The 55,751-nt window shown below is 67.2% G+C and carries 54 protein-coding genes and 1 tRNA gene (1 of these 55 running past the window's edge); 19 read left to right on the top strand and 36 right to left on the bottom strand.

From position 1 onward, the window contains the following. Positions 1-1,431: a chromosomal replication initiator protein DnaA gene (gene dnaA / locus H8F25_RS00005; protein ID WP_197211500.1), complete on the top strand. Its 1,431-nt coding sequence runs from the start codon at positions 1-3 to the stop codon at positions 1,429-1,431. A gap of 11 nt (positions 1,432-1,442) precedes the next feature. Here dnaA and cbbX read toward each other — a convergent pair whose 3' ends face one another. The 16 genes from cbbX to H8F25_RS00085 form a co-directional block, all read right to left on the bottom strand. Further along, complete coding sequence (cbbX, locus tag H8F25_RS00010; RefSeq protein ID WP_197211501.1) at positions 1,443-2,399, bottom strand: CbbX protein; 957 nt, start codon at positions 2,397-2,399, stop codon at positions 1,443-1,445. Continuing rightward, positions 2,386-2,640, bottom strand: a complete 255-nt coding sequence (locus H8F25_RS00015; RefSeq protein ID WP_197211502.1) for a 4a-hydroxytetrahydrobiopterin dehydratase — start codon at positions 2,638-2,640, stop codon at positions 2,386-2,388. The genes cbbX and H8F25_RS00015 overlap by 14 nt, the downstream gene beginning before the upstream one ends. 36 nt (positions 2,641-2,676) lie before the next feature. Then, positions 2,677-3,819 carry a CO2 hydration protein gene (locus H8F25_RS00020; RefSeq protein WP_197211503.1) on the bottom strand — a complete coding sequence of 381 codons (1,143 nt, stop codon included), beginning with the start codon at positions 3,817-3,819 and terminating at the stop codon, positions 2,677-2,679. Between the two features lies 1 nt (position 3,820). Then, positions 3,821-5,329, bottom strand: a complete 1,509-nt coding sequence (locus tag H8F25_RS00025) for an NADH-quinone oxidoreductase subunit M (protein ID WP_197211504.1) — start codon at positions 5,327-5,329, stop codon at positions 3,821-3,823. A gap of 3 nt (positions 5,330-5,332) precedes the next feature. Further along, a complete protein-coding gene (locus tag H8F25_RS00030) occupies positions 5,333-7,195 on the bottom strand; it encodes an NAD(P)H-quinone oxidoreductase subunit F (RefSeq protein ID WP_197211505.1) in 1,863 nt (620 codons plus the stop codon). Between the two features lie 148 nt (positions 7,196-7,343). Then, a complete protein-coding gene (locus H8F25_RS00035; protein WP_197211506.1) occupies positions 7,344-7,808 on the bottom strand; it encodes a ferritin-like domain-containing protein in 465 nt (154 codons plus the stop codon). A gap of 5 nt (positions 7,809-7,813) precedes the next feature. Next, a complete protein-coding gene (locus H8F25_RS18015; protein WP_304623263.1) occupies positions 7,814-8,344 on the bottom strand; it encodes a BMC domain-containing protein in 531 nt (176 codons plus the stop codon). 295 nt (positions 8,345-8,639) lie between these two features. Next, the gene (locus tag H8F25_RS00045) at positions 8,640-8,891 is read right to left on the bottom strand and encodes a carboxysome peptide B (protein ID WP_197211508.1); all 252 of its coding nucleotides are present in this window, start codon (positions 8,889-8,891) and stop codon (positions 8,640-8,642) included. Then, positions 8,891-9,169 (bottom strand): carboxysome peptide A, encoded by a 279-nt coding sequence (locus tag H8F25_RS00050; protein WP_197211509.1) that lies wholly within the window; start codon positions 9,167-9,169, stop codon positions 8,891-8,893. The genes H8F25_RS00045 and H8F25_RS00050 overlap by 1 nt, the downstream gene beginning before the upstream one ends. A gap of 1 nt (position 9,170) precedes the next feature. After that, a complete protein-coding gene (locus H8F25_RS00055) occupies positions 9,171-10,925 on the bottom strand; it encodes a carboxysome shell carbonic anhydrase (RefSeq protein WP_197211510.1) in 1,755 nt (584 codons plus the stop codon). A gap of 7 nt (positions 10,926-10,932) precedes the next feature. Next, the gene (locus tag H8F25_RS00060) at positions 10,933-13,404 is read right to left on the bottom strand and encodes a CsoS2 family carboxysome shell protein (RefSeq protein WP_197211511.1); all 2,472 of its coding nucleotides are present in this window, start codon (positions 13,402-13,404) and stop codon (positions 10,933-10,935) included. A 197-nt stretch (positions 13,405-13,601) separates the two neighbouring features. Next, on the bottom strand, positions 13,602-13,943 hold the full coding sequence (locus tag H8F25_RS00065; protein ID WP_197211512.1) for a ribulose bisphosphate carboxylase small subunit: 342 nt from the start codon (positions 13,941-13,943) through the stop codon (positions 13,602-13,604). 181 nt (positions 13,944-14,124) lie between these two features. Beyond that, the gene (locus H8F25_RS00070; RefSeq protein WP_197211513.1) at positions 14,125-15,537 is read right to left on the bottom strand and encodes a form I ribulose bisphosphate carboxylase large subunit; all 1,413 of its coding nucleotides are present in this window, start codon (positions 15,535-15,537) and stop codon (positions 14,125-14,127) included. Positions 15,538-15,600: 63 nt separating this feature from the next. After that, a complete protein-coding gene (locus tag H8F25_RS00075; protein WP_015107695.1) occupies positions 15,601-15,912 on the bottom strand; it encodes a BMC domain-containing protein in 312 nt (103 codons plus the stop codon). Positions 15,913-16,350: 438 nt separating this feature from the next. Further along, positions 16,351-16,632 carry a transcriptional regulator gene (locus tag H8F25_RS00080; RefSeq protein ID WP_197211514.1) on the bottom strand — a complete coding sequence of 94 codons (282 nt, stop codon included), beginning with the start codon at positions 16,630-16,632 and terminating at the stop codon, positions 16,351-16,353. A 40-nt stretch (positions 16,633-16,672) separates the two neighbouring features. Continuing rightward, positions 16,673-17,677 carry a sodium-dependent bicarbonate transport family permease gene (locus tag H8F25_RS00085; protein ID WP_197211515.1) on the bottom strand — a complete coding sequence of 335 codons (1,005 nt, stop codon included), beginning with the start codon at positions 17,675-17,677 and terminating at the stop codon, positions 16,673-16,675. A 795-nt stretch (positions 17,678-18,472) separates the two neighbouring features. Here H8F25_RS00085 and H8F25_RS00090 point away from each other — a divergent pair. Further along, entirely contained in the window at positions 18,473-19,114 is a 642-nt protein-coding gene (locus H8F25_RS00090) for a non-canonical purine NTP pyrophosphatase (RefSeq protein ID WP_197211516.1), read from the top strand. A gap of 153 nt (positions 19,115-19,267) precedes the next feature. After that, positions 19,268-20,182, top strand: coding sequence for a histone deacetylase (locus tag H8F25_RS00095; protein ID WP_197211517.1), 915 nt, complete (start codon positions 19,268-19,270; stop codon positions 20,180-20,182). Between the two features lie 18 nt (positions 20,183-20,200). On the opposite strand, the gene H8F25_RS00100 is transcribed toward H8F25_RS00095, so the two are convergent. Beyond that, positions 20,201-21,010: a BMC domain-containing protein gene (locus H8F25_RS00100; protein WP_197211518.1), complete on the bottom strand. Its 810-nt coding sequence runs from the start codon at positions 21,008-21,010 to the stop codon at positions 20,201-20,203. A 365-nt stretch (positions 21,011-21,375) separates the two neighbouring features. On the opposite strand from H8F25_RS00100, the gene H8F25_RS00105 reads away from it, so the two are divergent. The 5 genes from H8F25_RS00105 to bchL all read left to right on the top strand — a co-directional run bounded on the left by H8F25_RS00105 (position 21,376) and on the right by bchL (position 27,595). Then, positions 21,376-21,678 (top strand): hypothetical protein, encoded by a 303-nt coding sequence (locus H8F25_RS00105; RefSeq protein ID WP_197211519.1) that lies wholly within the window; start codon positions 21,376-21,378, stop codon positions 21,676-21,678. A gap of 361 nt (positions 21,679-22,039) precedes the next feature. Next, positions 22,040-22,510: a hypothetical protein gene (locus H8F25_RS00110; protein ID WP_231596949.1), complete on the top strand. Its 471-nt coding sequence runs from the start codon at positions 22,040-22,042 to the stop codon at positions 22,508-22,510. A 125-nt stretch (positions 22,511-22,635) separates the two neighbouring features. Then, complete coding sequence (locus tag H8F25_RS00115; protein WP_197211520.1) at positions 22,636-23,904, top strand: ferredoxin:protochlorophyllide reductase (ATP-dependent) subunit N; 1,269 nt, start codon at positions 22,636-22,638, stop codon at positions 23,902-23,904. A gap of 653 nt (positions 23,905-24,557) precedes the next feature. Next, complete coding sequence (locus H8F25_RS00120) at positions 24,558-26,279, top strand: ferredoxin:protochlorophyllide reductase (ATP-dependent) subunit B (RefSeq protein ID WP_197211521.1); 1,722 nt, start codon at positions 24,558-24,560, stop codon at positions 26,277-26,279. A 395-nt stretch (positions 26,280-26,674) separates the two neighbouring features. Continuing rightward, positions 26,675-27,595: a ferredoxin:protochlorophyllide reductase (ATP-dependent) iron-sulfur ATP-binding protein gene (bchL, locus tag H8F25_RS00125; protein WP_197211522.1), complete on the top strand. Its 921-nt coding sequence runs from the start codon at positions 26,675-26,677 to the stop codon at positions 27,593-27,595. 251 nt (positions 27,596-27,846) lie between these two features. Here the strand turns inward: bchL and H8F25_RS00130 are convergent, their stop codons facing one another. From H8F25_RS00130 to psaM, 5 genes are all read right to left on the bottom strand, one after another. After that, positions 27,847-28,728, bottom strand: coding sequence for a hypothetical protein (locus H8F25_RS00130; protein WP_197211523.1), 882 nt, complete (start codon positions 28,726-28,728; stop codon positions 27,847-27,849). Then, positions 28,725-29,312: a hypothetical protein gene (locus H8F25_RS00135; protein ID WP_197211524.1), complete on the bottom strand. Its 588-nt coding sequence runs from the start codon at positions 29,310-29,312 to the stop codon at positions 28,725-28,727. Before H8F25_RS00135 ends, H8F25_RS00130 begins: the two co-directional genes overlap by 4 nt. A gap of 194 nt (positions 29,313-29,506) precedes the next feature. Then, on the bottom strand, positions 29,507-30,517 hold the full coding sequence (locus H8F25_RS00140; protein WP_197211525.1) for a protochlorophyllide reductase: 1,011 nt from the start codon (positions 30,515-30,517) through the stop codon (positions 29,507-29,509). A gap of 282 nt (positions 30,518-30,799) precedes the next feature. Next, positions 30,800-31,222 (bottom strand): hypothetical protein, encoded by a 423-nt coding sequence (locus H8F25_RS00145; RefSeq protein ID WP_231596950.1) that lies wholly within the window; start codon positions 31,220-31,222, stop codon positions 30,800-30,802. A gap of 233 nt (positions 31,223-31,455) precedes the next feature. Continuing rightward, positions 31,456-31,551, bottom strand: a complete 96-nt coding sequence (psaM, locus tag H8F25_RS00150) for a photosystem I reaction center subunit XII (RefSeq protein ID WP_197211526.1) — start codon at positions 31,549-31,551, stop codon at positions 31,456-31,458. Between the two features lie 86 nt (positions 31,552-31,637). On the opposite strand from psaM, the gene H8F25_RS00155 reads away from it, so the two are divergent. Together H8F25_RS00155 and H8F25_RS00160 are read left to right on the top strand one after the other, a co-directional pair. Next, a complete protein-coding gene (locus H8F25_RS00155) occupies positions 31,638-32,132 on the top strand; it encodes a CRR6 family NdhI maturation factor (RefSeq protein WP_197211527.1) in 495 nt (164 codons plus the stop codon). After that, on the top strand, positions 32,129-32,947 hold the full coding sequence (locus H8F25_RS00160) for a lipoate--protein ligase family protein (protein ID WP_231596951.1): 819 nt from the start codon (positions 32,129-32,131) through the stop codon (positions 32,945-32,947). Before H8F25_RS00155 ends, H8F25_RS00160 begins: the two co-directional genes overlap by 4 nt. Positions 32,948-32,972: 25 nt before the next feature. Here H8F25_RS00160 and H8F25_RS00165 read toward each other — a convergent pair whose 3' ends face one another. Next, positions 32,973-34,265 carry a site-2 protease family protein gene (locus tag H8F25_RS00165; protein ID WP_197213277.1) on the bottom strand — a complete coding sequence of 431 codons (1,293 nt, stop codon included), beginning with the start codon at positions 34,263-34,265 and terminating at the stop codon, positions 32,973-32,975. Positions 34,266-34,348: 83 nt separating this feature from the next. Between H8F25_RS00165 and H8F25_RS00170 the strand changes: the two genes are divergently transcribed. Then, positions 34,349-35,014, top strand: coding sequence for a phosphoribosylanthranilate isomerase (locus tag H8F25_RS00170; protein ID WP_197211528.1), 666 nt, complete (start codon positions 34,349-34,351; stop codon positions 35,012-35,014). Here the strand turns inward: H8F25_RS00170 and folE are convergent. The 6 genes from folE to H8F25_RS00200 form a co-directional block, all read right to left on the bottom strand. Continuing rightward, positions 34,983-35,726, bottom strand: a complete 744-nt coding sequence (gene folE, locus H8F25_RS00175; protein WP_197211529.1) for a GTP cyclohydrolase I — start codon at positions 35,724-35,726, stop codon at positions 34,983-34,985. The two genes, H8F25_RS00170 and folE, sit on opposite strands and share 32 nt — an antisense overlap. A gap of 8 nt (positions 35,727-35,734) precedes the next feature. Then, the gene (locus H8F25_RS00180; protein WP_197211530.1) at positions 35,735-36,457 is read right to left on the bottom strand and encodes an SDR family oxidoreductase; all 723 of its coding nucleotides are present in this window, start codon (positions 36,455-36,457) and stop codon (positions 35,735-35,737) included. Positions 36,458-36,481: 24 nt separating this feature from the next. Further along, the gene (locus H8F25_RS00185) at positions 36,482-37,471 is read right to left on the bottom strand and encodes an acetyl-CoA carboxylase carboxyltransferase subunit alpha (RefSeq protein ID WP_197211531.1); all 990 of its coding nucleotides are present in this window, start codon (positions 37,469-37,471) and stop codon (positions 36,482-36,484) included. Positions 37,472-37,710: 239 nt separating this feature from the next. Then, positions 37,711-38,754, bottom strand: coding sequence for a long-chain acyl-[acyl-carrier-protein] reductase (locus H8F25_RS00190; protein ID WP_197211532.1), 1,044 nt, complete (start codon positions 38,752-38,754; stop codon positions 37,711-37,713). A 171-nt stretch (positions 38,755-38,925) separates the two neighbouring features. Then, positions 38,926-39,654, bottom strand: coding sequence for an aldehyde oxygenase (deformylating) (locus tag H8F25_RS00195; protein ID WP_197211533.1), 729 nt, complete (start codon positions 39,652-39,654; stop codon positions 38,926-38,928). Positions 39,655-39,686: 32 nt separating this feature from the next. Further along, a complete protein-coding gene (locus H8F25_RS00200) occupies positions 39,687-40,484 on the bottom strand; it encodes a creatininase family protein (protein WP_197211534.1) in 798 nt (265 codons plus the stop codon). 102 nt (positions 40,485-40,586) lie between these two features. Between H8F25_RS00200 and H8F25_RS00205 the strand changes: the two genes are divergently transcribed. From H8F25_RS00205 to H8F25_RS00220, 4 genes are all read left to right on the top strand, one after another. After that, the gene (locus H8F25_RS00205) at positions 40,587-41,864 is read left to right on the top strand and encodes a S1 RNA-binding domain-containing protein (protein WP_197211535.1); all 1,278 of its coding nucleotides are present in this window, start codon (positions 40,587-40,589) and stop codon (positions 41,862-41,864) included. Next, the gene (locus tag H8F25_RS00210) at positions 41,861-42,772 is read left to right on the top strand and encodes a Tab2/Atab2 family RNA-binding protein (RefSeq protein WP_197211536.1); all 912 of its coding nucleotides are present in this window, start codon (positions 41,861-41,863) and stop codon (positions 42,770-42,772) included. Before H8F25_RS00205 ends, H8F25_RS00210 begins: the two co-directional genes overlap by 4 nt. Then, positions 42,765-43,574 carry a peptidoglycan editing factor PgeF gene (gene pgeF, locus H8F25_RS00215; RefSeq protein WP_197211537.1) on the top strand — a complete coding sequence of 270 codons (810 nt, stop codon included), beginning with the start codon at positions 42,765-42,767 and terminating at the stop codon, positions 43,572-43,574. The genes H8F25_RS00210 and pgeF overlap by 8 nt, the downstream gene beginning before the upstream one ends. 179 nt (positions 43,575-43,753) lie before the next feature. Continuing rightward, the gene (locus H8F25_RS00220; RefSeq protein WP_197211538.1) at positions 43,754-44,116 is read left to right on the top strand and encodes an AbrB family transcriptional regulator; all 363 of its coding nucleotides are present in this window, start codon (positions 43,754-43,756) and stop codon (positions 44,114-44,116) included. Here the strand turns inward: H8F25_RS00220 and H8F25_RS00225 are convergent. The 5 genes from H8F25_RS00225 to H8F25_RS00245 all read right to left on the bottom strand — a co-directional run bounded on the left by H8F25_RS00225 (position 44,055) and on the right by H8F25_RS00245 (position 50,698). After that, positions 44,055-45,797, bottom strand: a complete 1,743-nt coding sequence (locus H8F25_RS00225) for an NAD(P)/FAD-dependent oxidoreductase (RefSeq protein ID WP_197211539.1) — start codon at positions 45,795-45,797, stop codon at positions 44,055-44,057. The two genes, H8F25_RS00220 and H8F25_RS00225, sit on opposite strands and share 62 nt — an antisense overlap. Before the next feature lie 55 nt (positions 45,798-45,852). Then, positions 45,853-48,681 (bottom strand): aminopeptidase N, encoded by a 2,829-nt coding sequence (pepN, locus tag H8F25_RS00230; RefSeq protein WP_197211540.1) that lies wholly within the window; start codon positions 48,679-48,681, stop codon positions 45,853-45,855. Between the two features lie 400 nt (positions 48,682-49,081). Continuing rightward, the gene (locus H8F25_RS00235; RefSeq protein WP_231596952.1) at positions 49,082-49,561 is read right to left on the bottom strand and encodes a cAMP phosphodiesterase; all 480 of its coding nucleotides are present in this window, start codon (positions 49,559-49,561) and stop codon (positions 49,082-49,084) included. 50 nt (positions 49,562-49,611) lie between these two features. Beyond that, on the bottom strand, positions 49,612-50,019 hold the full coding sequence (locus tag H8F25_RS00240) for a hypothetical protein (RefSeq protein WP_197211541.1): 408 nt from the start codon (positions 50,017-50,019) through the stop codon (positions 49,612-49,614). 142 nt (positions 50,020-50,161) lie between these two features. Then, positions 50,162-50,698, bottom strand: a complete 537-nt coding sequence (locus H8F25_RS00245; protein ID WP_197213279.1) for a hypothetical protein — start codon at positions 50,696-50,698, stop codon at positions 50,162-50,164. A 224-nt stretch (positions 50,699-50,922) separates the two neighbouring features. Between H8F25_RS00245 and H8F25_RS00250 the strand changes: the two genes are divergently transcribed. After that, positions 50,923-52,107, top strand: coding sequence for a histidine kinase (locus H8F25_RS00250; protein ID WP_197211542.1), 1,185 nt, complete (start codon positions 50,923-50,925; stop codon positions 52,105-52,107). Positions 52,108-52,338: 231 nt separating this feature from the next. Continuing rightward, positions 52,339-52,411, top strand: a tRNA-Glu gene (locus H8F25_RS00255). A gap of 251 nt (positions 52,412-52,662) precedes the next feature. Here the strand turns inward: H8F25_RS00255 and H8F25_RS17905 are convergent. Then, positions 52,663-52,791, bottom strand: coding sequence for a hypothetical protein (locus H8F25_RS17905; RefSeq protein ID WP_255518287.1), 129 nt, complete (start codon positions 52,789-52,791; stop codon positions 52,663-52,665). A gap of 82 nt (positions 52,792-52,873) precedes the next feature. After that, the gene (locus tag H8F25_RS00260; RefSeq protein WP_231596953.1) at positions 52,874-53,455 is read right to left on the bottom strand and encodes an SRPBCC family protein; all 582 of its coding nucleotides are present in this window, start codon (positions 53,453-53,455) and stop codon (positions 52,874-52,876) included. Positions 53,456-53,687: 232 nt separating this feature from the next. Between H8F25_RS00260 and H8F25_RS00265 the strand changes: the two genes are divergently transcribed. After that, positions 53,688-54,848, top strand: coding sequence for an FAD-binding oxidoreductase (locus tag H8F25_RS00265; RefSeq protein ID WP_197211543.1), 1,161 nt, complete (start codon positions 53,688-53,690; stop codon positions 54,846-54,848). Between the two features lie 191 nt (positions 54,849-55,039). Further along, positions 55,040-55,751, top strand: partial view of a glucose-6-phosphate dehydrogenase gene (zwf, locus tag H8F25_RS00270; protein ID WP_197211544.1) — the start only. 812 nt of this gene lie beyond the right edge of the window; 712 of the gene's 1,524 nt are visible here — the first part of the coding sequence; the start codon lies at positions 55,040-55,042; the stop codon falls past the right edge of the window.

Here is a 55,751-nt window from a genome sequence, read left to right on the forward strand (position 1 = left end):
GTGCAGCAGGGCGAAGAGCTGTGGCACCGGATCCAGCAGGCGCTCCAGGCCACCCTCAGCAAGCCGAGCTTCGAGACCTGGATCCGGCCGGCCCGCTGCGGCGGCTATGAGGACGGTCGCCTGCGGGTGGTGACGCCCAACAGCTTCGCCCGTGGCTGGCTGCTCAAGAACTACCTCGCCGAGATCGAGGCTTTGGCGGCTGAGCTGGCGGAGCGGCCGGTCCAGGTGGATGTCGACGTCGACAGTCAGGCCGCTGGCCTCGAGGAGCTGTCTCCGCAGGCGGCTGCGGAGCCCGCCGCTGCGTCCGCAGGCGGCGCGGGACCGCCGGCATCATCGGGGGCTCAGGCCGCGGGCGCGGATCGCCAGGTCGGGCCGGCGATGGGCGGTGGCCCGCGTCAGATCGTCACGCTCAACCCCCGCTACGTCTTCAACCGCTTCGTGGTGGGCCCCAACAACCGCATGGCCCATGCCGCCTCTCTGGCCGTGGCCGAGGCCCCGGGACGGGAGTTCAATCCGCTGTTCATCTGTGGTGGCGTCGGCTTGGGCAAGACCCATCTGATGCAGGCGATCGGCCACTACCGGTTGGAGATCGATCCGGGGGCGCGGGTGTTCTACGTGAGCACCGAAACCTTCACCAACGATCTGATCCAGGCGATCCGCAAGGATGCGATGCAGGCCTTCCGCGACCGCTATCGCGCCGCTGATCTGATCCTGGTGGATGACATCCAGTTCATCGAGGGCAAGGAGTACACCCAGGAGGAGTTCTTTCATACCTTCAACGCGCTGCATGAGGCAGGCCGCCAGATCGTGATCGCCAGCGATCGCCCCCCCAGCCAGATTCCCCGGTTGCAGGAGCGCCTGATTTCGCGCTTCTCGATGGGGCTGATCGCGGATATCCAGGTGCCCGACCTGGAAACACGCATGGCGATTCTGCACAAGAAGGCGGAAACGGAGCAGATGATGCTGCCGCGCGAGCTGATCCATTACATCGCCGGTCGCTTCACCTCCAACATCCGTGAACTGGAAGGAGCCCTGACCCGGGCGGTGGCCTTCGCCTCGATCACGGGCCTGCCGATGACGGTGGAGTCGGTGGCGCCGATGCTCGATCCTGCCGGCAATGAGGTGGAGGTGACCCCGCAGCAGGTGCTGGAGAAGGTGGCTGAGGTGTTTGCGGTGCGGATCGATGAGATGCTCAGCCCCAGCCGCAAGCGGGCCGTCAGCCAGGCGCGTCAGGTGGGTATGTATCTGATGCGCCAGAACACCAAGCTGTCCTTGCCGCGCATCGGCGAGGCCTTCGGCGGCAAGGACCACTCCACCGTGATGTACGCCGTGGATCAGGTGGAGAAGAAGCTCGCCAGTGACCCCGCTCTCTCACGCCAGATTCAGCAGGTGCGTGATCTGCTGCAGATCGATTCGCGCAAACGTCGCTGAGCGGCGGAGGCTCAACCGGTGATCGGTTGACTGGGATCCAGGCCTTCCACTTCTCCCTGGAAGACCCGGCTGGCGGTGATGTCCTCCGCCTCGATGGTCATCAGATCCAGCTTGGTGAGATGGGAGCCCATGCGGTTGAACAGGCGATTGGCCTGACGCATGCGGGCGCGGTCGATCGCATTGCGGATCGAGCGGGCATTGGCGAAGAAGGGCAGTTGCATGCGCCGTTGGATGTATTCGCCGAAGACAGCCACCGCTTCATCGCTGAAGCGATAGTTCTCCTGGGCCAGGATCAGGCGCGCGATCGCCAGTAATTCATCAGCGCTGTAATCCGGAAAGTCGATGTGGTTGGCGACGCGGGAGGAGAGGCCTGGGTTGGACTGGTAGAAGACATCCATCCGATCCTTGTAACCGGCGAAGATCACCACCAGATCATCGCGATTGTTCTCCATCACCTGCAGCAGGATTTCGATCGCTTCGGCGCCGTAATCACGCTCATTCTCAGGTCGATAGAGGTAGTAGGCTTCATCGATGAACAGCACGCCACCCATCGCCTTCTTCAGCATCTCGCGCGTCTTCGGTGCGGTATGGCCGATGTATTGCCCCACCAGATCGTCGCGGGTGGCGGTCACCACATGGCCCTTACGCACGTAGCCGAGGCCATGCAGGATCTTGCTCATGCGCTCAGCCACCGTGGTCTTGCCGGTGCCCGGCCGACCGGTGAACGACATGTGCAGGCTGGGGGCGGTGGTGTCGAGGCCCACCTGCTGGCGGGCGCGGTTGACCACCAGCAGGGCGGCGATCTCACGGATGCGCGCCTTCACCGGCCGCAGGCCGATCAGTTCCTGATCGAGCTGCTGGAGCACCGCCTCGATGCCGGCCTCCTCGGCGGCGCTGCGCAGATCGACGGTGGTGTCCGCCTCCTGGCCGGGGACGTCTGCCTGGCCTTCGCTGTCAGAGGAGCGCATCGATGGCCGCGGCAAAGGCGTGATCAGCCTCGCCGATGCCGGAGCCTTCCGCCTCGGCCCTGAGGGTGATGTTCACGTAGGTCCGGCCGAAGCTGATGTCCGGATACCGACCCTGGGTTTCGCACAGGTCGTTGAGGCGATCGAGGAAGGCCCGGTTGCTGGCGTAGTCCTCGAACTCGACACGGCGTTCCAGCCACTCCACCTGATGTGGCTTCGGCCTCGGGTTCCACTGATGGTTCATGGGGCCACCCTAAATCGGGGCTGGTGCTGGCCTGCCTCAGGCGGCAAGACAATCGGTGCGGGCGATGCCGAGCCGTTCCGCCCAGGCACCGGCATAGGCCTCATTGGCGGCCTGATGGGTCGGATCCGGGCTGCCCAGGGCATGGGGCATGGTGCCGTTGATGGCGGCGTTGGTCACACAGAACATCGCCTTCTGAAAGCTCATGCAGATCTTCACGCGCACGTCGCCCTCGCCACGGGTGCGCTCGCGGTACCAGCGGTGCAGGCGTTCGGGGAGATGGCGGTACATGTCCTGCATCAGCAGGCTGGGGGGGATGCCGGCGCCCATGCTGGGCAGCGGATCGGCGTAGAGGGCGCCGTAGGTGAACTGGGCCTGGTCGGGGGAGATCTGCTGGGCCTGGGCGTTGAAGCTGACGGTGCCGAGAAATGGCGTGCCCCGCAGGAACACCGCTTCGACGTAGGGCACCGCCACATCCACCAGGAAGGTGAGATTCGCCTCCGGTGGCAGCACCCAGAGGCTCTCGCCGCCGATCTCGACCGCATAGGTGATCGGGTTGGCGGCGGCGGCCACCAGCCCATTACGGATGAAGTCCACCACCTGGGGAATGGAGGCCACCCGCCCCTCGCGTTCGGCGGTGGCCAGGTCGAGGAACAGATCGCTCATCACCCGCCAGAACTGGCCGAGGGCATGGGTGGTGGCGGCCGAGCGGATCAGTTCCGGCAGGAAGCCAGGCGCCAGGGGATTCAGCAGGGCCAGCAGCGGATCGCGGCGGCGCCTGGCGGCGATGATGCGGCGGCAGTTCTCGGCGAATTCGGGGCTGTCGAGATAGGCATCCAGCCCACCGGTGGCATGCCAGAACATCGCCTTCTGGCAGTATTCGGCATACTCGAAGTTGATGCGGTCGTGGTTGAGATGCCGCCACAGCCTGATGGGATTGAGGTCGCCGTCGAAGTATTTGAAGACCGGCAACGGATTGAGGAACTGCCGCTCGGCCTGGTAGATGAGATTGATGCTGTAGGCATTGAGCACGACGCCGTAGCTCTGCAGCACATCCACCACTTCCAGCAGGTGGTCCGCTGTATCGGTGAGCAGGGTTTCCCCGGCCAGCAGTCGGCGCTTCACCTCCTGGCGGTCGATCGACGGGTTGGAGACGACCAGTTCGGCGGGAATGATCGGCATGTCAGCTCACCCGGGAGGACAGCAGGGCCATGGCCGAGGTCGCGGCCTCACTGAGTCGCCCCAGACTGGAGGGCACCAGACCGAGAAGGACCACGGATGCGGCAAGGGCGATGGCCGGAATCGTCTCACGCGGCGCCACCGGTGCCAGTTGCACGTCCAGTCGCGCATCGATCAATGGATGGTCGCTGGGGGGCGTGATCGCCAGGCGGCCGAAGAAGGCACGGTTCACCAGCAGCAGGAAGTACACGGCCGTCAGCCCGGAGCCCACCATCGACAGCAGCGTGGCCAGCGGGAAACTGCCGATGCTGCCGCGGAACACCAGGAACTCGGAGATGAAGCCGGCCATGCCGGGCAGGCCGGCGCTGGCCATCACCGCCACCGTCATCAGCGAGCCGGTGAGTGGCAGGCCCTTTTCGGGATTGAGCAGGCCGCGCAGCACCTCGAGATCGCGGCTGCCGGTCTTGCGATAGACGATGCCCACGAGCAGAAACAGCAGCGCGGAGATCAGCCCGTGGCTGACCATCTGGAACACCGCCCCGAGCAGGCTCACCGGAGTGGCGGCCGCAGCTGCCAGCAGCACGTAACCCATGTGGCCCACGGAGCTGTAGGCGACCATGCGCTTCATGTCGGTCTGGGCGATCGCCGCCATCGATCCGTACAGCACCGACACCGCGGCCCAGATCGCCAGAGCGGGTGCCAGCTTGGCCCAGGCTTCGGGGAAGAGCTGCAGTCCGAAGCGCAGCAGCCCGTAGGTGCCGAGCTTGAGCAGCACCCCCGCCAGCAGCACCGACACCGGTGTCGAGGCCTGGGTGTGGGCGTCGGGCAGCCAGTTGTGCAGCGGCACCAGAGGGATCTTGATGCCGAAGCCCACCAGCAGGGCGCCGAGAAGCAGCAGCTGCCCGCCCATCGCGAGACGGTCGCTGAGCACCGGGGTGAGGCTGAAATCGACGCTGCCGGTGAGCAGCGCCAGCCCCAGAAAGGCCCCCAGAATCAGCATCCCGGAGGCGGCCGTGAACACCAGGAACTTGGTGGCGGCATAGCCGCGGTTGACACCGCCCCACACCGAAATCAGCAACCAGAGGGGAATCAGCTCCAGCTCGTAGAAGAGGAAGAACAGCAGGAGGTTCTCAGCCAGGAAGGCGCCGTTCACCGCGCCGCTGATCAGGAGCAGCATCGCGAAGTAGAGGCGTGGCCGCTTGTCGATGTCGCGGGTGATCACCGCCGACACCAGGGTGAGGGCGCCGTTGATCAGCACCAGGGGCAGCGACAGTCCATCGACGCCGAGGGCGTAGTCGAGGCCCAGGTTGGGCAGCCAGGGGTGCAGCTCCTGCAGCTGCATGCCGCTGCTGCTGCCATCGAAGGCCAGGGCGGTGGCCACGCTGAAGACCAGCTGCACCGCCAGGATCGCGATCGTGATCAGGCGCAGATGACCGGGTGAAGGTCTGCCCGGCCAGAGGAGCAGCGCCAGACAGCCGGCGAAGGGGATCAGCAGGAGGGAGGAGAGCAGCATGATTCAGAGCACCTCCCGCAGGCTCTGCAGGGTGACCAGCAGCAGCACGATCGCTGCCACCAGGGTGAGCACATAGCTCTGCAGCTGGCCGCTGACGCCCAATCTGAGCCCCTCGGCGGAGGCCATCGACAGCCGCCCCACACCATCCACCAGGCCCTTGATCACGGTGATGTCGAACCAGCGGGTGAGCCGTGCCAGGGAGGCCACCGGGTTGACGATGGCCTGTCGGTAGATCTCAGGGGTGTAGAAGTCGTAGGCCAGAAGGTCCTGCAGGACCCGCAGGGCGGGTTGTCTGGAGCGTGACCAGAACCGGTCCAGGTGCACCAGAGATCCCAGCAGCACGCCGATGGCGCCGCTGATGACGATGGCCAGTGCCACTGCCAGCGGGAAATCGCCGATGCCGGGCACCGGATCGATGCGCTGCATCATCAGGGGCAGCAGCAGCACGATCACGGTGAGGCTGACCATCGGCAGGGCCATCAGCCAGTTCACTTCCGGGGTGCGCCGGGTCTTGGGCGTCGGCGGTCCGAGGAACACCGACCGGAAGACGCGGGTGGCGTTGGCGGCGGCGAGCAGGTTCGTGAGCAGGAACACCGCTGCGTAGCCGGGGCTGAACTGGGTGAGGTTCTCGAGCATCAGCCCGTAGCACCAGAAGCAGCCCAGGGGCAGCAGTCCCACCAGGCCGGCGCTGCCCACCAGGAAGGCCAGGGCGGTGGCGGGCATGCGGCTGCCGATGCCGCCCAGTTCGGTCAGGTCCTGGCAGTTGGTGGTGGCGATGATGCCGCCGACCGCCATGAACTGCAGGGCCTTCGCCAGGCCGTGGGCGAAGAGGAACAGCAGGGCGATGCCGGGTTTCTGCAGGGCGATGGCGATGAACACCAGGCCGAGATAGGAGGTGGTGCCGTAGCTGCAGGCGCGCTTGAGATCCACCTGGGCCAGCGCCACCAGGGCTCCGCCGATGGCGCTGATGCTGCCGGTGGCCAGAAGCACAGTGGTGGCCATCGGTGAGAGGGCGACCACGGGCATCAGCTTGAGCAGCACGAAGGCACCACAGGTGACCACGGCGGAGTTGCGCAGGATCGACGCCGGATTCGGGCCCTCCATCGCCTCATCGAGCCAGAGGTGCATCGGAAACTGGGCACATTTGCCCATCGGTCCGGCGATCAACCCCAGCCCCAGCATTGTGCCGGCCAGGGGGCCGATCAGCTGCTGATCACGCGCCAGGGCTGCCCAGGCATAGAGATCGTTGAACTCCATCGAGCCGGCCCAGGCCGAGAGGGCCACCACCCCCATCAGCAGCAGCACATCGCCGACGCGCTTGGTGAGGAAGGCGTCCCGGGCGGCGGTGACCACCAGCGGCTGCGCGTACCAGAAGCCCACCAGCAGGTAGGTGGAGAGGGTGAGCATCTCCAGCAGGAAATAGCTCAGGAACAGATTGCTGCTCAGCACCACCCCGCTCATCGCCCCCTCGAAGAAGCCCACCAGCGCGAAGAAGCGCGCCAGCGACCACTCCTTGTCGAGATAGCCGAGGGCGAAGACCTGACAGAGCAGGCTCATCGTCGTCACCAGTTCGAGGGCCGCCAGGTTGGTGAGCGACAGGTCGAAACCGATGCGCAGGTGCAGGTCGGCGGCGTCGAACCAGGCGACATCAAGATGCTGCGGACCGATCAGGCTCACGGCGCGGATCAGGACGCTGCCGTGCAGGACCGCCAGCAGGGTCACCAGCAGGTTGAGATAGGCCGCGGGGCGCGGACCGTTGCGCTTGATCCAGCCGCTCGCCCAGGGCAGCGAGAGCACCATGCCGCTGAATCCGTAGAGCGGGATCAGCCAGGTGAGCTGAATCGGCAGGGGGAGAGGCTCGGCCACAGGAACGGGAGGGAAGGGCCCGGAGGACCGGAGGTGGAAGGAACCTGCGGGAACCCCGAACGGAGGCTGGCCCGCTCACACCGCTGGAAGGATCTGGGGAGAATCCCACGGATGGGGGGATCGTGTCAGTCGGGTGCGGCGACCTGATTCAGAAGCGGGCGCGGTCCCCGTAGCCGCCGTAGGGGCTGAGGGTCTGGATCCAGGCCGACAACTCCTCGCCATGGTGCTGCTCTTCCTCCCACAGGGCGCGGAAGAACGCCTCGTTGCTGCTGTCCCCGATCAGAACGCAGAAGCGCACCGCCTGGCCGTAGTGATCAATCAGATCGGTTTCCAGGACGCCGTTGAGACGGAGCAGCCCCAGCAGATCGGCGGCATGGCTGACGGGGCGCAGCTGGGAGGCCGCCGGAGCGACCCCCAGGGAGAGCATCTGCTGCACAAGACGTTCGGCGTGCTGCATCTCCTCCACCGTCTCCTGACGGAAACGCTGGGCCGCCTCGCGGTCGCCCCACAACTCCACCAGGGAGGCGTGGGTCATGTACTGCTGTACGGCGGACAGCTCAAGGCTCAGCGCGCGCCCGAGGTAGCCGAGCACGCGGGGGTGAACGGCGGCCATGGGAATCAGAGCCTGCGGGTGGCGCCGGTGCCGGCGATGGCGGGTTCGACTTCGCTGTGGGGACGGGCGATGATGTGGGCCGCGACCAGGCCGTCGCCCACCCGCTCGCAGGCGTCGGCACCGGCACGCACGGCGGCGTTCACGGCACCGGTTTCGCCACGCACCATCACGGTCACGTAGCCCCCGCCGACGAATTCACGGGCCACCAGGGTGACCTCGGCGGCTTTGGTCATGGCATCGGCGGCTTCGATGGCAGGCACCAGACCGCGGGTTTCGATCATGCCGAGGGCGATGCCCTGAACGGTGGGAGCCATGGGAGAGAGGGCGGAGGAGGGAGAAACGGGAGGCTTGGAGGCGCCACCGCGACCGGCGGGCCTGGAGGCTGCCGGCGTGGCAGGCGCGGAGCGGCGGGAGCGGCTGGATGGGGCGGCGCGTCCCGCGTTGCCTGTGGAGCGGGCCGGGGTGGCTGAGGCTTGCTTACCGCTGGCGCTGCTGGTGCCGGCGGCAGGGAGGGCGGCGGGAGCCGGAGGGGCCACGGATGGGGCCGGAGTTGGAGTGGCCGAGGCGCTGACAGTGGAGGAGGTGGAGGAGGCTCCCGTCGCAGCCGAGGGGGCCGGCGAGGGAGCAGCCGCGGGTGGGGCGGGTGGTGATCCCGCCGCGGTGGGGGGCGGGCTGGCCGAAGCGGCAGCGGCGGGAGCGGCGGGAGCGGAGCTGGCCGCCGGCTTGGAGCTGCTTCGGGTTCGGGAGGTGCGGCTGGCCATCGCTCAGGTGGGCAGGGGTTGGCGGAGAAGGGGACGCGGGAGGTCGCGCCGAGGTGGAACAGGGAACGCCTCAGCCATCGGGTTCCCAGAAGTCGATGATCCCACCGATGGTCAGGTCGGTCTGGACGCTGGGATCGGGGCAGGCGAGGCGAGCAGCGGATCCGCTGGTGGTGAACACCCAGTTGCCGATCGAGGCGCCGACAGGATCAACCCCCACACTCAGCTTGCCCTTGGTGTTGCGCAGCACGCGCAGGTTGCAGTGAGCCAGGCCTGAGACCCGCTGGGTGCACACCAGGGAACCGGTGACCTGCATGATTTCCATCATTTGCCTCCGGCCGGATCGGCCGGCTTGCCTGCATCGGGATCCCAGTGATCGATGATGCCGACGATCGTCAGATCGCTGGGATAGGACTTGCTGCCAGCCGCTTCACGGGCCGCGGAGCTGCCGACGCAGATCACCCAGTCGCCTGGCACGCAGCCGACGGCGTCGACCGCGACCTTCTTGGTGCTGCCATCGAGCACCACCTGCAGATGCTTGTGTTCGAAATCGGGAATCCGGTTGGTCGAGACCAACGGCTTGAGCACCTTGCAGATCAACATGTCAATGGCCTCCTACGGTCGCGAATCGGATCGTGGAGCCAACCGTTTCGGCTGGCACGAAACGGTCCTGGTCGCGAATGGTGAGCAGTGCATGCAGCAGCCCTTCGCCGAACAGATCGGCGTAGCGGCTTTCAATGGCGGCCAGAACGCGCTCGCCATGACGGATAGCCCGATCGCGGGCACCGGGCACATTGCCGTGGTAGTCGAAGCGCACCACCACCGGGATCGGCAGGCCGCGACTGACATTGAGTCCCCGGAAGATCTTGACACCGACATCAAGATCGGCGGCTCCTTCCTCGACGGTATCCATGTAGGCGAAGTAGGTGAGATTGCGAAGGTGAATCTCCTTGAAGCCGATTCCCAGGCCGATGAAGCGTTCGGCGTGTCCTGCATCGCTGTAATGACCGCCATGGAACTCGCGCACGTAGTCGATCTGGGAGATGTTGTGCTCGAGCAGCCGCGAGACCAGGCGCACCATGCCGGGGTCGGGGGAGCTGGCGGCGGCCTGCTCCACCATCGCACTGATGCGCAGCCGTCCCTCGTCGGCGCTCAGGTGGCGGGTGGCCTCGTGCACATCCAGGGCGTCGACCCAGCGCTCAAGATTGGTGCTGCCGTCCATTCCCGGCACATGCACGCGAATGGCGTCGGTGTCGGTGTCAATGCCCATCAGCAGCAGATCCACGGAGGCACCACAGCAGAAACTGTTCTCAACTGCTGTCTGGAAATCATCCAGGCGCTGCAGGCCGCAGCCTGCGGCTTTGGCGTCATCGCTGCCGTGGGCGGCACAGCCCTCATGAGCCGGATCGAGCGAGCTGAAGTGGTACAGCACCACCTTCAGGTACCGCGTCGGTTCATGGGCCGGATTGGGAATGCTTTCGCGGTAGCGGCGATGTTCCGTCTTCACCCAGCGGTTCACGGTGTTCTCGACATCGAACAGGGCGCCGGCATGGGAACGACGACGCACCGAGCTGAAGGGAATCCGCAGCGCATAGGCGATGGCATGAGCCAGTCTGCCGTCGGCGCAGGGGGTGATGTCGAGCAGGTGGAAACCGCAGGAGAGGAGAAAGCTGTCGAATTCCTGGGCGGCCTCGCTTCCGGCCTGGCCGCCGAGTGGATCGTCCTCGAAGAATGAGGCACTGGTCTGCTCGTAGGTCTCGAACACCGACCAGGCGAACAGGGTGCGCATGTCCAGTTGCGTCACCCAGGCGCGCTCAAGCACCGGCAGGGGCAGGGCAAAGCCCAGCTCCCGGCGGGCCAGTTCCTGAGCCCTGGGGATGAAGTCCTCTTCGTGCTGCAGGGCGGAGATGCGCTGCAGCACCGGCACGATGCGATCGAAGGCGTCCTTGACGCGGCTGTCATAGGCGCGCAGGGCGGCGTTGCGGATGCCATCGACCATGGGATGGGAGACACCGACGACGACGCTCTGGGGTGCCGAGGGACGGCGGCTGGGCCGGTTAGCGGCTGCGACCTGCAGGGTCTCGGCCGGGCGCAAGGACCTCGGGGAGATCCCCGCCGATGCGCTGGATGCCGAGGATGCACCACCTGTCGGCGAGGGGCGCGTGCGGCCGGTCGGGCGGTTGGGAACCGCGGCCTGGGCCAGGGCCTGGATGCGGGCCTGACGGGCAGCGGTGCCGCGCAGGATCGGAGTGGGAGAGGCCCCCGATTCAGCGGGGGGCTCAAGGGCGGGGGAACCGGGGCGACGGCGCTGGGCCGTGGGGGCCAGCGGCCGGTTCAGACGGACCGGACGGCGGGGCATGGGCAGATCAGCCGCGGGCTCCACCGGAGACGGTGATCAGGGAACCGGCGGCTGTGTTGCCGCTGGAGCCCGTGATCCGGCTCTCGGGGACGGGGATGTCCTGGTTGCGCTTGTAGTCGTGGCTGCGCATCGGCATCACCGTTCCGGCTCGGCTCGGGTTGCGATTGCGGGCGGAGACGCCCTCGGTGCCGGTGACGCGCTCACCGCGATCCCAGTCATCGCCTGTGATCTTCAGCCCGGCAGAGATGCCTTCTCCGGTCACGCGGGAAGCCGGACGGGCATCTTCATCCACGCTCACAGGAGCGGAGGGTGCAGCCTGAATGGGACCGCGGGACAGGGGGCGGGGACCCTGGTTGAAGCGGAAGTGCTCGGTGCCGGTGATCTTGTCACCGGCCATGGCGAAAGGGCCGGTGACGCGCCCTCCACCGACTTCGGTGCTCGAACCGGTGACGCCACCGCGACGATCGCGGGAGACCTGGGCAGCGCGGGCCGGTGACTGGATGCTGAAGCGCTGCCAGGGTTGATCATCCAGGGGCTGAGGGAAGTCGGCGTCGCTGATGGCGGCTGCGGCGCAGGCTTCCTGCAGCTGGTCAGGACCGACGTAGGGAGTGCCGGTGATGTCCTCGCAGGCACCGCGTTCAGCGCCGGTCATCACACCGCCGATCCCGGGCTGGATGCCGCTCATCACGGTGCCCATGCGCACGGGGGTGCGCTGTCGGATCGACTGAACCTGCTGGCTGGAGCACCAGTTGCCGGACTCCTCGAGGCCGGCGTAGGGGGTGCCTGTCACGACCTTGCACGTGCCGGGCTCATCACCGGTCACCTTCTCACTGCGACCGGTGCGGGTGCCACTGACCACCTGGCTGCGATTCGTGACGCTGAAGCCCACCTTGGGCGCTTCCGGCGCGGGGCGTCCGCCGCAGAAGGCGTCGTACTGCTGGCTGCCGATGTATTCATCTCCGGTGATGTTGCGGCAGCTGCCCGGCTCATCGCCGGTCACCTGCTGGCTGCGGCCCACATGGGTGCCGGTGATGCCGGTGCCACGCAGGGTCTGCAGGCTGACCACCTTGGTGGGGGCGCGACCCGGAGCGGGAGCCTCGGCCCCGATGTACTGGTCGCCGGTGAGCTGGCGGCCGGAGCCGGGCTCATCGCCGGTGACCTTCTCACTGCGACCGACGAGCACGCCGCTGACCGGCTGACCGCCCACGGTCTGGCTGCGGCCCACCTTGCGCACCGACGGGTTGACCCCACCGCAATAGGCGGCCGACTGGTTGGCGGAGATGTACTCGGTGCCCGTGACGTTCTTGCAGGTGCCGGGCTCATCGCCCGTCACCTTCTCACTGCGGCCCACTTCGTTGCCGGTGACGCGGTTGCCGTGGCTGGTGGCACTGACGCGCACCTTGGCCGGCTGGATGGGGGCGGACGGCTGGCTGCCGCAGAAGGTCTGGAAGACTTCGGCGCCCAGGTATTCGGTGCCGGTGATCGTGCGGCAGGTGGCGGCCTCATTGCCGGTGGTCTTCTCCGACCGGTTGGCCTGGGTGCCGGTCACGATCTGGCCCGAGAGCGTTTCGCTGGCGCCCACCTTCCAATGGGCATCTGCACTGGCGCTCTGCTTGGCACCGTGACGGTTGGGGCCGCTCGGACGGGTGCCGCCGCTGCGGCTGCTACCTGCAGACCCCACCTTGCTCTTGAGTTCCCTGACCTTCTGAGCCAGTTCACGGGTGCTGAGATCGGGGCTGCTCTGACGGGCGACGGTGGCCGCGGTGCTGCTGCTGGGGGTGTTGGCCGACTTCCCACGCTTGGAGAGTGCCTCACGGCGCGCCAGCACCAGGGCGCGGCTGGGGTTGTGCTGGGCCGCGCGACGGGGGGTGCGACCGCTGCCATTGCCGGCGCCGCTCCGGCTGGCGAGTGAGGCCGAGAGGGAGGGGCGGTCGTTGCTGCTGATCGCGGCGGGAGCTGCCTCGCGCTCCTGGCACTTGCACTTGTGATCCGCTGCGGGTGCAGCCTCGACGGAGGTCCCGCTGCCGCGGCTGGGGATGCGGCCCAGGTCGGTGCGGGTGCGATCGCGGGTGGTATCAGCGCGCTTGCCGCGCTTGGAGAGAGCCTCGCGGCGGGCCAGCACCAGCTCCCGGCTGGGATTGCTCACAGGTCGGCCTGCGGCGCGGCGGGAGGGGTCGCTGGCGGCGGGCGAACTCGCAGCCGCCGTGCTGCCGGCGAAGCGCTCCGCCCGAGTTGCTGCGCTCGGCGCAGCACTGCGCCCGGGGCGTCCGGCGGGACGACGGGAGGGATCGCTGGCCGCGGGTGCGCTCGCCAGCATCACCTCGGAGGGAGCGGGAGTGGTCGTGCGACTCGGGCGCGAGTCGGAAGCCGTACGGACACGACCGGGAGACGAGCTGAAACGGCCAGCTGCCTTCTTGCCGCCGTTGGTGAGGGCCTTGCGCCGCTCCAGGGCTGCTTCACGACTCGAATTGCTGGCCATATCCGCCCGAGATAAGGATGTGATGGGTGCAAAGCGCAATCCGTTCAGCGGCCATCAGTCCAGGCCGGCTCGAAGGAATGGCTGCGAAGGATTCAGGACCCAGCGAATGGATGGGACCTGAATGCGTGGAAGGAGGAACAGAAGGGGGCCCTGTCGCCGCGGCGGCGGGCCCCCTCCGTTTGTCGGAGCTGGCGCTCTCAGCGGCCTTCGAAGACCACGAAGCAGGCACCCTGGCTCTGGGTGTAGGCGTCGTAGCCGACCAGACGGACGTGATGATCGGGATAAGCGCGGTGGCAGGCCTCCAGTTCGCTGACGATCACACCGAGATCCTTCTCGCCGAAGAAGGGCAGCTTCCAGTAGGACCAGTACGTGGCCATGGAACGGGTGGGATGGACGTGCTCAACGAGCGGGCTCCAACCCTGGGCAATGATGTACGCGATCTGGTCGTAGATCTCGTCCTGAGTGAAGGGCGGCAGAAAGCCGAACGTCTCGAGGGTGGCGACTGTTTGGTAGTCACCCACGGTGCTCTTGAAGGGCATGGGGATCCTTGCGGTGAAGGGGGATGACGGGGAAAGGGGAGCGGATCACCCTGCTGTTGAGCCGTTTCCGGAAGACGTGGCCAGGCTGATGCGATCGCGGTGGATCCCAGCTGGCTGATCTGGTGGTGAGGAGGAGGATCAGCAAAGGGATCCTCCTCTTTTCGGCTCAACGGGCAGAGGATCAGTGGACGTCGAGTTTGTCGACGGTGTCGAACTCGAACTTGATCTCCTTCCAGGTTTCCAGAGCGATCGCCAGCTCGGGGCTGTGCTTGGCGGCTTCCATCAGGATGTCGCGGCCTTCACGCTCGATCTCACGGCCGGCGTTGCGGGCCTTGACGCAGGCTTCCAGCGCCACGCGGTTGGCGGCGGCGCCAGCGGCCGAACCCCAGGGGTGGCCGTGGGTACCACCACCGAACTGGAGCACGGAGTCATCACCGAAGATGCTCACCAGGGCCGGCATGTGCCACACGTGGATACCGCCGGAGGCCACGGCGAACACGCCGCCCATCGAGCCCCAGTCCTGGTCGAAGAAGTTGCCGCGGCTGCGATCTTCGGGAACGAACGATTCACGCAGCTGGTCGATGTAGCCCAGGGTCGACTGACGGTCGCCCTCGAGCTTGCCGACCACGGTGCCGGTGTGCAGCTGGTCACCACCGGAGAGGCGCAGGCACTTGGCCAGCACACGGAAGTGGATGCCGTGCTTGGGATGACGGTCGATCACCGCGTGCATGGCGCGGTGGATGTGGAGCAGCATGCCGTTCTTGCGGCACCACTTCGCCAGACCGGTGTTGGCCGTGAAGCCACCGGTGATGTAGTCGTGCATGATGATCGGCTGCCCGAGTTCCTTGGCGAACTCGGCCCGCTCGTACATCTCCTCGGGAGTGGCGGCGGTGCAGTTCAGGTAGTGACCTTTCTTCTCACCGGTCTCCTCCTGGGCGGAGCGAACGGCCTCGGCGACGAACTCGAAGCGGTTCTGCCAGCGCTGGAAGGGCTGAGAGTTGATGTTCTCGTCGTCCTTGGTGAAGTCGAGACCACCGCGGAGGCACTCATACACCACGCGGCCGTAGTTCTTGCCGCTCAGGCCGAGCTTCGGCTTGATGGTGCAGCCCAGCAGGGGACGGCCGTACTTGTTCATCCGGTCGCGCTCGACCTGGATGCCGTTCGGCGGACCCATGCAGGTCTTGATGAACGCCATCGGGAAGCGGATATCTTCCAGACGCAGGTGACGCAGGGCCTTGAAGCCGAACACGTTGCCGACCAGCGAGGTCAGCACGTTGGTCACCGAACCCTCTTCGAACAGATCGAGGGGGTAGGCGATGAAGGCATAGAAGGATTCCTTGTCGCCAGGAACGTCTTCGATGCGGTAGCAGCGGCCCTTGTAGAAGTCGAGATCGGTGAGGAGCTCGGACCACACGGTGGACCAGGTGCCGGTGGAGGATTCAGCGGCCACGGCGGCAGCCACTTCTTCCTTGGGAACGCCTTCCTGGCCCGTGCACTTGAAGCAGGCGAGCAGGTCGGTGTCGAGGGGGACGTAATCAGGAGTCCAATACGTGTCGCGGTACTCCTTTACCCCGGCGTCGTACTTCTTGGCCATGGAGGTTCTCCGGTTGGGTCGGGTGGGAAATCAGAGGGTTCAGCTGCGAGAGGCGCGGAACGCTCAGTCCTTCGAACCCAGGCCGAAGCTGCTGTTCAGGGCCGGCTCCACCTCGCGGTGGGGGCGGGCGATGATGTGAGCGGCGACCAGGCCGTCACCCACGCGCTCGCAGGCATCGGCGCCGGCGCGGACGGCGGCGTTGACGGCGCCGGTTTCACCACGGACCAGCACGGTGACGTAGCCACCACCGACGAACTCCCGACCGATCAGGCGCACCTCGGCGGCCTTCGTCATGGCATCTGCGGCTTCGATCGCGGGCACCAGGCCGCGGGTCTCGATCATGCCGAGGGCGATGCCCATGGTTTCGTTTGCCATTACCTGCTCCTGGAGGAGGGGGGTGGAATGTTCGGTGCAACCCTGCTCGGCCGTGTGACCCCCCGTCAAGCCGTTTCGCGATCCGTCGCCATCAAGGAAACCAGATGGTGCAATAAGACGGGCTTATCCGAGCCACACAAAACGTAAGAAAACCTGGGCTCTGCGGAATGGTTCCGCCTTGCCCAGCCTCCGCAGTGCCTGTGCCAGCGTCTCGTCCTGGCCAGGACCCTCGGCCGGCGTTGGACCTCGTCACCCCGCAGGCGTCCCGCTGGGGCCCGCGCAGGCGTCGTTGTGCGGGCGTCGACCTCCTCTTCTTCTTTCCCTCTGTGCTGGGCGTCGCGTTCTGCGCCGGCGGCTTCTCCCGGTCACACCGAGTGCCGTCGGTCGTTTTTCGGTCTGCCCACGCCTCCTGATCTATGCCGGAGGCGATCGCGCGCTTCAGAAGGGTTCGGCCTCGGAGACGAATCCCACCCCGCCGAAGAGCTCGAACAGCGGGCGGAGGGCGCTGCGGGCCTGGTCCACCTGCTGCGATGGGCAGAAGACGATCACGTGGGCGTTGGCGCCCAGGCCGCTGAAGTCCATGGCTTCGGAGATCTCACCCGCCAGGCCCATGCCCGTGACGTGACGCATCACGGAGTATCCAGGCACTCCGGCCTTGCGCAGGGCTTGGCAGACCCTGGAGACCTCGCGTTCACTCACGAACAGATCGATCCGTTTCATCGAAGCAGCAGCGATGGAACTGAAAGGCAGCGGCCGTTGCTCATGAGGCTGGCACCACATGCTGAATAACGCTCATGTAGAGCGGAATTCCCACCACCACATTGAAGGGGAAGGTCACGCCAAGAGCCGTCGAGATGTAGAGGCTCGGGTTGGCCTGTGGCACGGTCATGCGCATGGCGGCCGGCACAGCGATGTAGCTGGCGCTGGCGCACAGCACCATGAACAGCAGGGTATCGCCCTGGTTCAGCCCCAGCGGGATGGAGATCAGCAGCCCGAGGGCCGCGTGAACCAGTGGTGCCAGCACGGCGAATCCGATCAGGAAGGTGCCGGCACGCCGCAGATCCTGCAGGCGCTGTGCCGCCACCAACCCCATATCGAGCAGAAAGAAACAGAGGGCTCCGTAGAACAACTTCTCGGTGAAGGGGTCCATCTTCTCCACGCCGCTGGGGCTGAAGCTGGTCACCAGCCAGCCGATCACCAGGCTGCCGATCAGCAGAAACACCGAGCCATTGAGGAAGGCCTCCTGCAGCACCTCCCTCCAGGCCAGTCCGGCGGATTCCCCACTGCGATCGTGCCCGCCGTTGCCGGTGCCGAGCTTGGCCAGCACCACGCCCACCACGATCGCCGGCGATTCCATCAGGGCCAGGGCTGCCACCATGAAGCCGTCGAAGTCCTGATGAAGCACCGTCAGGAAGCTCTGGGCCGTGATGAAGGTCACGGCGCTGATCGAGCCGTAGGAGGCCGCCACCGCGGCGGCATTGCTGCCATCCAGGCGGGTGCGCAGCACCAGATAGCTCGAGATCGGCACCAGCAGTGACATCAGCACCGCTGCCCCGATCGTGAGCAGCACCTGAGGGCCGAGGCCGCTGTGGGCCAGCTCCAGCCCGCCCTTGAAGCCGATGGCCAGCAGCAGATAGAGGGAGAACAGCTTGGGCAGAGGGCTCGGGATCTCCAGATCGGAGCCCACCAGAACCGCCAGCACCCCCAGGAAGAAAAACAGAACCGGGGCAGAGACGAGGTTCTGAATGATCAGGCTGGATTCCATCCCCATCGACTCCGCTTCCCGCAAACTACCGGCGGGCGCCGGAGGGGACGTCAGCGGCTGCTGAAACTTGATCGCCGGACCGGCCGACCTCGCAGGCTTTCCCTACTCTTCGCCCGAGGCAGGAACCCTGGAGTTTCCGGGGGTGGAATGTTCAACCCGTCCTGCCTCACCCCCTTGGGCCCTGGGGGGCTTGTTGAAGTGAAGCTGGATGTTGTGGGGGCTTTGGGGGTCTGGCGTTTTTGGGCTTGTCAGTTTTCCCCTGCCCCACGCGGGCTGCCCTGGCGGAGCAGCCCGCGTGGGGCAGGGGCGGGGGTGGTGGGTTTCGTGGCCGGTGGGTGTGCGGCAGAGGGCGCGGGGTGGGGATGGATCCTGGTTCAGGAAGCACTCCTGCTCGTTTGAAGCTGACTGACAGCGCGGTCACGACTGGGCACCTGCCGTACTCGCGCTGGCTGGGCTGGTCAGCGGTGCTGTCATCCGGAGCAGACGTGCTGGCTGGTGGAGGATCAGGAGGCGTGACAGGGGCTGCAGGGACAGGCCGTGCCAGGGGCGGATCGGCGTCCATGGCTGTTGAAGAGCCTGCATGGCACTCGGTGCGGGCGCGGCTTCTGCGCTCAGCTGTGCCGGTGGGCTGCACGGCTGTTGCAGCGTGCTGCCGGCCCGCCAGCGTTGCGGGGGAGGGAGCCTGCTGGGAACCCTGCGGCCCGGGTGCGAAGCAGGGCTGGGGAGGTCGGTTGAGCGCCGGAGCTTGCTCAGGTGATGCGACACAATGGCCCCGTCAGCGGGATTGTCGGGTCGATGTCGCGAGAGGCCTCGCCGCCGCTGCCCGCGCCGCTGCAGGCTTCCTGCGTCAGTGGCACCCCCACCCTGGTGATCGCCAGCGGCAATCCCCACAAGGTGGAGGAGATCGCCGCCATGCTCGATGCCACCGGCCTGCGGGTGGCGGGTCAGCCCCGTGATCTGGAAATCGAGGAAACCGGCGACACCTATCTCGCCAATGCCCGTCTGAAGGCAGAAACCGTCGCGTCGCTGACCGGTTGCTGGGCCCTCGCCGATGATTCCGGCATCGAGGTCGATGCTCTCGGCGGAAGGCCCGGGCTGTTCTCCGCCCGCTATGCCCCCACCGATCACGAGCGCATCCACCGCCTGCTGCACGAACTGGGTGATTCGCTGTATCGAGGCGCCAGTTTCATCAGCGCCATGGCTCTGGCCAATCCGGATGGAATCACGGTCGCGGAATCGGAGGGCATCTGCCGCGGGCTGGTGCTGCGCGCCCCCCAGGGCCATGGCCCCGGCTACGACCCGATCTTCTACGTGCGTGGGGCCGGCGCCAGCTATGCCCAGCTGAACGCCTTTCAGAAGAGCCGTTTCGGCAGCCGTGGCCGCGCCGCCCGCGCGATGGCGCCCCGGTTGCGCGACTGTCTGGGCCTCGACGACTGAGCCCCTCGCCGGCGCCAGTCCTCGACCGACAGCGCTGTCGCCGCGTGCCATGGCCTCGTGCGCCACATGCCCCGTGGGATGGGCCTCCGGGACCGCGCAAGCTTTGTCACGCTGGGAGGGTTGAGGCTCTCGTCTGCCAGGACCCTGCTGCTGATGAGGCCTCCGCTCGTCTACCACCCGGCCTATTCGGCGCCGCTGCCCAGCAGCCATCGCTTCCCGATGGCCAAGTTCCGCCTCCTGCATGAGGCCCTCTGCCAGCAGGGACTGGCCCGCCCGGATCAGATCCATCAGCCCCTGCCGATCCCGCGCCGGGCCCTGGAGCTCGTGCATCCGCGTGCGTACCACCAGGCCTTCTCGAGCGATCAGCTCAGCGCCGCCGAGCAGCGCCGCATCGGCCTTCCGGCCACGCGCCCCCTGGTGCGCCGCAGCTGGCTGGCCGTCGGGGGCACGCTGCTCAGCGCCAGGCTGGCCCTGCGCCACGGCCTGGCCTGCCATCTGGCCGGTGGCACCCACCATGCCTTCCCGACCTACGGCAGTGGCTTCTGCATCTTCAATGATGTGGCCGTGGCGGCGCGCGTGCTGCTGGCCGAAGCGGCCGTGCGTCGGGTGATGGTGGTCGATCTGGATGTGCACCAGGGCGACGGCACCGCCGCGATCTTCGCCGCCGATCCGCGCGTCTTCACCCTCTCGCTTCACGCCGCCTCCAACTTCCCGCTTCGCAAGCAGTGCAGCGACCACGATCTGGCCCTGCCTGACGGGATGGAGGACGAGGCCTATCTGGCCGCCGTGGGGGATCTGTTGCCGGATCTGCTCAGCCAGGTCAGGCCCGATCTGGTGCTCTACAACGCTGGCGTGGATCCGCATCGCAACGACCGGCTCGGCCGCCTCTGCCTCAGCGATGCGGGCCTGCTGCAGCGCGACCGGCTGGTGCTGGAACTGTGCCTCCGCCGGCGCGTGCCGGTGGCCACCGTGATCGGCGGCGGCTACGACGATCTGGCCGCGCTCGTCGAACGCCACAGCCTGGTGTTCCGTGCCGCGATGGAGGTGGGATTGCTGATGGGCCTGTGATGGCCGCAGTCCCAGGCTTCAGCCGTTGATCTGGGAGACGGCCCGCATCGCCGCGGCCGCTGCCTCCTCCACGTCGCCTTCGCGGCCGGCCAGGGTGAGGCGGCCGAAAGCACCGACCGCCTTCACGTCCACCACCGTGATGTTGGAGGCCTTCTCGGCTTCGTTGGCGGCGATCAGCACATAGCCCGCCGGCTCGGTTTCAAGGATGAACATGCTCATCCCGGACTGGATCATCGAACCGCGGCGGTTCTGGCGGTTGATCAGCACTGCATGGTCCGGGGTGATCGCCCGGATGATCTCGGTCCAGGTCACCTCACAGCGGCTGCGCTGGTCGACGCTGCTGCCGATCGCTTCGAGCACCACTTCACCGGAGTGGAGCACGTTGCTCTGATCGCGGTGGTACATCGCGATCGAGCCGAAGGCCCGCTCCACCACCATCTGGCCGAGCCGCACGGTGCTGGCCTTGAGGGCGATGTCGGTGACACGGTGCACGGCCATCCCCGGGGATACCTCCAGCCAGAGGCAGGCATCGCCGGGGATCGGAAGGAAGCCCTGGCTGACTGTGCCCATGTAGGCCGCCAGCTGGGGCTGCAGCGAATCGAGGAAGACGTAGGTGCGCAGCTCGATCGACTGCACGTGGCTCGACTGCCTCAGCCGATGGCTCTCGCTGTCGGTGGTGATCACGCAGCTGGCGCCATCACCACCGGAGCGACCGACGATCGCATTGACCTCGGTGCCGGTGATCAGGGGCCGGTCGCCCTGCAGGGCGCGGCGGCGGCGGCTGACGGCCCGGTCTTCGGCGCTGAGGGGGCGGAAGTTCGAATCCATCAGGCGCCGGGGCGTCACCTCCGCGAAGAGTGCTGGACGGCCGGCTGGGAACTCCCCGCCGGCGCAATGGAGCTGGCGATCGAGCGCCGAGCCGTCTCTGTTCGTTCTGAACACGGAGGCCGCAGGCTGGAACGGACGTTGCAGCTGCAGATCGTGATGCCGCCGTTCGCCATCACTTGGAATGGCGGATGCAGTGGCCAACCGGAAGAACCGGGGCAGACCGTGACCGGCCGGCAGGGCTTCAGGCGCAGCGATCTTACGCCGCGGCCGTCTGTTTCCCCTGACAGCCCCGGCGATTCGGTGACGACCGCCACGCCGTCTCTGGGCATGGCCGCTAGCAAGGCGCCATTCCTGGTGGTGTCGCCATGCTCACCCCGTCCACCCGTCTGAGATTGCAATCGATCCTGGCGCGGATCAGCCGCGACGAACCGGTGAGCCTGCAGGAGCGCATCGAGCTGCAGAAACATGCCGATCGCAATGCCACCGTGGCCGGCTGGCTTCGCCAGGCCCGGCGCCGTCGTGCTCAGACCGGGCCGCTCACCGGCCTGGACCGCCTACTGGACGACCTGAATCTGGGCCCGGCCGATCCGGAGGAACGCCATCGCCCCGGCCAGGATGATCTGGGCGAGTGGTTCGGCGGGGCGCCCGGCTGGTTGCGGCGCAGCTGAGTGCTCCCTTCCCCTCGGACGAGGGTCCCGGCGCTGCCGTTCACGCTGTTGAGCGACGCGGCGCCCCACTCGCTTGCTCAGTCGTCTCCCGACGGAGAGCGAGGGAGCTGCATGAGCGGTCTGCTGCGTTGGCCGTGGCGAGCGTGCGACCGGACAGCGCGGCCCTGTGCCGATCGGCTGCAAGGCGGTCTGCGGATGCGTCGCACCGCGGTTGGCAGATGAGGATCTGCCAGCGGCCTGCGGGATCGCAGACATGCCGCAGGACAGGGGCTGGACGGATCCCCAGGGGTCAAGGATCAGGCCCCCTTGCGCAAACCTGCAGCGCCGGTACGGTCCGCCCAATTCTTCACATCTTCTCCCGATGGCCGAGAAGCGCAGCGCCAGCCCCGCGGAAGCCGCCGCGGCCGAGACGATTTCCGGGGAATCTGACTCCGTGCGCGCGGCCGAATGGCTGGCTCAGGCCGCACAGCAGGGCCTCGGCCCCGAGCAGCTGCTGGCCTGCCTCGCCCTCGGGTGGATGGGCCGTCAGCGCGAGAGCGGTGAACCTCCCACCTGGGTCTGGAATGAGGAGCCGCAGGGAGCCGCCGATCTGGCTTCGCTGCGCCAGCGGCTGGAGGTGATCCAGCTGGCGGTGCAGACCGGTGCGCCGCTGACCACCGCCGAGGTGACCAGGCTGCTGGGAGCGCGCCCCGGTGCCGATCTGGTCGAGCGCGGTGGGGTGCGGGCCCGTCGGATCAGCCGCAATGTCTGGAAGCTGAGCCGCAGCGCTGAGGCCCGCGAGTCCTCCGGTTCAGTGGTGCAGTTCGGCGAGGGCTTCCGCCGCCGGCTCTGAGGCGCCGGCTTCGGTGCGGATCCGCCCACAGCCAGGCTCTGATCCCGAACAGTTGTAAAGCGCTCCGGCATGGGGGCCGGCGGCCCCGCTAGCCCTGACACATCTTCCGCCGGAGTGATCCGTCCATGGTCGTCTCCGTCGCTGACGCGACACACGTTGCTCCTGATCTGCTCAAGCAGAACGGTCAGCGAGAGGTGTTCTGCGGCCTCACCTCGATTGTCTGGCTGCACCGGCGCATGCCGGATGCCTTCTTCCTGGTGGTGGGGTCGCGCACCTGCGCTCACCTGATCCAGAGCGCCGCGGGCGTGATGATCTTCGCCGAACCGCGCTTCGGCACGGCGATCCTGGGCGAGCGCGATCTGGCCGGCCTTGCCGATGCCAACGACGAGCTCGACCGGCTGGTGCGCGACCTGCTGGAGCGGCGCCCCGAGATCCGCACCCTGTTTCTGGTGGGCTCCTGCCCCAGCGAGGTGATCAAGCTCGATCTCTCCCGGGCTGCCGAGCGGCTGAGCGAGCAGTTCCGAGGCCGCGTGCGGGTGCTCAATTACTCGGGCAGCGGCATCGAGACCACCTTCACCCAGGGGGAAGACGAGGCCCTGCAGGCCCTGCTGCCGCTGATGCCCTCCAGCGAGGAGCCGCAGCTGCTGATCGCCGGCACGCTGGCGGATGCGGTGGAGGATCGCTTCGTCTCCCTGTTCGGCCGCATGGGCCTGCCGGTGGTGCGCAGCCTGCCCCCGCGCCGTTCCACCGAGCTGCCGCCGGTGGGGCCCGGCACAAAGGTGCTTCTGGCCCAGCCGTTCCTCAGCGGCACCGCCCGGGCGCTGGTGCATCGCGGAGCCGAGCTGATCCGCGCCCCCTATCCGTTCGGGGTCGAGGGCAGCCGTGACTGGATGGCGGCGGCGGCGGCCGCCTTCGGCATCGATCCGGCCGTGGTCGCTTCGGTGCTCGATCCGCTCGTCGAGCGGGGCCGTCGGGCGGTGGCGCCCCACCGTGAGGTGCTGGCGGGCAAGCGCCTGTTCCTGATGCCCGATTCACAGCTGGAGATTCCCCTGGCCCGCTTCCTGGCCCGTGAGTGCGGCATGGAGCTGGTGGAGGTGGGCACTCCTTATCTCGATCGGCAGCTGATGGAGGCCGAGCAGGCGCTGCTGCCGCCCGGCACCCAGCTGAGCGAGGGCCAGGACGTGGAGAAGCAGTTGGAGCGGGTGCGTGCAGCCCGGCCCGATCTGGTGGTCTGTGGTCTGGGCCTGGCCAATCCCCTCGAGGCCGAGGGCATCGCCACCAAGTGGTCGATCGAGCTGGTGTTCAGTCCCATCCACGGCTGCGACCAGGCCGGCGACCTGGCCGAACTCTTCGCCCGCCCCCTGCGCCGGAGAGGACTGCTGCACTTCGCCTGAAGGCCATGGCCCAGCCGTTTGCTGATCAAGTCCCATGGCCAGCCCGACACCAAGGACTGACCTCGCCCCGATCCGCCTCTGCGCTGGCTGATTCGCTCGCCGCGGTCCTCCTCAGGCCACGCCTTCGCCCGCCAGCACCGCCTCCGCTTCCAGACGCTGCCCGCTTCCCGCGGAGACCACCCATTCCCCGCCCTCGCCCTCAGCCATCGCCTCTGGGACCTGATTCCTGCCCCCCCTGCGTGATCTCCTCGCTCACCGTCATCGCCGACCAGCAGCTCGTCCGCAGCGCTTCTCCAAGAACCCTGCAACGGCGGTTCTGCCAGCCCCGCTCCTGCTTCGTGGTCCCACCCCTGGGCCTCCAGGCGGCGGCTCCGCCAGGGCCGCCGAAACAGCAGCTGGACAGCAGACAAGGATTTCCCCGATCCCTGCCGCTCTGATCCACCTCCCGGCCTCAACCGTGGTTCTCGCTCCCCCCTCCCCTCAGGTGCTCACGCCGGCTGCTCCGCCAGGGCAGCCGGCGTGAGCACCTGAGAGCAAGAAAAAGTCAGAAATACCGGAACCCACCAACGCGCACCGCAGGAGCCCTCAAGCCACCGCCTCCCGACTCCTCAGCCAGCGCTCCCAACACACCTCGTCACACCGCAAGGCACCGCATGGAACTCACCCTCTGGACCTACGAAGGCCCCCCTCACGTGGGCGCCATGCGCATCGCCACCTCGATGGAGGGGGTGCACTACGTGCTGCACGCCCCTCAGGGCGACACCTACGCCGATCTGCTGTTCACGATGATCGAACGGCGTGACCGCCGGCCGCCTGTCACCTACACCACCTTTCAGGCCCGTGACCTGGGCGGTGACACGGCAGACCTGGTCAAACGCACGCTCAAGGACGCGGTGGAACGCTTTCAGCCGGAGGCTCTGCTGGTGGGCGAAAGCTGCACCGCCGAACTGATTCAGGATCAGCCTGGCGCCCTGGCGATGGGGATGGGTTTCGGAGATCTGCCGATCATCAATCTCGAGCTGCCGGCCTATTCGAAGAAGGAGAACTGGGGAGCGGCGGAAACCTTCTATCAACTGGTGCGCGGTCTGCTGAAGAACGCCATGCCGGCGCCGGGAACGCCGAAGCCCTCTCCCACGCGCTGGAAGGAGGAGGGCCGCCGGCCGCGGGTGAACCTCCTCGGGCCTTCCCTGCTGGGCTTCCGCTGCCGCGATGACGTGGCGGAAATGACGCGGCTGCTGGCGGAGCATGGCGTCGAGGTGACGGTGGTGGCGCCGCTGGGGGCGAGGCCGGCCGACCTGCGACGCATCCCCACGGCCGACGCCAACGTCTGCCTCTATCCGGAGGTGGCGGGAACGCTGTGCAGCTGGCTGGAGCGCAGCTTCGGCATGGCGACGATCCGCACAGTGCCGATCGGCATCAACGCCACCTGCGATTTCCTGCAGGAGCTCGGGCGGGTTCTGGAGCTTGAGCTCCCCGAGACCGCGATCGAGCAGCGCCGCTCGCGCCTGCCCTGGTATTCGAAATCAGTGGATTCCACCTATCTCACCGGCAAGCGGGTGTTCATCTTCGGCGACGGCACCCACGCCCTCGCCGCCGCCCGCATCGCCCGCGAGGAGATGGGCTTCGAGGTGGTGGGCCTGGGCACCTACAGCCGCGAGATGGCCCGCGAGGTGCGCGCTGCCGCGAAGGAGATGGGCCTGGAGGCGCTGATCAGTGACAACTATCTGGCGGTGGAGAAGGCGATGGCGGAGGCGGTGCCGGAGCTGGTGCTCGGCACCCAGATGGAGCGCCACAGCGCCAAGCGGCTGGGCATTCCCTGCGCCGTGATCAGCACACCGCTGCACGTGCAGGATGTGCCGGCCCGTTATTCGCCCCAGATGGGCTGGGAGGGGGCGAACGTGATCTTCGACACCTGGGTGCATCCGCTGATGATGGGCCTGGAGGAGCACCTGATTGGCATGTTCCGCCACGATTTCGAGTTCGTCGACGGACACCGCAGCCACCTCGGAGATGGGGCTCCTTCGATGGCCCCGGCCGCCGATCCGGCGCATGAGGGGATGGCGATGGCGGCTGCTTCCGGCCAGAGCTCCAGCGGCGGCACCGCCACGCTGTTGGCACCGGTGGCCGCTGCCACCGCTGGTGCGATGGAATCAGCCACTGCATCTGGAACAGCCGTGGCGCTGGTGGAGGCACCCGCGGTGGCTGCCGGCGACCAACCGACCTGGAGCACCGATGGTGAGGCGGAGCTGCACAAGATCCCCTTCTTCGTGCGCGGCAAGGTCAGGCGCAACACCGAGACCTTCGCCCGCGAGCGCGGCATCGCCGTGATCGACGCCGAAACCCTGTACGACGCCAAGGCCCATTTCAGTCGTTGAAGCCAGGCCTGATCGCTGGGCGCCAGCCTGTTGCGGCCCATCCGGGAGTGAGTGGAGCCCGCCGTCCTGGCGCTTGCCACGGTGTCTACAGATCGGAGGTGCATGAACCCCCGTCGCCCTGCCTCAAGCGCGACGGCCCGATGCGGTCGTCAGCAGACCGACCTGGCGTATCAGCGAGCCAGAGGAGCGCGATCCTTCGTCAAGGCGAAGCATGGGATTTGAGCATTTGTGCTCAGGTGTTCGTGGGCTGTTGATGACCAAACGAAAGCCGGATGTTTCTTTTTGCATGGTCAGCCCCCAGTCGGTCAATGGGCGCCCTTGGATAGTGCTGAATCGCCCGGTCTCCGCTTGAACGCGGACCTGGAAACCGCGGCAGCTCTGCCGCATTGTTCTTTATGACGACCACGCTTTCCGCTCCCACAAGCCACTCCGCCGCTGGCGGAAACAGCCGTGAAGATGGAGAAGGCAGCCTGCAGGTGCATCAGGACCCGTCGCTGCGCATCGAGGAAGGGGCCCTGGTCATCGCCGTGTACGGCAAGGGAGGCATCGGCAAGTCCACCACCTCCTCGAATCTTTCAGCGGCCTTCTCGAAGCTCGGCAAGCGGGTGCTGCAGATCGGCTGTGATCCCAAGCATGACAGCACCTTCACGCTCACCAAGAAGATGGTGCCGACGGTGATCGACATCCTCGAGACCGTCGATTTCCACACCGAGGAGCTGCGCCCCGAGGACTACATGTTCGAAGGCTTCAACGGGGTGCAGTGCATTGAGGCGGGTGGGCCTCCGGCCGGCACTGGCTGCGGTGGTTATGTCACCGGCCAGACGGTGAAGCTGCTCAAGGAGCATCACCTGCTCGAGGACACCGATGTGGTGATCTTCGATGTGCTCGGTGATGTGGTGTGCGGCGGCTTTGCGGCGCCGCTGCAGCATGCCCATTACTGCCTGATCGTGACGGCGAACGATTTCGATTCGATCTTCGCCATGAACCGGATCATCGCCGCCATCCAGGCCAAGGCGAAGAACTACAAGGTGCGCCTCGGCGGTGTGATCGCCAACCGTTCTGAGGAGACTGACGAGATCGACAAGTTTAACGATCGGGTGGGGATGAAAACCATGGCCCATTTCAAGTCCGTGGACGCGATTCGAAAATCTAGGCTCAAGAAATGCACCATCTTCGAGATGGAGAGCACGCCTGAAGTGGATGCCGTGCAGCAGGAATACCTGAATCTGGCTCAGAAGATGCTCACTGACGTGGAACCCTTGCAGGCCGAGCCGCTCAAGGATCGCGAGATCTTCGATCTGCTGGGCTTCGATTGAGCCGCTCCTGGCTCATCGCCCTTTCGTCCCTTCCTGCGGATGCCGTGTCCCACCTCCACCCAGGAGGTGGGTTTTTCATGGTCTCGGCAGCTTGCCATCACCTCCCAGCATTGCCCTTGCTGCGCCCAGCCAGCGAGGCGTGCAGGCATGGCTACCCACACATCGGCGGTGAGCGAGGTGGGGCATCGGAAGGGCTGCTTCGGTGTGTGTCCGTCATCCCTCCTGGGGGCGGGGACGGCCCTGCCCCAGGCTCAGATCTCAGCCGCCGCCCGTTCCACCAGTCGCCGCGCCACAGCCTGCACGCCCGTGTGCTGGTAGGTATCGGTGAAGGCGTCGAGGAAGGCGGCCAGCCCTTCGAAGCTGCCCTGCCAGGGGCCGAGCGTGCTCTCCAGGGCTCGCACCGCCCGTTGCCCGCTCAGCCCCAGCGTGCCGACGAAGCCTCCCGCCCAGCCCAGCCAGGTGCCAACGCCCTGGCGCAGGAACGCCAGATGGGCCTCATCGCCCCGTCCCGGCAGCAGTCCTGCCATGCCGCCATAGGCCGGCAGCTGGCGTAGATCGCGGCCGCTGACGCCGGCCAGCAGCCCTTCGAGCCGCTGCAGCGCCTGATCGCCGAGAGGCAGAAGGGCGTCGAAGCAGACCAGCGCCGCCATCCGCACCTTCGCGTCGCCGGCATAGTCCTGCAGCGCCGCGGCGAAATCGCCGAAGCTGTCACCCGGCAGGCCGTTCACCTGGGTGAAGGCGAGCATTTCGGCCGCCACCTTGAGACTCAGGTCCACCGCCTGCAGGGTGTCGCTGGGCGGCACGACCTGCGCCATCCGCTTCACCAGCGGCAGGCCGCCTGTGACGTTGGCCAGCACCCGCAGGCTGCCGCTCGCCTTCTGCGATCGATTGACGGCGTCGTAGAGGCTCAGAGCCCTGCCGTATCCCTCATGGCGGGCACGGCTCAGGGCATCGGCGCGGGCCCGCACCTGGGCCAGCAGGGTCGGATCGCTGGTTCCCAGCACCTCGCTGATCAGGGCATCGGCGCTGGTGATGTTCTGCCAGCCGCCGGCGAGGCTGCCGATCCCGTTCAGGGCGAGAACTGTCAGGTTGCGGCGCGGCAGGCGCTCCAGGCGTTCGAGAACCGTGGTCATGCGGCTGGCTCCAGCTCGGGGGAGCTGGCAGATGTGGCGGGGGCCAACGGCTGCTGACGGCTGGCGGGCAGCACCTGGCGTGAACTCTTCTGCGCGGGAGCCAGCGCAGCCAGTTTCTGGAGCTGGAAGGCGGCCAGCAGGTCATGGCGCTGCTGGAGATCCAGGCCGGCCCCCTGGCCGATCACCTTCACCTGAAAGCGATCCGCCACCAGCAGGGCGCTGGCCTGACCTCCCTGCTCGGCCAGCGGCCAGCCCTGCAGGCGCTCCGTGCTGGCGGCGAACTTGCCTTTGGCCTCGGGGCTGGTGATCGTGTCGGAGATGGCGAGGAGAGCGGTGGTCTGATCGCCCTGCTTCAGCTTCGCCTCACTGAAGCCGCGCTTCTCCTGCGTGAAGATCAGCTGCTCCCCGGGGCCTGGCGTCGGGAAGAGGCGGTTGAAGGCGGTGCCGTTGACCACCTCGGATTTGGGCAGGTCGGCGACGGTGCCTCCCGGCAACCAGGAGTGGAAAGGCAGGAACAGCAGTCCGGCGAGCAGCAGGCCCACTGCAAGCAGCAGGCCCACTGCCCAGCGCAGCGGGCGAGGCATGGCGGAAGGGGGTCGGCCCCTCGGGTGGCGACAAGACCTTGGTAGCCACGGATGCGGCCAGGGGCACTGACCGATCGGCAAGCCTGCGCTGAATCGCCCTCCTCAGCAGCGCGCGCGTCCGCGTCTGAATGTGACGATCCGCTTCCGGTGTGGCCGAGGTGGGCTCGGGGAGGGATCCCTCCCGGACGCGCGCCTCAGCTCAGGCCGACCAGCTGCATCGACAGATCCCACACGCGCCTGGCGGTCACCGGGTTGCTCGCCTTGTCGGAGAGCTCCTGGCTGAACTGCTTGCCACCCTTCTTCTGGCGGTTGCCCCAGCTCCAGTGCACGCCGGAGACCGCGAACTCGGGTTCGGCCACCACATCGGCCACCCGCTCTCCGGCGAGGGCCTGACTGACATACCCCCCGGTGATGTTTTTCTGGAACCAGGGAAAGATCACCTGGAAGGCGCGCGGGGTGTTGCGGAACAGCGGTGTGTCGGCGACGCAACCCGGATAGAGCGAGGTGAACACGATGCCCGTCTGCTCATGCAGCCGCCTGTGCAGCTCCTGGGTGGTGATCATGTTGCAGAGCTTGCTGTCCTTGTAGGCCTTGCCGGGTTTGAACGGCTTGCCGTCGGCCATGGCGATCGGCGCCTGGAAACCCGCTTCGAATCCAGAAAGATCCCCCAGATCGGCCGGCGCCGGGATGGGAATCTTGCCTCCCAGTTCCTTGGAATTGGCCGTCACGGTGCCGAGGATCACCAGACGGCGCGACGGATGCTGCGATTGCCTCAGCTTGTCGAGCAGCAGCTGGATCAGCAGGAAGTGGCCCAGATGGTTGGTGGCCATCGAGAGCTCATAGCCCTGCGGGGAACGCTCGGGTTGCTTCAGGCGCGGCTTGTACATGGCCGCATTGACGATCAGGGCATCGAGCGGCCGGCCATCGGCGTTCACCTCAGCGGCGAGGCGGCGCACGCTGTCGAGATCGCCGAGATCCACCTGAAGGTGGGTGACCGAGGCATCGGGTATGGCCAGGGCGGCCTGGGCCCGCCGTGCTTTGTCGGTGTCCCTGCAGGCCATCAGCACATGCCAGCCGCGTTCGACCAGGGCGCGGGTGGCGAACAGCCCGACTCCGGAGGACGCACCGGTGATCAGCGCTGTTCCGGGGGTTCCACGGGTCGTCACGTCGCGGCTGGAGGAGGCATCAGCGTTGGCGGAAACCATGACGTCCGGAGAGTGGATGGGTGAGGGAAGGCCCGTTCAGCCTTCGAATCCCAGGGACGGTACCGCAGGGCTGGGGCCTGGACCGACGTGGAGAGCCTGCCGGCAAAACCCTGCAACGCACGGAGGCATCAGGCGCTCAGTGGAGCGCCGATGACGTCACCAGGAAGGAGTGTCAGGTCACCCCTCGATGCCCTCTTCAGAGGCACCAGCAAAGGGTGGGTGTTCCTGAAGAACTGTCCTGTCCGCAGGGTCAGAGTGCCGGGAGCGCCCGTGTGACAAGGGTCAGGGGCGTGCGGCAGGCCTGTTGGAAGCTGCCGCACGGCTGGTCGCGCTGGCGGTTTCCATGGTGGAGCCGGACGATTGGTCCTGCCAGACCACACGCATCCGGTTGGGGGCGATCCACTGGCTCTGCTCACGGATCAGGCGCTGCTCGCCTTCCTTCGTGAAGAGTTGATCGAAGCGTGCCCTGGACTTGTTGAGACGAGCTGACTGCAGCTCCAGTACGGCGTTGATTTCGCCCTGACGTTCCATCCGTTGCTGGTAAGCCCCCGCCAGGCGGAACAGGCTGACGCCGGCGACGGCCACAAGGCCAAGCTTGACGGCCAGGCCAATGACACTACAGAGCAGTTCACGTCGCTCGCTGGAGAGACTGATCAGCTCGGCGTCACCGGAGACCGGGGCGATTCGACTCCCTGTCGGCGCCACGGAGAGACGGGGTTGCCTGACCTCGGACCTCTCCGGAGAGCCCCTGCGAGAACGCCTGGCAGGACCGATGTCTGCAAGAGGAGCAGGCCCCGTGGTGCCACTGCGGCTCTCGCGACGATGGGCTGCAGGCCCGTTGCGGCGATCGCGGGTGGGGAAGGCCAAGGAAGACGCTCTCGTGAGCCCCGCTTCTAGCAGGCCGGGCGGGGCATGCCAAGGGGCTTCCCGCCGGCTCGTCAGGCCTTGTAAAGGGAGAAGCAGAGGCGAACGGCCAGCACGCCGGCATGGGCGGCGACCACCAGAGCGATCAGGATTTCGGCCTGGTTGATCATGGGCTTGAGCGGAAACGCATGCGTCCCATTCTTCGGGCTGTCCCGGCTACGGTCCAGCCTCCAGTCCTGCCCTGTCACAGCTCTTGATGGCTTCCAGCCCCACCCCCGGTTCCGTCACGGTGAGCGGCGAGGCGATCCGCCACCTCGATCTGGCGCCGCTCGAGCCGTTGCTGTACCGTCCGCCGGCTGAGTACCTGGCCCGCTCCGGCAGCGTTGAGCTTCACCTGGAGTGGCCCAGGGCAGCCGACGATCCCCGGGAGCTCTCCGAGATCCCGGAGGTGCGTCTGTGGAGTCTGCGGGCGGATGCGGTCTGTCCCTGGTTGCCGCTGATGCTGGAGCGCTCCGGTGGTCAGCTGACGCGTCATGTGGCGATGCTGCTCCCCCATGGCTTCAGCCGTCAGGAGGGCATCCGCTTCGCTCCCGAGAGCCTGGAGCTGTGGATCACCCACCGCCTGTTTCAGCTTGACGATCAGGCCCGAGGTGCCGGTCTCAACTGCCGTGGTGGGTTGGCGCAGATGGCGGCGGTGCTGGGATTCGAGCTCGATCCCGGGTTCTGGAACCCCTTGCCGCCGATCGGTTGAGCGCCACCGCTGCCCTCCGCTCGATTCCGCCCCTGCACCTGAGCGGTTGCTGGCAGATGGCCATCGACGAATGGCTGCTCGACCGTGCCATCGCCTCCCCGGCGGTTCCGGCGGCGGCTCCTACGGAAGCCGTGCTGCGCTTTTACACCTGGTCGGCTCCGACGCTCTCGCTCGGCTTTCACCAGCACCTTCTTCAGCCCCGCTGGATCGAGCTGGCGCGCCGCGGCGAACTGCAGCTGGTCCGGCGTCCCAGCGGCGGCAGAGCCGTGCTCCACGCCGCTGACCTCACCTATGCGTTGGTCTGGCCCCAGGCTCCGGCGCGGCGGCGGGAGGCCTATCGCGCGGCCTGCGCCTGGCTGCAGCGGGGGTTCGCTGAGCTCGGGCTGCCGCTGCGATTCGGTGCTGAGCCGGTCGATCCTCGGCAGCCCAGTTGTTTTGCCGCCGGTACCGCCGCCGATCTGGTCCAGGGTGGCGGCGGCAAGCGCATCGGCAGCGCCCAGTTGTGGAGGCGGGGTGTGTTGCTGCAGCACGGCTGCATCCAGCTCCGGCCGGATGCAGCCCTCTGGCGTCGTGTGCTCGAAGAGGATGCGCCCCGGCTGGAGCCCCTCAGCCTGAGCCTGGAGGAGCTGATCGGGGTGCTGACGGCCTCCGCCCAGCGCCATCTGCCGGTGGCCGCCGTCGACTGGACGCTGCAGGCCCTGTCGCCGCGGGAATGGACGGCCATCGCCGCCAGGCGTCACCGCTATCGCATCGATCCTGAGGGATCGGCCGCGGATGCCCCGGGGGCACGGGTGGATGCGCCTCCTCCGCTCTGAACTGTGGGGGCTGGGGCGGGAGCGGTCACGTCCCTGGAAGCTGAACCTCCCCGGAGCTGAGCATCGATTGGGCCACGGGTGCGAGGGAAAGCCCCAGCGGATAACTGTTCTGTCGTCGCGCAGCCGCCAGGAGGGAGGGCGCCAGGCGCAGCCCAAGACGCGAGAGCACCGCTTCGCCGACCTCCGGTTTCTCGAGCGTGCCGCAGGGCAGACCGGCGGGACTGAGCACCAGCAGGCGTGGTTGCTGCTCAAGCTGCAGGACGGCCTGCCAGAGGGGGGCCGACTCCGGAATGGCCGGCAGGGTGTTCAGGGGACGCATGTGATCACCCACCCGTTCGCTGTCCCAGCGCTGCACCGGCAGATCGCGCAGGGGAGTGTCGTCGATCACCCCCTGCCATCGTCCACGCTCGCAGACCAGCATCCAGTCAGGCAGGGCGCTGACACTCGATGGAAGGGCGCCGTTGGCCGAGTCTGCGGGTGCTGGAGAGGGCGAATCGCCGTCCTGAAGACGCATCTGACTGAGCTGACGCAGCGTGGCTCCGGACTCGAGGACGCGGAAGCGACGCTGGGAGACCTCCTTCACCCGAAGCTCCCGGAGCAGACTCTGCAGGCGCAGCAGCTGGGTCTGATTGCGGGCGGCACCGAGACCGAACCAGCCCAGCAGCATCAGCCAGGCTCCCCCCATCCCTGCACCCCGGAGCAGCAGCATGGCTCCGAGCACGACCGCTGCGGTCGACAACAGACGGCCACTGGCATTGGCCACCTCCACCCCCCGTCGCTGGCTGCCGGTGACCTGCCAGACCAGGGCCTTGACGATCAGACCGCCATCGAGGGGCAGCCCGGGAAGCAGGTTGAACAGGCCCAGCACCAGATTGAGGGTGCCCAGCTGGGTGACCATGCCTCCCAGGAGTGGAGACAGGTGGTAGGCGGCGTGGGATCCACCGAGCAGGAGGCCCGCCAGCAGCAGGCTCACGGCCGGTCCAGCGGCGGCCACAGCGAGGGCGCCCAGGGCGGTGGAGCATTCACGCTCGACGCTGGCCACTCCCCCCAGCAGAAACAGGGTGATGCTGCGGACCTGCACCCCCTGGCGCAGGGCGACGAGCGAATGGCCCATCTCGTGCAGCAGCACCGACACGAACAGCAGGAGTGCCGTCAGGAAGGCAATCAGCCAGAGGGCCTGGGGTGAGGCCGCTGCGCCGAGGCTGGTCCGGTACTGATCCGCGAAGGCGAGGGTGGCCAGCAACAGGATGATGAACCAGCTGGGATGGATCCGAAGCGGAATCCCCCGGATGGTGAACAGTTGCCAGCCTTCGCCCACGGGCACCGATGCGTCGGAGCCCCAGGCCGCACCTGGAGCAGATGGGCTGATCCTAGAAAGGGAACCCCTGCCGCGAGTGCTGGATGCCTCCCCGGCTCAAGATCTGTGGCCTGCGCCGCAGCGATCAGGCCCAGGCCATCGCCGCCCTGGGGGTCTCGGCCATCGGCGTGATCGGGGTGCGCTCCTCCCCCCGCTATCTCGATGCTGCCTCTCGCAGCCAGCTGTTTGAGGGGCTGGCAGAGGCCTTCCCCCGGTGTCGTCGGGTGCTGGTGGTGGCTGATCCCGATGCGCAGGAGATGGCTGAGCTGGGGCGGCACCCGGGCCATGACGTCCTGCAGCTGCACGGCGGGGAAAGCCCCAGGCGCTGCGCCGAACTGCGCGACAGCCTGGGACTGGAGATCTGGAAGGCGCTGCGCATCCGCTCGCCGGACGATCTGCACCGAGTCGCGGACTACGCAGACAGCGTCGATGCGTTGCTGCTGGATGCCTGGGCGGCTGATCAGCTCGGCGGCACCGGGCAACGCCTGCCGATCGAGTGGCTGGAGGGCTTCACCGCCAGCGTGCCCTGGTGGCTGGCCGGAGGGGTGACGCCGGAGGCGGCGCCTGAGATCCTCAGGCGCGTGCACCCGGATGGCCTTGACGTCTCGAGTGGGGTGGAGAACGCCCCAGGGGACAAGAACCTGGAGCGTGTCAAGGCACTGGTGGCCACTGCTGGCCTCAGCGGATCAGCAGGGACTCCTGCTGTTTGACCAGCTCAAAGAACTCGGCCTTGAGGCTGGGGTCGTGGCGGAAATCGCCGCGGACCACCGAGTTCACCATGCTGGTCTGAGGCTCCTTCACCCCACGCCACTTCATGCAGTAGTGCTGGGCCTTCACCAGGATGGCCAGACCCTGGGGAGCGCAGAGGCGTTCGATTTCATCCGCCAGGATCATCACCGCTTCCTCCTGGATATGGGGGCGGGAGAAGACCCAGTCGGCAACGCGCGAGAACTTGGAGAGGCCGATCACCCGCTCACCGGGCTTGATGCCGATCCAGCAGGTGCCGAGAATCGGCACCAGGTGATGCGAACAGGCCGAACGAACGGTGATCGGACCAACGGTATAGATCTCGTCGAGCTTCTTGACGTTGGGGAAACTGGCGATCTTCGGCTGCTTGTGATACCGGCCCTTGAACACCTCATGCAGATACATGCGAGCAACACGCTCAGCTGTTTCTTCGGTGTTGTGGTCGTTATCGATATCGATCACCAGGCTGCGCAGGAGCTCGCGCACCTTGCCGGCCACCTCGATCTCGAGTTGCTCGAGTTCGCCTTCACGCAGACTGTCTGCGATGTTGTCATTGGCCAGAAAGGGAGTCCCCGCCTCCTGCAGCCGCTGGCGCAGGCGTGCGCTGATCGGCAGCGGCAGCGATTCGGACGAAGCGGCTCGGGCGCCGAGGCTTGAGGGGAGGGTTGAAGTCATGGGAGGGTTCAGAAGGCGCCGGCCGTCGGCATGAGGGTGAGATCTTCCACCACCTGGGTGGGGGGCTGCTGGGCCAGCACCAGCAGGGCTTCCGCTGCCTGGTCGGCGGGAAGCATGGCACGCCGATCAAAGGAACTGTCGACGGTTTCGCTGTCCCAAAGTGGTGTATTCACCGAACCGAGGGTGAGGGTGCAGACCCGGACGCCATGGGGGCGTTCCTCCTCGGCGAGGCAGCGGCTGAACGCCTGCAGCGCCGCCTTGCTGGCGCAGTAGGCACCCCAGTCAGGGAAGGCGTTGCGGGCGGCATGGCTGCTGACATTGATGATCAGGCCTCCCGTTTCGGCGTCGCCACTGCGTCGGAGCAGGGGCAGGACCGCCTGAGAAACCTGGAAGACACTGGTGAGATTCAGCTGCACAAGCCACTGCCATCGCTCAATCGGCATGGTGGCGAGAGGTCCGGTCCAGGCGGCCCCGGCGTTGTTGATCACCACGTCCGGGATCAGCCCCTGACTGCAGAGATGTCGGATGCCGGCGGCGATGCTGCTGGGATCCGACAGATCCAGGGATGCGGTGCGTACCTGGCGGCCCTGGTGACGCAGCTGTTCGGCGAGGGCCTCGAGCTGTTCTCCGGAACGGGCCACCAGCAGGAGATCGAAGCCGGCGGCCGCAAAACGGCGGGCCGCTGCGGCGCCGATGCCCCTCGAGGCGCCGGTGATCAGGGCAACGGGCAAGACAGGTGGTCGTGGAACAAAACCTTAAGGCACTGCCAGCGATTGCGTGGCTTCCCCTTCCACGAAGCGACCCATCCTGCGGAATTTCTGGTAGCGCTGCTCCAGCAGCTCCCGCTCAGGAAGTGACTTCAGCTCGTTCAGGTGCCCCAGCAGTGCGGCCTTCAGGGTTTCGGCCGCCTGCAGTGGTGCCCAGTGGTTGCCTCCGGCCGGTTCCCGAAGGACCGTGTCGATCACGCCCAGCTGCAGCAGATCGGCGCCGGTGATCCGCAGCGCTTCGGCAGCCACCGGGGCCTTGGCGGCATCGCGCCAGAGGATCGAGGCGCAGGCCTCGGGGCTGGCCACCGTGTAGACGCTGTGCTCAAACATCAGCAGCCGATCGGCCACGCCGATGCCGAGCGCGCCGCCGGAACCGCCTTCGCCGATCACGGTCGCCAGGATCGGCACGCGCAGGCGGAACATCTCGCGCAGGTTGACGGCGATCGCCTCGCCCTGACCCTGTTCCTCGGCAAGCACGCCGGCATAGGCCCCTGGTGTGTCGATGAAGGTGAGGATCGGCAGGCGGAACCGGTCGGCATGTTCCATCAGCCGCAGAGCCTTGCGATAACCGCCGGGCGAGGCCATGCCGAAGTTGCGGGCCACGTTCTCCTTGGTGTCCCGCCCCTTCTGATGGCCGAGCACCAGCACCGGCTGGTCGCCGATGCGGCCGATACCGCCCACCAGAGCCTTGTCGTCGGAGCCGCGCCGGTCGCCGTGCAGTTCGATCCAGCTGTCACAGATCAGCTGGATGTAGTCGAGGCAGCTCGGACGCTGCGGGTGGCGGGCCACCTGGATCTTCTGCGCCGGGGTGAGGTTCTGGAAGATCTCCTCGCGGCGACGCGAGGCCAGGGTTTCAAGCTGCAGCAACTGCTGGCTGACATCGACCTCCGAATCGCGGGCCAGTTGCCGGATCTGTTCGATCTGTTCCTCGAGCTCGAACAGCGGCTTCTCGAAATCGAGCAGAGCGCGGCGGGCCATGGCGGGAACGGCGGGGATCGGAGGGGGAGAGGAGATGGTGGCGACGACGGCCGATGGGCAGGATGACGACGGTCGTGGAGGGGGCAGAACCGTTGGGGGAGAAGGGAATCCCACCGGGTGGGGGCACGAAGACCGCTGACGTCAGAGTCAGGGGTTGCACATTCAGTCTGGGATAGCCCCGCAGTGGCGACTCGGGCCCAGACCTGGCCATTGAGGGTGCAGCCTGGCGTGGCGGTGCTTCAGACGGCCGCGAGTTCCTGCTGACGGGCGGGATCGAGTCCGAGCGCCTGGAAGCCATGACGCAGGGACGCCTCGCCGATGCGCTCCATGTTGGCGAGGGTGATGTTGTTGCGTCCCCAGCTGAAGTTGGTGTGGATTCCTTCAAATTCCAGCAGCATCGCTTCGGCGAAACAGGCGAACAGCTGGCGGCGTGGATTGGCCATTTCGGCCACCTCCATCATCTGCCAGCCCAGATCCTGCCAGAACTCGACGATGCCCCCCTTGATCACATGCACGCCTTCGCCGGCGAAGCGGATGTCGAGATTCTTGGGATACCCCCCATCGATCATCAGACAGGGCTTCTTCAGGTTGGCTGGATCGATCGCCAGACCCTGGGGCAGGCTGGCCACCCAGACCACCACATCCGCCTCAGGCAGAGCGTCCTCAAGAGAGAGGACGCGGCCTTCGCCCAGTTCGCTCTGCAGGTCAAGGAGGCGTTGCTGCTGGCGCGCCACCAGCAACAGCTCACCCACCCCGGTGCGCTGCAACCAGCGGCAGACGGCGCTGCCGATGTCGCCGGTGGCGCCGACCACCGCCACCCTGGCCTTGTCGAGCTCGATGCCGAGCAGGGGGGCATTGCGCTCGACCTGCTGGCAGATCACCCAGGCCGTGTGGGTGTTGCCGGTGGTGAAACGCTCCCACTCCAGGGTGGTGCTGCGGATCTGCTGTTCCTTGAGCAGGTTGAAGTTCTCGAAGATGATCGAGGTGAAGCCGCCCAGAGCCGTGATCGCGATGTCGTTCTTCTGGGCCAGCTCCATGGCGCTGAGCACCTTGCGCCGGGCGGTCTTGAAGCGGCTCAGCATTTCGGGAACGAACACCGAGTCGATGTAGGCGCCGTCAATCTGTTGGCCGGTGCGGCTCGTGACGGTGACGGTCTCCACCAGCTGCGGGGGGGCGACGCACCACATGTCGAAATCCCCTTCGGCGTATTCGGGGTAGCCGAGCTGGAGGGCCTTGCTCCGCGCCTCCTCAAGGCTGGTGGAATGACCGATCAGGCCGAACATGCGCGCTGCACAGGGGACGTTCCGGCTGCGGCGCCGGTGGGATGCCGGTTCATGTAACCGGCGTCACAGTTTGCCACGGCTGGATCGGGCACAGCACTGGCCCCGCCTGCGGATCACCGGCGGAGCCAGGGGGAGATGCGGTCCGCAGTGGCTGGACCTGGACCGTGGGCGTCAGCCCACGAGGGCCGCCATGGCGAAGCGGGCGATCTCGCGGGAGGTGAAGCCGATCTCGGTGAGGGTCTCCTGGTAGGAGGCCATGAAGTCGGCCATCAGGTCTTCCTTGTCCATCTGCAGGTTGGCGGCGTCATCCGCCACCTGCTCCAGCATGCGGCGCACCAGGGGGAGGTTCTCGCGGTTGGCCTGCTCGAGCTCCTCACGCACGGTGTCGAGGTTGGCCTTGAGCCACTCCTGCCCGTAGTTGAGATGGGTGTATTCATCCTTGACGACCGCCTCGGTGATCTTGCGGGCGAAGGGATCGGAGACGGGAATGTAGATGTGATAGGCCGAGATGGCGAAGGCCTCGATCAGGATCGCCTGGATCAGCAGGCAGGTGGTCACCTTGCCTTCCCTCAGAGCCTTCTGGAAGTTGTCGCGCAACGGCTGGAAGAAGTCGCGGGCGAACGCCATGTCCGCCGTGACGCCGAGGTTCTGGCCGCAGGCCGTGAAGCCCTTCTTGTGTTTCAGCTCCATCCGCGCCAGGCGGGCCAGCTCCTCGGCATGCTCCGGGATCAGGCTGCCGAGGGCGATGTAGTTGTCGTGGGCTTCCTGCTCGCCCTCGATCACGATCGCGTTGATGCGGCTGTAGGCGTCCTTGTAGGCGGCCGAACTGAAGTCGGGCAGGCCTTCGTCGCTGACCTGATTCGAACCCTGCGGTTCCTGAAGGGAGGGGAGGGTCGCCATGAAACGGGACGGAAACGATCGGTGGATCGTAGTCAGCCCGCTCCGCCCCGCGGCGGCCATTCGCTTCGCAGCAGGGATTCCAGCCGCCTCCTCCAGCCCTCGACCAGCCGCACGAACAGCGCCTCACCGAGCTCTGCGGAGGCCCCCTCGGCGCTGCCGATCACACCGCTGGAGCTCAGTTCACCGGTCAGCCAGCTGCAGGGCACGGCACCCTCGAGGCTCCATCCTTCGGGAGCTGGGATCCCCGGGACCTCGACCGGCCGCTGGGCCCCGGTGCTGCCCGGCTCCAGGTGCAGCATCAGGCTCGTCTCGGCCAGGCCGGCGTGCAGGCCCTCGCTGCGTTCCGGTTCCGGGATCAGCTCGGCGATCCCCTCCGGTCCGCGCCACAGGAAGCAGGGCAGCACCGCGAGGCGTGGGTGGCGCGAGCGCAGCTGCCTGGATGCGGTCTCAAGCAGGCCGATCTGGCCGCCGTGGGCGTTGAGCAGCACCAGACGTTCAAAGCCCGCGTCGGCCAGCTGGCCGCCGACGGCCTCCACCAGCGCGATCAGCAGCTCCGCCGGCAGCGTGAGAGTGCCGGGAAAGGCGAGGTGCTCCGGCGAAAACCCCAGCCACTGCACCGGCAGCAGCGAGAGCGGCAGGGCGGGATCCAGGCCTTCGGCCACCGCCGCTGCGACCCGTTCGGCGAACAGGGCGTCGGTGGCCAGGGGCAGATGGGGGCCGTGTTGCTCGAAGGCGCCCCAGGGCCACAGCACCGTGCTGCCCTTGCGAGCGGCCTGGCGCTGCAGCTCGGGCCAGGCGAGATGGGCGAGTCGTCGGTCGCTGGGCTCCATCAGAGGGGCTCGTGGGGCGTTGGGCGGTCCCGCGCCTGCCGCCAGGAGGCCCGGGACCGCTGCCTACAGTGTGCTGACCCCCTGCACTTCCGGGTGAACCCCATGGCCGGATCCGGCACCTCAGCGTCGCGTCAGCCCCGGAGCCCCGGACAGGCCACGCCAGCGGCCCCTCCGCGCAAGCCGCCTCAGGTTCTGATGATCCGTCGTGAGGAGAGCGCCCCGGACGCCCCAGAAGTCACGGCCAACTCACCCGAGGCCGTCGAGCCCCAGCGCCCCGTGCGCGAGGCCCCTGCGGTTGCTCCCGCCCGATCCGGGGCCGGCGGCGGCCAGGCTGATGAGGACCTGTTCGACCTGGGATCCCTCGAAGGCATGACCATGGCCGACCTGCTGGGTCCGGCCGATGACTCCCGCCGTACCAGGGGCAGCAGGTCCACCCAGGCCGGGGCGTCCGGCGCGCCGGCGGCGGGGCGCACCACGCCGCGCACGGTGGATGAATTCGATTTCGATGAGGAGGCTTTCCTGGCCGCCCTCGATGAACAGGACTTCGTCGGTAGCACCGGCGAGGTGGTCACCGGCTCGGTGGTCGGTGTCGAGAGTGATGGCGTCTATGTGGACATCGGCGGCAAGGCTCCCGGCTTCATGCCCAAGAAGGAGTGCGGCCTCGGGGTGATCACCAATCTCAAGGAGCGCTTCCCCAGGGGATTGGCGGTCGAGGTTCTGGTCACCCGTGAGCAGAACGCCGATGGCATGGTCACCGTCAGCGCCCGCGCTCTGGCCCTGCGCCAGAGCTGGGAGAAGGTGCGCGCTCTCGAGAAGGAGGGCAAGGTGGTGCAGGTGAAGATCAATGGCTTCAACCGCGGAGGTGTCACCTGCGATCTGGAGGGCCTGCGCGGCTTCATCCCCCGCTCCCAGCTGAACGAGGGCGAGAACCATGAAGCCCTGGTGGGCCGCACCCTTGGCGTGGCCTTCCTGGAGGTGAATGCCGACACCCGCAAGCTGGTGCTCTCCGAGAAGCGTGCCGCCACCGCCCAGCGCTTCACGGAACTGGAGGTGGGTCAGCTGGTGGAGGGTCAGGTGGCCGCCATCAAGCCCTATGGCTTCTTCATCGACCTCGGCGGTGTGAGTGGGCTGCTGCATCACTCCTCGATCAGCGGCGCCGCTCTGCGCGATCTGCGCGAGGTGTTCCAGCCCGGGGAACGGGTGAAGGCCCTGATCACCGATCTCGACCCCGGTCGCGGCCGCATCGCCCTCAACACCGCCCTGCTGGAAGGGCAGCCCGGCGAGCTGCTGATCGCCAAGGAGCAGGTGATGGCTGAGGCGGCGGACCGGGCCAATCGGGCCCGATCGCTGCTGCGCCAGCAGGAGCAGTCGGCGGGATGAGGGAGCGCACCGCTCAGGCCGCCCTGCGGCCCTCCCTGGACTGGGAGCTCGACTTCTATTCCCGCCCCATCCTTGAGGCCGATGGCCGCAAGCGCTGGGAACTGCTGATCTGCTCGAGCGCCGATCCCCAGCAGGGGGATGCCGGCAGTGAGGTCAGCGGTTTTCGCTGGCAGCAGGACTGCCCTGCCGACAGCGTCAACTCGATCTGGCTGCGGGAGGCCATCGAGGCTGCGCTCGGTGAGGCGGAGCAGCAGGGCTGGCAGCCGCCGCGACGGCTGCGCTGCTGGCGCGGTTCGATGCGGACGATGGTGCAGCGGGCCGCTGAAGGTCTCGGTCTGGAACTGGTGCCCAGTCGTCGCTGCTATCAGCTTGTCGAGTGGTTGCAGGAGCGCCACCGCAGCGTCTACCCCAACGAACCCGGCTATCTGGCCGGTCCGCTGGCTCCCCCACCCCAGGCGATCCGCCCCGTGGCCGTGCCCCTGCCGGAAGCTCTGCGCGGTGAGTCCTGGGACTGGGCCACCCTGACCGCAGGAGCCCTGGCCGAGGCCGTCGAATGGCCGATCGGCTTCGCCGGACTTCTGCCCCTTCCTGCTGAACTGCCACCCGAGACGCCTGTGCCGGGGATTCGTCTCTTCAGCCGCAGCCGTGCCCTGGCGATCGCCGGCTGGCTGGCGGGACTGGAGCCGGTGCGGCTGGAGATCGACACCAACCAGCTGATCCTCGAGGCGGGCCTGGAGGATCGCTGGCTGCTGGCCAACCTGGATCCTGAAGAGGCTCGCGCGGCGGCCACGGCGTTCGCCTCCGCCCGCGAGCAGGCCGGTGGCCTGCAGTTCATCGCTGTGGTCAACGGGCCGGATGCCGAGCGGCTGGAGGGCTTCTGGCTGTTGCGGGATCTGCCGGATGGCTGAGGGCCTGGAGCCTCCGTTCCAGAAGACGGATGCCACCTTCAACACTTTGCCCGGCTGGACCTGGGTGGGCACCTACGGGGGGTATTACCTGCAGGCTGATCTGCTGCAGGACTTCGAGCACGGCTTCTTCACACGCCTCTGGCAGGGCCGCGAGCCTGCCGAACTGGCGGCTTTTGTGAGTGCCGGCGTGTCGGTCCATCGGCCCAGGCAGGTCCACAGCGCCCTGGTGCTGCCGGCCTCCGCCGCCACCGCCGAGCCCTGGCCGGAAGCCGATGGACTGGTGAGCGATGGCGGTGGCCAGACTCTCTGGGTCTGTGGGGCGGACTGCACGCCGGTGCTGCTCGCCGATCCCGCCAGCGGTCGGGTGGCGGCCTGCCACGCCGGCTGGCGCGGGGTGGCAGGCAGGATCCTGCCGGCGGCGATCGAGCGGATGGCCGCCGCGGGGAGTGATCCCGCAGACCTGCTCGTGGCCCTCGGCCCTGCCGTCAGTGGTGCCCGTTATCCGGTGGAACGGTGGGTGAGCCTGGAGGTGGCGGCGTCGCTGCGCCCCGATCCCCTGGAGCCGGACGGGGCCCTGGCGGAGCTGATCGAGGCCGGCGGACTGGTCGTGGATGCGGAGCCTGAGCGGGACAGGCTGGACATCCGGGCTGCGATCCGGCTGCAGCTGAGCCATTCCGGAGTGACCCCCGATCGCTGCAGCAGCTGCCCGCTGTGCACCGTGGACGAGGAGACACTGTTCCACTCGTGGCGTAGGGATCGCCGCAAAGCTGTGCAGTGGAGCGGCATCGTCTCCCAGGCCTGAAAGGCCGTTGAAGCAGTGGCCTGCCCGCGGCAGGTGCAGGTCCCATTGGCTAAGGGGCCGCCCCGCAAGAGATGAGGCAGCGCTGTGCAGCGAGGCACAGATCTGCTCGCCTCGTTTCTTGGATGTCTTGCAAAAGGGTGGCGGCGATGCCAGAATGCAGAAGTTGCATACTTCACAACATGCTCACCGGCGCCGATCTACTCGCCAAGGTCAAAGAGCTGGGCGATGTCAGCAAATCTGACCTCGTTCGGGCCTGTGGCTACGTTTCGACCAAGAAGGACGGGACCGAGCGGCTCAATTTCACCGCCTTCTACGAGGCCCTGCTCAACGCCAAGGGTGTCGACTTCGGTCCTGCTCCCAAGGCTGGCCGTGCAGGCCGCAAGCTCAGCTTCAACACCAAGGTGCAGTTCAATGGCAACCTGATGGTCGGCCGGGCTTACACCGCCATGCTTGATCTCAAGCCCGGCGACGAGTTCGAGATCAAGCTGGGTCGCAAGCAGATTCGCCTGGTGCCTCAGGGTGCTGAGGATGAGGAAGGCTGAGGGCCAGCGCTTCCGCCAGTTTGATGCCATCGATGGCAGCGGAGAGGATGCCCCCGGCGTACCCGGCTCCTTCTCCGCCTGGATAGAGTCCCGCGACGTTGATGCTCTGCAGACTGCTGCGATCACGCGGAAGCCGCAGCGGTGACGAGGTGCGTGTCTCCACCCCGGTCAGCAGGCTGTCGGAGCCGATGTATCCGGGTATCCGTCGTTCAAACGCCGGCAGCGCCTCGCGCAGGGATTCGCAGACGAGTGCCGGCAAACAGTCGTCCAGGCTGGTGAGGCGCAGGCCCGGCAGATAGGACCCCTTCAGGGGATGGCTGTCCGTTGTTGCCGGCTCGCTGCCACTGGGCCTGCAGGCGAGGAAATCCTCGACCCTCTGCGCCGGAGCCCGGTAATCACTGCCGCCGGCGACATAGGCCAGGCGCTCCCAGTGGCGTTGAAAGGCGATACCGGCCAGGGGGTCGCTGGGATAGCGCCCCCAGGGATCCATGTCCTCCGGCTCAATCGTCACCACCAGCCCGCTGTTGGCATTGCGTTCGTTGCGCGAGTGCTGGCTCATCCCGTTGGTCACCACGCAGCCCTCTTCGGAGGTGGCGCCCACCACCAGCCCACCGGGACACATGCAGAAGCTGTAGACGGCCCGGCCATTGCTGCAGTGGTGGACCAGCTTGTACTCGGCGGGGCCCAGGCGGGGATGTCCGGCCGCCTCACCCCAGCGGGCCCGATCGATCAGGGTCTGGGGATGCTCGATGCGGACTCCGATGGCCAGGCCCTTGCTTTCCATCGCCACCCCCTGCTCCTGAAGCCGGGTGAAGGTGTCACGGGCGCTGTGCCCGGGCGCCAGGATCACGCGCTCGGCCTTGATCTCTTCACCGTCGGCCAGTCGTATGCCTCTGAGGCGGTAGCGGGGGCCGGAGCCCTCCAGGGTGGGCTCCGGGTCGAGCAGCAGCTCCTGCAGTCGCGCCTCGAATCGCACCTCTCCTCCCAGCTCCTCGATGCGGCGGCGCAGGCCGCGCACCACCGTGGCGAGCTTGAAGGTGCCGATGTGGGGGCGATGGCGGGTGAGGATCTCACGGCTGGCTCCGGCGGCCACCAGTTCCTCCAGCACCTTCCGCACCAGGCGCTCGTCCTCGCTCACCTGGCTGTAGAGCTTGCCGTCGGAGAACGTGCCGGCCCCACCCTCACCGAACTGGGCGTTCGACTCAGGATCGAAGGGGCGCTGTCCCTTCCAGAAGCCGAAGGTGTCGGCGCTGCGTTGCTTCACCGGCCGTCCACGCTCCAGCAGCAGCGGTCTGAGCCCCATCTGTGCCAGCAGCAGGGCGGCGAAGTAGCCGCAGGGGCCGGCTCCGATGACCAGAGGCCGCTGCCTTGGGGTAGGGAGGGGCCGGGCTGTTCCCGGTCCGGCCGCCGGAAGGTAATGCGTATCGGGTGAGGGCCGCAGGTGGGGGTCGTTGCGAAAACGGCGCAGGAGGCGCCTGTGCTCCGCCTCCGGTAGATCCAGATCCAGATCGAGGCAATACACCAGGGCGATGGCGCCGCGGCGGCGGGCGTCGATGCTTCGCCGCACGAGCTGATGGCCGCGCAGGGCCTCGCGAGGGATGCGCAGACGCCGGCAGACGGCCTCGGGCAGGTCCTCGTCGCGGTGATCGAGCGGCAGTTTCAGTTCACTCAGCCGCAGCACGGGCCATCAACACAGGGAAGGACAGGGAGCCCGCCGGGCTCCTCTCCTGTCTAGATCACGCAGCGGGGGCCAGGCACTGACCCACCACTTCACGGGTGTTGGCGGACAGCGAAGCGGCGTCGAGCAGCTGCAGGGCTTCCTGCAACCGCTCCTGCCGCGGCGGGGCGTAGCTCTGCCAGCGGCTGAAGACCTTGGCCAGCCGTGAGGCGGTGATCGGGTTGCGATGGTCCAGTTCGATCAGCCGCTGCGCGAGGAAGCGGTAGCCGCTGCCATCGGCGGCGTGGAACACCACCGGATTGGAGGCCAGCCCTCCCAGCACGGCCCGCACCGAGTTGGGGGCCGCCGGGTCATAGAGGGGATGCTCCAGCAGCCGCTCCACCCTTGCGAGGCCATCGGCGAAGGGAGCCGAGGCCTCGAGGGCGAACCAGGCGTCGAGCACCACGGGCCGATCACGCCAGCGCTCATGGAAGGCCGCCATGGCCTGCTCCCTCGCCGGGATCGGGTGGCACTGCAGCGCCCGCAGGCCGGCACGGGCCAGGGTCATCGAGCGGCCCTCCACCGCCGCCATGGCCGCCGCGATCGCGCCCCTGTCGCCGGCAGCCACCTGCCAGCTCCAGATGAGCGCGGTGAGGCGCCGATCGCCGCTGCCCAGGGGCCAGGGGGCATCCCATTCGCCCATGCAGCCCTCGAGGGCCTGCTGCAGGGGAGCGGCGAGGGCAGTGCCGAAGCGGCTGCGCAGCGCCTCCAGCGCCGCGAACAGGGCCGGCGGATCGGGTTCGGGGCTCGCTTCCTCCAGTTCCGCCATGCCCGGCAGGGCCAGCAGCAGGGCCCTGCTGGCCTGGGAGAGAGAGGGGTCGGCCAGGATCCTCCCGAAGGCATCGATCAGCTCCGCCTCGAGCGCCTCGGGGTGGCCGGAATCGGCTGGGCTGCCAGCCTCTTTCACGCCGGCTCCTGTCAGCTGAACCTTGCCGCAGCCGGCGCGGGCCAGCGCCAGCTGGCGCAGCAGTGTCTGCCCGGCATCCCAGCGGGCCACCGGATCGCTGTCGCAGGCGAGCAGGTGCACCAGTTCACTGGCCGGACGGCCGATCTCCACCTTCACCGGGGCCGAGAAGTGGCGCAACAGTGACAGGGCCGGCGGATGGGCCTGACGCGGCAGGTCGACGAAGCGCAGCTCCTGCTCGCTCCGGTCGATCACCAGCAGGCGGGTGGCGTCGCCCCAGGCGCGCGGCGGCGTTGGCAGCGGCGCGCCGGAGCGCTGTGCAGGCACCTGCCCGTCGGCTGCTGCCTCCTCGCCTTCCAGTTTCACCGGCAACGGCTCACCGCCCTGGCCCACCAGCCCCAGGGCCAGCGGAATCACCACCGGCTCCTTGCGGCTCTGGCCGGGCGTGGGCGGTGTGTGCTGGCGGATCGCAAGGGTGAGCTCACCCCGCTCACCGTCCCAGTGGCGGTGCACCTGCAGCACGGGGGTGCCCGCCTGGTGATACCAGCGGCGAAAGGCGGCGAAATCGAACGGCGGCGGTGCCAGGCGGCCATCGAGGCCCCGCTCGGCCCAGTGGGCCTCGGCCGCCTCGCGCATCGCCGCCAGGAAGTCGTCGCAGGTGGCGGCGGTGCCGTCGTGGCGGCGGACGTAGATCTGCATGCCCCGCTGGAACACCGTCTCACCGAGCAGGCTGTGCAGGGCACGGATCACCTCGGCGCCCTTTTCATAGATCGTGGTCGTATAGAAATTATCGATCGCCTCATAGGCATCCGGCTGCACCGGATGGGCCGTCGGCCCCCCATCTTCCCGGAACTGGGTGTTGCGCAGCAGGGCCACGTTCTCGATCCGGTTGAGGGCATGGCCGTGCTGATCAGCGCTGAAGCACTGGTCACGGAATACGGTGAGTCCCTCCTTGAGGGACAGCTGGAACCAGTCTCTGCAGGTGATGCGATTGCCGGTCCAGTTGTGGAAGTATTCATGGGCAATCACGCTCTCCACTCGTTCCAGCTCGTCGTCGGTCGCCGTCTCCTGATCGGCCAGCACCAGCTTGGAGTTGAAGATGTTGAGGCTCTTGTTCTCCATGGCGCCCATGTTGAAGTGGCGCACGGCGACGATGTTGTACTCGTCGAGGTCGTATTCCAGTCCATAGGCCTCCTCGTCCCAGCGCATCGCCCGCTGCAGCGAGGCCAGGGCATGGGCGGTGTAAGGCTCATCACCGGGTTCCACCCACAGGCGCAGCCGCACCGGACGGCCGCTGGCGGTGGTGAAGCTGCCGCGCACCTCCTCCAGCCGGCCGGCCACCAGGGCGAACAGATAGGAGGGTTTGGGGAAGGGATCGTCCCAGATGGCGTAATGGCGCTCCACTCCGTCCGGCCCGTCTGGCAGCGGGCCGCTCTCGAGGCAGTTGCCATTGCTCAGCAGCACCGGGAACCGTGCCTGATCGGCCTCGATCCGGACCCGGAAGCGGCTGAGCAGGTCGGGCCGGTCGGGGTGGAAGGTGATGCGGCGGAAGCCCTCGGCTTCGCACTGGGTGGTGACCATGCCGCCGCTGACGTACAGGCCCTCGAGGCTGCTGTTGGCCCAGGGGTCGATCACCACCGTGCTGGTGAGCACGAAGGGGCGCAGCGGCGGATCCAGCAGGCGGAGGCCCTCATCGCTTCGTGCGAAGGCGCTCGGTTCGAGCGGTTCTCCGTCGATCGCCAGCTCCAGCAGCTCCAGATCGACCCCTGCCAGATCCAGCGGGCCTGGTGCCTGACGCCCGTCCGCGCCTTCGGCGGCAGGATTCGGTTCGAATGCCAGGCGGGCCTCCACCCGGGCCTGGCGTTCCTGCAGACGCACCGTCAGGTCCGTGCGCTCCAGCAGATAGGGGGCCGGCCGGTAGTCGGCGAGGCGCACGGGAGCCATGCGGAGCGGAGGTGGGAGAACACCGGCATTGTGGCGTCCGGTGCTGGCGTGATCCTGACCTTGCCGGGGCCATCCACGGATGTTCGCCCGGGGCAGGTGTCAGACCCGTGCGGGGCCAGGTCGCGGAAGGCGACAGCGGCCCATGCCGCTGGATGCGAGGGCGGGGCTCAGCCGCGATCTGTGCCACGCGGCAGAGCGAGATGCTGGGCTGAGCGGGAAGCGTGTCGTGGATCCACAGGCCTGATGCCCCTTCGGCTGAGGGAGACAGCGGCCCTGCCGATCATTCGGGGCCTGGATCAACGGGCCACGCCGGCATGATCGCCACCCGTTTCCGCGGACCAACGCTCTGACAGCCTCGGCAACGAGGGCGCCCTTCAGGAGAGCCCGCTGCCCGGAGCGGTCAGCCGCGCGTGATGCTGGGCTGGCTGGCCAGAGCCTGCTTCACCTTGTCCCTGAGTTCGGCCGGCACCTGCTTCGGACAGATCTCGGTGGCACCGATCACGGCAGCATTGATCGAGCCCTTGCGCAAGTCCTCGAGTGTCAGAGGGGTGCTGCCGGAGGTGGGGATCAGGCCCTGGTGAACGGCAAGGATCAGCTGGGCGATCGTTTCTCCGGCCACTCCTGCCGCCTGCTCAAAGTCTTCGCCGGCCGCAGAGGCGATGCAGGTGTTGACGGAGGCGATGCGGGCATAGAGGGCCAGTTGTTCGGAGCTGGCCGGACCCTGCTCAAAGACCGATGGCGCTGCCTGGGCCTGCAGGGTGCCGGGGACGTCGGCCCGGGCGGCTGCCGGCATCGCCAGCGGAGAAAGAACGCACAGGATCAGGCTGAGCATCCAGGCGATCACCCGGGAGGTGCGCAGCAGACACCGATGAGCTGGCATGAGGGACGGTTGCCGGGTGGTGAGCAGGGCCATAAAAGATGTCGGCAGCCCTACCTGCTCCCGCCGGACTGACCCTGGCCCTGCAGTGCCTTCTGAATCTGCGCCATCAGGTCGTCGATGGTCTTCTTGTCGGCGGCTGTGAACTTGTCGAAGCACATCTGTTTGATGCGCGGCACCACACCGAAGACAGTCCCGTTGGCAAGTTGGTTGGCTTCGAGTTTCTTGTTGTTATTCGCGCCCTGAATGATGCCGCCATGCACGAAATTCAGAGTGGAGACGATCATCTCCAGGCTGGCAGGCAGCGATTTGTCGAGGCCGACCTGTTTGGTGGCCAGAACGCAGATATTCACAGCTCCCATCTGGTTGTAGATATTGACGTCACGGTCGCTGGCGGGCCTGGTCGCCGGTGCCGCTCCCCCGGGTGCCGCTGCCTGGGCCCGAGCCGGCAGGGGCGCCATGGATCCGGAAGCGAGAACTGCCGCTGCCGTCAGGGCGAAGGGGCGGAGGCGAAGGTGAATCACCGGGTGGGGATCGACGTGAGGCCATTGTGCCACCGATGCGACGGCCGGGACCGCGTTCGTCGGTCCTGTTGGCTTCCGCTCAGGACGGTTCCTGCAGCGGCGCACCGGCCGCTTCGACACGGATCTCATGGTGGATCTCGGAGAGCTCCAGTTCGCCATCGCGCCAGGAGTAGATCGAGCGGGAGCGGAAGCGGTCCTGATCGACGAGGCGGATGTGCTCGAGGATGTCCCATTCCAGGTAGTGGGATTCGAAGATCATCTCGTGCTCATCCACCTGGCGGATCTGGCTCTTGGTGGGCGAGCCGCAGAGATAACCGCGGCTCCGTCGCAACTGATGGCCGCACAAATAGGCCTCCATCACCCCTTCGCGCACGTAGCGGGGCTTGCGGTCGAAGAAGTCGTACTCCTTCTCCGGCCACCAGGTGAAGCGGTAGGCGTCCTCGCCTTCGATCGGTTCGCTGAAGCTCTCCACCCGCAGGAACATGTCCACCCGCATCGGCTCCTCCTCGTCACGAAAGAAGTAGAGCCGGCGCGAGCGCCACAGGCCGAGGTTGCGCGAAAACCAGCGCCGCAGATTGCTGTCGAGCCGGATGCGAGTGGGGCTGGCGCTGGGCATGGTATCGGAGCTCTGGAACAGGGACACGCGCTGGTACACCCGGGGTCCCCGCTGATCGCTGCTTCTCAGCCTATGGCCGATCGGCAGCGCTGCTGAGGACTTCCAACTGTCTTAGCGAGTTCCGCCCGACACGGCTGCGGGGATGCCCGATCGCACGCCAACCCATAGCTTGGAGCGCAGGCGCCCGCTGCCCCTTGGCCACCGCTTGGGACTCCAGACCCCAGATGCCCTCGTCCGGTCGGAGCTCGGCGGACCCGGCCGGCGGCGCGGAGCCTGATCCGAGCCGTCAGACCCTGAAACTGTTGCTGGTGGCCACCCGTCAGCATCTGGCCAGCCCGGATGTTCGCAATCTCGTGAGCGCCCTGCAGGCGGAGGAGACGGGCTTCGAGATCAGCCTTGAAGTGGCGGATCCGGCCACCCATCCCGAGCTCCTGGAGCTGCACCGGCTGGTGGCCACGCCGGCCCTGGTGAAGCTGGAGCCCCCGCCGAAGCAGGTGTTCGCGGGCAACACGATGAGCCTGCAGCTGCGCACCTGGCTGCCCCGCTGGCAGCAGATGGAGATGGTCAGCAGCCTCGGGATGAACCTGCGTCCCGCTGAGCGGGACGGCAGCCGGACCCAGCGTGAGGTGCAGCTGGAGGATCAGCTGCTGGTGCTGCGCCAGGAGAACGAGACCCTGATCGAGCGGCTTGGTGTGCAGGAGCGCCTGCTTCGCATGGTGGCCCATGAACTGCGCACGCCGCTGACGGCGGCCAAGCTGGCGCTGCAGAGCCATACCCTCGGGCAGATTGACGAGAGCCGCTTCCGCGATGTGCTCAAGCGGCGCCTCGACGACATCGAGGAGCTGTCGCGCGACCTCCTGGAGGTGGGGACGACCCGTTGGGAAGCGCTGTTCAATCCCCAGCGACTGGCCCTGGGCCAGGTGGCGGCCGAGGCGATCCTGGAGCTCGAGAAGCTCTGGGTGGGGCGGGATCTTGAGCTGGTCACGGACATTCCGGCCGACCTGCCCGACGTCTACGCCGACCAGCGCCGCATGCGGCAGGTGCTGCTGAATCTGCTGGAGAACGCTCTCAAGTACACCCCCGAAGGCGGCCGGGTCAGCCTCACGCTTCTGCACCGCACCAGCCAGTGGGTGCAGATGAGCGTCTGCGACAGCGGACCCGGCATCCCGCCCGAGGAGCAGGAGCGCATCTTCCTCGACCGGGTGCGGCTCCCTCAGACCTCCGGAACCACCTCCGGCTTCGGTGTCGGTCTGGCTGTCTGCCGTCGCATCGCCGACGTGCATGGCGGCCGCATCTGGGTGGTCTCCGAGCCGGGTGAGGGGGCCTGTTTCCATCTCACTGTGCCGGTCTGGTCCGGCCAGAGCACGCCCCAGACGTTGCGACGGGGCCAGGGCGGCGACCCTTCTTGACGAAGGGCACCTCCGCCCCGTACGTTCCTTTCAACGCCGATCGCGAAAGCGACCCGGCCATCCGGAGCGGAAAGACAGCCCACCAAGGTTGACTCTCCAATCCTGCATTCCATTCCGGTTTCAGCAGGATCTGTTTTTCAAAACAGTACGGTTCCGGTCTCAACATTCAAAGCAATTATCCACCCGCGATCATTTGCTTTGATGATGTCAGCAGGCATCTGCTGCGGCCTCGCCCCCATCGTCTAGAGGCCTAGGACACCTCCCTTTCACGGAGGCGACAGGGGTTCGAATCCCCTTGGGGGTATTGATTCGTGATCCATCGAGATCACCACTGACTCATCAGCTTCTAGCGTGAGTCTCATTCTCTTTTTTTTGGCGGCTCAGGGTTCCTGCGGTGCTTCAGTCGACGCCAGCAGTGGCACGAATGGATTCTCATCCAGCCCGCCAATCACGTTGATTCGCGGCCTGATCTCGCCTGGGCGTTGAGGCACGCGGCCTGAACGGCTTTCGGTCGCTCCATCGCTGCGCACTCAGGCGGTGGCGCCTGTTGCGACGTCAGTCATCGATCGTGTCAGTGATCGTCTCTCCCGCCTTCAGCAGGGGGAATGTGCTGCTGATCACGGTGTCAGTGGTCGAGAGGCCGTCACCACTGTCCTCGGTCCCGACAACCACCACCCCTGCCATGGGGTTGGTGTCGGTACAGATGTTGGTTGGTCAGGGCCAGCGGCAGAAGAAGGACGACCACCGCCGACCGGGCGGCATCGCTTCAGGCGTGCGCAGCGCGGCGCTGCGCCTCCTGCTGGACGCCGCGCACGTTGTTGGCCAGGTCTTCCTGCAGGCGTTGCTCGATCAGACCGATCGGCATCCCCGGCTTGCCCTGGACGGTGAGGTCGTAAAGCAGCCAGCTGCTGGTGGCATCCGAACCCACCAACCACGTGCCCTGAAAGCAGCGGAAGTCGCCATCAAGCATGCGAAAGGCGAGGCGCCCCGAGGCTCTTTCCTCCTCCAGCTCCAGGGTGACACGGGCGCTGAAGCGCAGACCGCAGAACTGCTGGGTGCCCACCTGCTCCACGGCCACCCGGTTGGACCGTCGCCAGATCTGCCGGGAGCTGGCCAGGTTCGGGATGAAGCGGTGCAGGTTGTCGTAGTCGGTCAGCACGGCCCAGAGCCACTGGGAGTCGACCGCCAGGCGAAGCTGCACGGCCAGCCGGCGCATCCCCATGGGAAGGCGCTCCATGTCCTGCTGGATGCTGTCGAGTGTGCAGGTGGTATCGGGAAAGCTCAGGAACGGAGCGGAACGCGGATCGTCGAGATCTCGAGCTTGGGCGAGGGGCTGCGCCAGGACCATTCGGAAACGCGGGGGCTCTGGAGGAAGCTGATTGGGAGGAATCCATTCCGCTCGGGAACAGGCCCGTCGCAGGGGCAGAAGCCTGCGCTGCCTGGCGCCTGGCCGGTGTCGGGCCTGGCGTCTGTGCCGTCAAGTTAACCGGATCCGCCCAGCGGCCGCTGCCATGACCCTCGCCGTGGTGCCCGGGAACGGGTGGTCCCTATGATCGGCGCGCTTTTGAGGCCGTTTCCCCATGCGTGTATCCACCGGCAACGCCACCCTCTCCGACGGTCGCATGATCTCTGTGCTGGTGGAAGGATTCGGGGTGGGTCGCCAGCGCAGGGCCCAGCGCCGCCTCACCGTGCCGTTCACCCAACTGCAGTCTCTGATGCAGACGATCGCGCAGCAGGGTGGTCGGATTCTGGATGTCAGCAGTGGTGACTCGGTCGCTCCTGCACCCGCCGAAGCCGCCCCGGCCGCCGAGGCTCCCACCCCCAGTCCTGCCGCCCGCCCCGCCGTGAGTCACGCTGCTGTCCCGGTGAACCTCTACAAGCCGAAGGATCCCTTCATCGGCACCGTCACCGACAACTATTCCTTGCTCCAGGAGGGCGCGATCGGTCGCGTCAACCACATCACCTTCGATCTCTCCGGTGGCGACCCCCACCTGAGCTATGTCGAGGGTCAGAGCATCGGCATCATCCCCGACGGCACCGACGCCAACGGCAAGCCTCACAAGCTGCGCCTCTACTCGATCGCCAGCACCCGTCACGGCGACAACATGGCCGGCAACACCGTCTCCCTGTGCGTGCGCCAGCTGCAGTATGAGAAGGACGGCGAGACGATCAACGGCGTCTGCTCCACCTTCCTGTGTGACATCGAACCCGGTGCAAAGGTCAAGATCACCGGTCCGGTGGGTAAGGAGATGCTCCTGCCGGAAGACGAGGAGTCCAATGTGATCATGCTGGCCACCGGCACGGGCATCGCCCCGATGCGCACCTATCTGCGCCGCATGTTCGAGCCGGCGGAGCGCGAGAAGAATGGCTGGCATTTCAAGGGCAAGGCCTGGCTGATCATGGGTGTGCCCACCACGGCCAATCTCCTGTACGACGCCGATTTCGAGCACTATCAGAGCCAGTACCCCGATCAGTTCCGCTACACCAAGGCGATCAGCCGCGAGCAGCAGAACGCCAAGGGTGGTCGCATGTACATCCAGGATCGCGTGCTCGAGAACGCCGAAGAGATCTTCTCCTGGATCGAGAATCCCAAGACCCATGTCTACATGTGTGGCCTGCGTGGCATGGAGCCCGGCATCGACGAGGCGATGACCGCCGCCGCCGCCGCCAAGGGTCTCGACTGGGCCGAGCTGCGTCCCCAGCTCAAGAAGGCCGAGCGCTGGCACGTGGAGACCTACTGAGCGTCCGCTTCGTCTCCGAGCGGTTCGCACCGCTGTCGCTTCGCTTCCGGGCCCGCCACGGCGGGCCTTTTTATTGCCTGCCCCTCCCCCGCGGCGATGGCGGAACCCTCACATCGCCGCTCCGTCCCCAGGCGGGGGCAGCCAAGGGCGGTCATACCCGTTAAACCAGAGTCGATCGAGCCACAGCTCCCATGCCTTCCCTGCTCACCAATCCGCTGCGGGTCGGTCTGCGCCAGGAGCGGGTGATCACGCCCCAGTGCATCGTGATCTTCGGGGCCAGCGGTGACCTCACCCACCGCAAACTGGTGCCCGCCCTGTTCGAGCTCTATCGCCAGCGGCGCCTGCCCAGTGAGTTCGCGGTGCTGGGATGCGCCCGCCGGCCCTGGAGCGACGAGGAGTTCCGCCAGAAGATGGCCGAAGCTCTCGCCGATGAGATCCGCGAACACCCCAGCGCCTGGGACTCGTTCAGCCAGGGTCTCTTCTACGAGCCGGTGGACCTGCAGCAGAGCGACCACCTGGTGCGCCTGGCGGGACGGCTCGAGGCGATCGACCGGTTGCGGGCCACCCGCGGCAACCGCACCTTCTACCTGTCGGTGTCACCGGAGTTCTATGGCAGCGGCTGCCGCGCCCTGGCGGGGGCGGGCCTGCTGGCCGATCCGGAGCGGAGCCGGGTGGTGATCGAGAAGCCCTTCGGCCGTGACTACGGCAGTGCTCAGGCCCTCAACAAGGTGGTGCAGGCCTGTGCCAAGGAAAGCCAGGTGTTCCGCATCGACCACTACCTAGGCAAGGAGACGGTCCAGAACATCCTGGTGATGCGTTTCGCCAACACGATCTTCGAGCCGATCTGGAACCGCAACTACATCGCCAACGTCCAGATCACGGCCGCCGAGACGGTGGGCGTCG

Origin of the sequence: Synechococcus sp. CBW1004, from assembly GCF_015840715.1 — a bacterium.
In the GTDB taxonomy this organism is placed as follows: Bacteria; Cyanobacteriota; Cyanobacteriia; order PCC-6307; family Cyanobiaceae; genus Cyanobium.

Bases quoted from the DNA above. Each gene is read 5' to 3' on its own strand.
- cbbX (WP_197211501.1), bottom strand. From the start codon at position 2,399: ATGCGCTCCTCTGACAGCGAAGGCCAGGCAGACGTCCCCGGCCAGGAG.
- H8F25_RS00015 (WP_197211502.1), bottom strand. From the start codon at position 2,640: ATGAACCATCAGTGGAACCCGAGGCCGAAGCCACATCAGGTGGAGTGG.
- H8F25_RS00020 (WP_197211503.1), bottom strand. From the start codon at position 3,819: ATGCCGATCATTCCCGCCGAACTGGTCGTCTCCAACCCGTCGATCGAC.
- H8F25_RS00025 (WP_197211504.1), bottom strand. From the start codon at position 5,329: ATGCTGCTCTCCTCCCTCCTGCTGATCCCCTTCGCCGGCTGTCTGGCG.
- H8F25_RS00035 (WP_197211506.1), bottom strand. From the start codon at position 7,808: ATGGCCGCCGTTCACCCCCGCGTGCTCGGCTACCTCGGGCGCGCGCTG.
- H8F25_RS00045 (WP_197211508.1), bottom strand. From the start codon at position 8,891: ATGGAAATCATGCAGGTCACCGGTTCCCTGGTGTGCACCCAGCGGGTC.
- H8F25_RS00050 (WP_197211509.1), bottom strand. From the start codon at position 9,169: ATGTTGATCTGCAAGGTGCTCAAGCCGTTGGTCTCGACCAACCGGATT.
- H8F25_RS00055 (WP_197211510.1), bottom strand. From the start codon at position 10,925: ATGCCCCGCCGTCCGGTCCGTCTGAACCGGCCGCTGGCCCCCACGGCC.
- H8F25_RS00060 (WP_197211511.1), bottom strand. From the start codon at position 13,404: ATGGCCAGCAATTCGAGTCGTGAAGCAGCCCTGGAGCGGCGCAAGGCC.
- H8F25_RS00065 (WP_197211512.1), bottom strand. From the start codon at position 13,943: ATGCCCTTCAAGAGCACCGTGGGTGACTACCAAACAGTCGCCACCCTC.
- H8F25_RS00070 (WP_197211513.1), bottom strand. From the start codon at position 15,537: ATGGCCAAGAAGTACGACGCCGGGGTAAAGGAGTACCGCGACACGTAT.
- H8F25_RS00075 (WP_015107695.1), bottom strand. From the start codon at position 15,912: ATGGCAAACGAAACCATGGGCATCGCCCTCGGCATGATCGAGACCCGC.
- H8F25_RS00080 (WP_197211514.1), bottom strand. From the start codon at position 16,632: ATGAAACGGATCGATCTGTTCGTGAGTGAACGCGAGGTCTCCAGGGTC.
- H8F25_RS00085 (WP_197211515.1), bottom strand. From the start codon at position 17,677: ATGGAATCCAGCCTGATCATTCAGAACCTCGTCTCTGCCCCGGTTCTG.
- H8F25_RS00090 (WP_197211516.1), top strand. From the start codon at position 18,473: ATGTCGCGAGAGGCCTCGCCGCCGCTGCCCGCGCCGCTGCAGGCTTCC.
- H8F25_RS00095 (WP_197211517.1), top strand. From the start codon at position 19,268: ATGAGGCCTCCGCTCGTCTACCACCCGGCCTATTCGGCGCCGCTGCCC.
- H8F25_RS00100 (WP_197211518.1), bottom strand. From the start codon at position 21,010: ATGGATTCGAACTTCCGCCCCCTCAGCGCCGAAGACCGGGCCGTCAGC.
- H8F25_RS00105 (WP_197211519.1), top strand. From the start codon at position 21,376: ATGCTCACCCCGTCCACCCGTCTGAGATTGCAATCGATCCTGGCGCGG.
- H8F25_RS00110 (WP_231596949.1), top strand. From the start codon at position 22,040: ATGGCCGAGAAGCGCAGCGCCAGCCCCGCGGAAGCCGCCGCGGCCGAG.
- H8F25_RS00115 (WP_197211520.1), top strand. From the start codon at position 22,636: ATGGTCGTCTCCGTCGCTGACGCGACACACGTTGCTCCTGATCTGCTC.
- H8F25_RS00120 (WP_197211521.1), top strand. From the start codon at position 24,558: ATGGAACTCACCCTCTGGACCTACGAAGGCCCCCCTCACGTGGGCGCC.
- bchL (WP_197211522.1), top strand. From the start codon at position 26,675: ATGACGACCACGCTTTCCGCTCCCACAAGCCACTCCGCCGCTGGCGGA.
- H8F25_RS00130 (WP_197211523.1), bottom strand. From the start codon at position 28,728: ATGACCACGGTTCTCGAACGCCTGGAGCGCCTGCCGCGCCGCAACCTG.
- H8F25_RS00135 (WP_197211524.1), bottom strand. From the start codon at position 29,312: ATGCCTCGCCCGCTGCGCTGGGCAGTGGGCCTGCTGCTTGCAGTGGGC.
- H8F25_RS00140 (WP_197211525.1), bottom strand. From the start codon at position 30,517: ATGGTTTCCGCCAACGCTGATGCCTCCTCCAGCCGCGACGTGACGACC.
- psaM (WP_197211526.1), bottom strand. From the start codon at position 31,551: ATGATCAACCAGGCCGAAATCCTGATCGCTCTGGTGGTCGCCGCCCAT.
- H8F25_RS00155 (WP_197211527.1), top strand. From the start codon at position 31,638: ATGGCTTCCAGCCCCACCCCCGGTTCCGTCACGGTGAGCGGCGAGGCG.
- H8F25_RS00170 (WP_197211528.1), top strand. From the start codon at position 34,349: ATGCCTCCCCGGCTCAAGATCTGTGGCCTGCGCCGCAGCGATCAGGCC.
- folE (WP_197211529.1), bottom strand. From the start codon at position 35,726: ATGACTTCAACCCTCCCCTCAAGCCTCGGCGCCCGAGCCGCTTCGTCC.
- H8F25_RS00185 (WP_197211531.1), bottom strand. From the start codon at position 37,471: ATGGCCCGCCGCGCTCTGCTCGATTTCGAGAAGCCGCTGTTCGAGCTC.
- H8F25_RS00190 (WP_197211532.1), bottom strand. From the start codon at position 38,754: ATGTTCGGCCTGATCGGTCATTCCACCAGCCTTGAGGAGGCGCGGAGC.
- H8F25_RS00195 (WP_197211533.1), bottom strand. From the start codon at position 39,654: ATGGCGACCCTCCCCTCCCTTCAGGAACCGCAGGGTTCGAATCAGGTC.
- H8F25_RS00200 (WP_197211534.1), bottom strand. From the start codon at position 40,484: ATGGAGCCCAGCGACCGACGACTCGCCCATCTCGCCTGGCCCGAGCTG.
- H8F25_RS00205 (WP_197211535.1), top strand. From the start codon at position 40,587: ATGGCCGGATCCGGCACCTCAGCGTCGCGTCAGCCCCGGAGCCCCGGA.
- H8F25_RS00210 (WP_197211536.1), top strand. From the start codon at position 41,861: ATGAGGGAGCGCACCGCTCAGGCCGCCCTGCGGCCCTCCCTGGACTGG.
- pgeF (WP_197211537.1), top strand. From the start codon at position 42,765: ATGGCTGAGGGCCTGGAGCCTCCGTTCCAGAAGACGGATGCCACCTTC.
- H8F25_RS00220 (WP_197211538.1), top strand. From the start codon at position 43,754: ATGCTCACCGGCGCCGATCTACTCGCCAAGGTCAAAGAGCTGGGCGAT.
- pepN (WP_197211540.1), bottom strand. From the start codon at position 48,681: ATGGCTCCCGTGCGCCTCGCCGACTACCGGCCGGCCCCCTATCTGCTG.
- H8F25_RS00235 (WP_231596952.1), bottom strand. From the start codon at position 49,561: ATGCCAGCTCATCGGTGTCTGCTGCGCACCTCCCGGGTGATCGCCTGG.
- H8F25_RS00240 (WP_197211541.1), bottom strand. From the start codon at position 50,019: ATGGCGCCCCTGCCGGCTCGGGCCCAGGCAGCGGCACCCGGGGGAGCG.
- H8F25_RS00245 (WP_197213279.1), bottom strand. From the start codon at position 50,698: ATGCCCAGCGCCAGCCCCACTCGCATCCGGCTCGACAGCAATCTGCGG.
- H8F25_RS00250 (WP_197211542.1), top strand. From the start codon at position 50,923: ATGCCCTCGTCCGGTCGGAGCTCGGCGGACCCGGCCGGCGGCGCGGAG.
- H8F25_RS17905 (WP_255518287.1), bottom strand. From the start codon at position 52,791: ATGGCAGGGGTGGTGGTTGTCGGGACCGAGGACAGTGGTGACGGCCTC.
- H8F25_RS00260 (WP_231596953.1), bottom strand. From the start codon at position 53,455: ATGGTCCTGGCGCAGCCCCTCGCCCAAGCTCGAGATCTCGACGATCCG.
- H8F25_RS00265 (WP_197211543.1), top strand. From the start codon at position 53,688: ATGCGTGTATCCACCGGCAACGCCACCCTCTCCGACGGTCGCATGATC.